Raw genomic sequence first — 56,474 nt, forward strand, 5'->3', positions numbered from 1 at the left:
CGTTGCCAACCACCGCGAACGGGTCACGGGTGAAGTACAGGTTGGGCATGGGGTCGATGATGAGGTCGGACTCGGAGTCGGTGTTGACCAGGGAGTCCAGGGTGGTGGAGGCGTGAAGCGGCATATCGATCTCAGCCTTGGTGAGACCAGCCATGGTCTTCTGGACAAACTCCAGGTTATCGGTGATGGAGTTCAGCTTCTCGCGAACAACCTTGGGCATCTCCTGGCCCTTGATGCCAGCCTCAGCGATGTACTGGTCGAGGAACTCCTCGCGGGCCTCGGGCACGGTGTCGAACACCTCGGCGACCAGCTTCTCAAGATAGAGAACCTCGACGCCCTGATCCCTCAGAATCTGAGCAAAAGTGTCGTGCTCCTCCTGAGCGACCTCGAGGAAGGGAACGTCGTCGAACAACAGACGCTCGAGCTCGAAGGGCGGCAGGTTCAGGAGCTCCTCGCCGGGCCTGTGCAGGCAGACCTTCTTAAGGGCGCCAATCTCACTGGGGACGTGCAGACCTTTCGTCATTGTGCCTCCTACCTTTCTTCCTAGGAATCGCGGACGCGACTCCTTGATCACGTTTCCCCCCACATGAGGGGGTTCCGCTTGGACAACTAGATTTATATCCAATTTGGCAAGCTTTGTCACCGTCACCCGCCAGCGGTATCAAAGTGGTTGGGAACGGTATATTTCCAACGTATTACCAGATAGCTACTTTCACAAATTAAAGCGTATTACGTGCGAAAACCGTATTACCTAAAGAAAGAAGTATTTTTCAGTCTGGAATTGATAGTCATATTTTTTGAATATGTATCACTTCTTTATGAATATCGGCTTTGAATCGCCACGCTTTTCATCGTCTTTAGGCATATACATATAGAAGATATTTTTATACATAAATATTTGCTTCGTAACCGTTGGCGGGTCTAAGGATACCGCTCGGCTGGAGAAGTCCGTCGCCCCACATTCGTAAGGGCTTCATTAAGGTTTGGAAGTTGCAGGCCAACCGAGATGACTGACGCATTATATATAAGGATGGATAATTGACGGTATCTCACACCAACTTGGATGAGGAGCTTCACACATGGCGCAGAAGGGCACAAAGAAAACCGGCAAGAACGGCAAGGGGATCTCCGCGGCGGACCGCCACGACTTCTCCTATACGCAGAACAGGGAGCTTTCCTGGCTCCAGTTCGACAATCGCGTGCTCGATGAGGCGTTCGACACCACCGTCCCGCTGTTCGAGCGACTCAAATTCGTCTCCATTTTCGAAAGCAATCTGGACGAGTTCTTCATGGTGCGCGTCGGCGGCCTGTCAGACCTCGCCACGCTCAAGCACCAGCCCGTCGACAATAAAAGCAACCTCACCCCTGCCCAGCAGATCGACCGCATCTTCGCCGCGCTGCCGCCCCTGCTCGACCGCGTCAGCACCGCGTTCGGTGCAATCGAGTCCCAACTTGCGCAGCACGGCATCGTCCGAATCGCACCGAATGCCCTCGAAGGCGAGGACCGCACCTTTGTGGAGGCGTTCTTCCGCTCATACGTCTCCCCCATCATCTCCCCGCTGGTGGTCGACCCGCGCCACCCGTTCCCCAACCTTAGGAACGGCGCGCTCTACATAGTCAGCTCCCTTGAGGGCATGGACGAGGAAGGGCTGATGGGCCTCATCGAGATTCCCTCTTCCCTCCCCCGCATACTGCAGATTCCCTCGCAGGCCCCAAGCGATACCTATCGCTATATCCTGCTCGAGGACGTGGTCATGGCGTGCCTGGACGGCTGCTTTGGCTCCTATCTGCCGCAGGACGGCGCCGTGATACGCGTCATCCGCAACGCGGACATCGACCCGGACGGCGAAGGCGTAGAAGAGGACGAGGACTATCGCCAGCACATGAAGCGCATCCTCAAAAAGCGCCTGCGCCTTCAGCCGGTGTGCCTCACCGTCAACGGCGAGCTCGACAAGGCGTCGCTGAAGCTCATCCGCCACGCGCTCGAGCTTCCCAATAAGGCCGTATTGCCCGTCAACTACCCCCTTGACCTTGGCTTTGTCTTTGGCCTGGAATCGCATATCCCGCAGGCGGAGCGCGCCGAGCTCTTGTTCACGCCCTTCGTCCCGCAGCTCGATCCCGCAATAGACCCCAACCGCCCGCTGCGCGACCAGGTGCTCGAGGGCGATAAGCTGCTGTTCTATCCGTACGAGTCTATGACGCCGTTCCTCGACCTGGTGCATCAGGCCGCCAACGACGACGAATGCATCTCCATCCGCATCACGCTCTACCGCGTGGCCAAGCAGTCCCGCCTGTGCGAATCGCTGATCTCTGCCGTCGAGAACGGCAAGGAAGTCACCGTCTTGATGGAGCTTCGCGCCCGCTTTGACGAGGCAAACAACATCGAATGGGCGGAGCGTTTGGAAGAGGCCGGATGCACCGTCATCTACGGCTCCGAGGGCTTTAAGTGCCACTCTAAGATTTGCCAGCTCACGTACCGCCGCGGCATGGCCATCGAGCGCATCACGCTGCTGGGTACCGGCAACTTCAACGAGAAGACCGCCAAGCTTTACTCGGACTTTATGCTCATGACCGCGCACCCCGGCATCGGCGAGGACGCCAACCTGTTCTTCCAGAACCTTTCGCTGGGCAACCTCAACGGCGACTACCGCTACCTGGGCGTAGCGCCCGCGGGCCTCAAGCCCCTTATCATGACCGGCCTCAATCGAGAGATCGAGCGCGCTCGCGCAGGCGAGCCCGCGCGCGTCTTCTTCAAGCTCAACTCGCTCACGGACCGCGAGGTCATCGACAAAATCTCCGAGGCGAGCCGTGCCGGCGTACACGTGGAGATGATCATCCGCGGCATTTCCTGCCTGCTGCCGGGAGTGCCCGAGAAAACTGAAAACGTGCAGATCCGCTCGATTGTCGGCAGGTTCCTGGAGCACGCGCGCGTATACGCGTTTGGCGAGGACGCGGACACCATCTACCTCTCGTCCGCCGACATGATGACCAGAAACACCGAGCACCGCGTCGAGATCGCCTACCCGCTGCTGGACGCGGACGTTCGCGCGGCCGTCCGCGGTTACATGGACGCCCAGCTGGCAGATAACGTCAAAGCTCGTCGCCTCACCCCGTCCGGCACCTGGGCCAGCATCGCCAAGACTCCGGGCGAGGTGCCTTTCAACTCTCAGGAGTTCCTGCTTGCCCAGGCCTATAAGGATGCCGAGAACGCAGAGGAGATCCAGCGAAAGGCGGCAAAGCAGCGCTGCGCGGCCAACCAGCCCAAGATCGAGAAGAAGGTCGCCGCCGCGTTCAGGACGGTCCCCTCGCAGGAGGAGGCGGTCGAGGACGTCGCGCCCACGATAGCAGCGCCCGCTGCACCCGAAGTCGCGCCGCAAGCCGAATCCGCAGCGCCCGCCGCGCCGGCCACCCCCGCGCCCAAGCCCGTCGCCGAGCCCGTTGCGGCCACCATCATCGAGCCCGAACCGGTCTCCGAGCCCGCCGAGCCCGTTGCGAACACAGCTGCGACCCAGTCCAGGCCGCAAACGGCGCTCGTCCCGCGCAAGCGCGGCCGAGTTGGCACCGCGCTCGCCCTGTTCGGCATGGGATTCAAAGCGCTTTTTGGCAAGGACCCGCGCGCTTAATCGCGCCCGATCGCGAATCGCGCCGCCCGCTTCAGCGACGCTCATAAATAGCAGCTCGAAGCGTTAACCGCCCTCCTTTCCCGCAATATGGTGGGAAGGGAGGGCTCCTTGTATGTATGTAGATCGGCGCTCGAAAGACTAGCGGCACCAGAAAAGTCAGAACAAGCCATCGCTCAGAGATTCGAGGCTGGGAGCACCTCGCGCGCGGCGCCGCGTTATCCCGGGCTCCCCTTCAGCACCCACATGGCAGCTATGTGCCAAATAACGCCTTAGTGCGTGAAGTCCGGTGTGTCAAAAAACGCGTTAGTGCGGAGGTTTGGTCAAATAGTGCGTTAGTGCGGACTGGAGGCGGACCGGCGCGACTTCTGTATGCATCGAGCGCCATCGCCCGAGCCATCTAGCTCGGGTGATGAGAATACCCTATTCATAAGGTACCCATACTATACCTCGCCCTTTCCGCACTAACGCATTATTTGTCACTCTCGGGTCCGCACTAAGCGACTATTTGTCCCAACCTCCGCACTAAGCCATTATTTGGCACAGCCCGCCTTCCACCGTAAGGTCGCGACAGCCCCCGGCGGACACCTAAGCCGGCGGGCGCCCAAACCGGCGGGCATCCCGAAACGCTCCGCAGATATCGCGTGGACGGCCGCGCGCACCACGGGAGGTCGGCTGGTTCTGATACGCTATCAACAACAAACCGCACCATATAACCGCCGCGCGCGCGGCGATTCGCCCAACAGAAAGGCAAGCTATGCAGCTCACCATCACCGCCATGACCTACGGACCGGACGGACTCGCAAGGGACCCCCAAGGCAAGGCGGTCTTTGTTTCCGGCGGCGTCATCGGCGACGTGGTGGAGGCTCGCGTGGTTGAGGACGGGGCCTCCTTCTCCCGCGCCGTCGTCGAAGAGCTGCTCGAACCCTCTCCCTCGCGCCGCCAGGCCCCCTGCCCCTTCGTGGGCGTCTGCGGAGGCTGCCCCTGGGGTTCCATGTCGCGCGAAGCCCAGCTCGCTGCTAAAGAGGAGAACCTGCGCTCCACGCTTGGCAGGATCGGCCGCTTTACCCCAGAAGAAATCGATAATCTGGTCAAACCCATCCGCTTTGCCAAGGACGAGTGGGGTTACCGCAACAAGGTCGAGCTCGCCCCCATCCACCAAAACGGAAAGTTCTCTTTGGGCATGCACGGGCGCGACCCGCAGCAGGTCATCCGCGTTGACAAATGCCCCCTGTTCGAAAAGAAGTACCCCAAGGCGCTCAAGGGCGTGATCGGCGCCCTTAGCTACCTGGGCAACTCGCGCGACCTCGAGATCGAACGCGTCGGAATCCGCGCCTCCCGCCGCACCCGCGCCCTGGAAATCGCGCTCTGGACGCCCACGGGGGCGTTTCCGCGCGCGCAGGTTTCTCGCGTCCTGAGCGATTCGCTCAAGCCTTCCAGCGTTGTGCGCGTCATGTCCAAGGGAGACCGCCGTGCCCGTAAAGTGGCGGGGGTCGAGGCGCTTTTGGGCGAAGGCTCTTGGACCGAGTCGATAGCCCAAGAGCAGATGCGCCTTTCCGCGCCATCGTTCTTCCAGGTCAACACCGCCTCTGCAGAAATCCTCATCGAGCTGGTGATGGATGCCCTGCAGCCCCAAGAGGACGAGGTCGCCGTCGACCTCTACTGCGGGGCCGGCACCTTCACCCTGCCGCTCGCCCGCCGCTGCGAATACGTAGCCGCCGTTGAATCCTATGGCCCGGCCGTTCGCGACCTGCGGCGCAACCTCGAGATCGCCCATTTGGACAACGTCGACGTAATAGGCGGCGACGCCGTTCGCGAGTTTCCGGACGAGGAAGCCGACCTTTTGGTGGTCGACCCTCCGCGCGCGGGCCTCGCCCCCGAGGCGATCGACCTCATCGCCTCCACGCCCGCCCGCGCCGTGGCATACGTCTCCTGCGACCCCGCGACCCTGGCGCGCGACCTTCGCAGGTTCTGCGATCAGGGCACCTTCGTCCCTGTATCCGCCACGCCGGTCGACCTCTTCCCCCAGACCTTCCATTGCGAGACGGTGGTCCATCTGGTCCGGCGGTAACGGCCCCTTGCGGCGAAACTTGGATAAATCGCCGGCTGCAAATGCGTTTGCTTGCGATATTCGGGGTATAAGCGCGAAGACAGATTATTCCCCTTGCGCATCGCCCAACCGAAAGGAAACGCCATGGCTGCCGTCGCCATCCTCGTTGCCGATGGATTTGAAACCATCGAATGCCTCACCATCCTCGATATCCTGCGAAGGGGCGGCGTGCGCGCCTCGCTTGTTTCCATAAACGACACGCGCGACGTCATCAGCGCGCAGCAGGTCAGCATCACCTGCGACGAGGTCTTTAGCGACGTCGATTTCGATGTGTACGATTACGTGGTCCTACCCGGCGGCATGCCCGGCACCACCCATCTGCGCCGCGACGAGCGCGTCTGCGACGTGGTCCGCGAGTTCGCCGCCACCAAGCACGTCGCCGCCATCTGCGCCGCCCCCTCGATCTTGGCCGAGCTCGGCCTGCTTGAGGGCCGCCGCGCCACCTGCTTCCCCGGCTTTGACATCGACTTCCCCGCCGGCACCTTTGCGGGCGAGAAGACCGTTGTCAAAGATGGCAACATCATCACCGCCAGCGCCATGGGCCAGGCGCTGCCCTTCGCCCTCACCGTGCTGGAAGACATCGCCGGCGAGCGCGCTCTCGAGAAGGTGTGCGAAGGCATCCAGCTCTAAAGCGAGCAGCCCTGCATTCACGGCCCCGTCTTGTACGCCGCAAGATGGGGCCTTTCCACGTTAGGAGTACCCAAGCATGATCCTCGCCTCCCAATCCCCCCGTCGTATAGAGCTTATGGACGAGGCGGGCTTTACGTGCCGCGTCATCCCCGCGGACATAGACGAGACGCCGCATGAGGGCGAGCAACCCCTGGACCTTGTAGGCAGGCTCGCCAAAGACAAGGCCCTCTGCGTCGCGAGCGAGCACGCGCACGCCGGCGAGATCGTGGTCGCCGCCGACACCATCGTCACCATAGACGGCGTTATCCTCGGCAAGCCCGCGGACGCGCAGGACGCCAAGCGCATGCTCCGCCTGCTGTCCGGCCGAACCCACCAGGTCGCAACGGGCGCCTGCGTAGCCCGCGCTAACGCCGCAGGCGACACGGCAGAGCCCGTGCTGCAAAACTTCGTCGAAGTCACAGACGTTACCTTCTACACTTTGGACGAGGATACCATCGATGAGTACGCGCAATCCGGCGAGCCGCTAGACAAGGCCGGTGCATACGGCATCCAGGGCAAAGGGGGCCGCATGCTGGTCGAGAAGATCGACGGCGACTTCTACAACGTGGTGGGTCTTCCCATCGCGCGCGTCGCACGGACCATACGCGACATGCAGCAGGACTAGGCCGTTATTCTAGAAAAGGGAGCAGCAATGTCGAACCAACTCGAACCTATCAACATCAACGACATCGAGGGCTTTGCCATCGGTCACTGGACCAACCTCCAGGCGGGAACGGGCTGTACGGCGGTCGTGGCGCCGCAAGGCGCTACCGCCGGCGTAGACGTCCGCGGCGCGGCGCCCGCATCGCGCGAGACGGACCTGCTGAAGCCCGAGAACACGGTCGATAAGATCCATGCCGTGATGCTCTCCGGCGGTTCCGCCTTTGGCCTCGAGGCCGCCTCAGGCGCGGCACGGGAGCTCGAGCGTCGCGGCATCGGCCTGCCCGTGGGCCCCACCATGGTTCCCATCGTCTGCTCGAGTTGCCTGTTCGACCTCGCGTTCGCAGATCCCTTCACCCGCCCGGACATAGAGGCGGGCATCCTCTCCGTTGCCTGCGCGCTTGATAACTGCGCCCCCGGCAGCCCGGTACCGGAGGGCAACGTGGGTGCGGGATGCGGCGCCACCGTGGGCAAGCTGCTGGGACCCGACCACGCCATGAAAGGCGGCTTGGGCGCCCGCGCATTCCAGCTAGGCCAGCTCAAGGTAGGCGCCATCTCCGCGGTGAACGCATGCGGGAACGTTGTTGACCCGGAAACCCTCAAGCCCATCGCCGGAGCACGCGCCACGCCGGACGGCACCCAAATCATCGATATGGAAGAGGCCGCCCTTGAAGCCGCGGCAGATATGAAGATGCCGCTCGACCGCACCAACACCACCATCTCCTGCATCATCACCAACGCTTCGCTCTCCAAGGCGCAGGCAACCAAGGTGGCGCAGATGGCGGCAGACGCCTACGCGCACACCATTCGCCCCACGCACACCACCAACGATGGAGACACCATCTACGTTATGGCCTCTTGCAGCGAGTCCGTACCGGATCTTCCGCTGGACCTCATCGGCCTGGTCGCCACCCGCGCCCTGGAAGCGGCGATTTGCAGCGGATGCGCGACCGCTGACGGATTGGGCGGCCTGCCCTCGGCGAAAGACATCGCGCAGTAGGGTTATCCTTATATCATGCAACCGTTTGGCCCCGTCGCCCTTGGGTAGCGGGGCCTTTTCACGCATCAACAAAGGAAACCCAACACCATGAGCCAGACCGCACCAACCCCACCCCGCAAGAAAGGCATCAGCCTGGTAGGACTTATCGCCCTGGTCATCAGCTCATCCATCGGCTCAGGCGTGTTCGCGCTCTCAACGGACATTTCCGCCGCGGCGGCCCCCGGGCCCGCGCTGCTGGCCTGGCTCGTAACGGGTATCGGCTTTATGGCGCTCGCCAACACGTTTGGACGCCTCTCTATCGTCCAACCGCACCTCAACGGTATCGTTGCGTATGCGGACAAGGGCTTTGGACCCTTTGTGGGCTTTGTCTCGGGCTGGGGCTACTGGCTTTCCATTTGGATTGGCAACGTCGCCTTTGGCGTTATGCTCACCACCGCTATAGGCTACTTCTTCCCACCGTTCTCCCAGGGGCTCACCGTGGGCGCCGTCGCGTTCATCTCCGTTCTCAACTGGGCTATCATCGCGCTGGTAAACCGCGGCGTGGAGGAGGCCTCTGCGCTCAACGCCATCGTCATGGTATGCAAGCTGGTGCCCATCTTCGCCTTTATCGTCGTCATGATCATGGTCTTCGACTTCAACGTCTTCACCGTCGACTTCTGGGGCAACCTGGCAAACAACGCGGCGGGCGGTATGGGTGGGGACGGCGCGCCGGGATCGATTGTCACCCAGATCATCAATTGCTTCATGGTTATGATGTGGGTCTTTGTTGGTATGGAGGGCGCCTCCGTACTGGGCCATCGCGCACAACGCAAGTCCGACGTATCCCGAGCGACCATTCTGGGATGCACCGCGCTGGTGGTCATCTACGTCGCCGCATCCGTCCTGCCCTACGGGTACCTTCCGCGCGAGGAGCTCATGGCGCTGGGTTCGCCTTCGATGCCCTACATCTTCGAGCACGCTGTGGGTCCATGGGGCGGAGCGTTCATCTCTGCCGGTCTCATCATCTCGATTTTTGGCGCATGGCTCTCCTACACCATCTTGGCGTCCGAGGCCATGCACGGCATGGCGCGCATGGAGCTGCTTCCGCGTGTATTTGATCAGCTCAACAGCTACAGCGCGCCCAGCACGTGCCTGCTCGCCACGGGCGTGATGATCCAGATCCTCACCATCGTGATGCTGTTTTCCGACGCCGCGTATCAATTCGCGTACTCGCTTTGCACCGCATCGATTGTGATCTCTTGGACGCTTGCCGCCGCGTACATGGTCAAATGGGCATGGCCGCGCCGCCATGACGGGCAGATGGGCGGGCTTGTGCTCGCAGCGTTTGCTTGCGCGTTCCTCACCGTCGCCGTGCTTTTGGCAGGCGTCGAGCTACTTATGCTGTGCTGCATCGCATATGTACCCGGCATCTTCTTCTACGTGCGCGCGCGGAAAGAACGCGGAAGCTCTCCCGTGATGACGCGTAAAGAGAAGGCGCTCGCAGCGTTTATCATCGTCGTCGCGATCACGGCGGTGGCATTGCTCGCTTGCGGGGTCATCACCATCTAGTCAAACAGCGCATCCCACAGCGCCTTGCGCTTCTCGGTAAAGCCGCTCGTCCTAATACGCAGCCTGCGATTTTGCAGCTTTCCCACGTGTTCCATAACGGTGTGAAAAAGCTCTGGGTCGCGCAGCTCTTCGGAAGTAACGGTGACCACCGGTATACCCAGTGCCGACAGCGCGTTGGCGCGTTTGGAGTCACTTCGCAAAGCCACGCGAGACGCATGATACAGATCGCTTTGATACTCGATATCTATCCTGCCTATCAGCAAGAAGATGTCGCACTTTTTGAGCGTCTCCTCAGCGTCAACGCGATAATCCATCACGAGCGGTCCACGGCCATAACCCCCCCATACTGTGCGGCAGCAGCATCACGATCGCAAGACGCGCCTCTTCGGGCGACCGCGCGGAATCTGCTGCGTATTTCAACGCCTTGAGCGCCAGCTTCGACCCACGGATTTGGGGGTTGTTCTTAGCAAATGTCCTAAGCCTCTCCACGGTCGCAAGCGGTGCGCGCGTGACTGCTTTTGCCTTATACGCCTTCTCCCCCGACTTCGCCTCCTCGTCATAATCGGGATTTGGGACGATGGTGTAGTAACCGCAAAGCTCGTAGGCCAGCAGCATGCGCTGCGCAAAGCTGAGCCTGCAGCATATCGAGACGTAGAAGTGCTCGATTGAGAGACCTATGATTCCTCCTCCAAAGTCTATGTAGCTCTCGGGCGTTGTCGCCTTCCCCAAGGCATGGCAAGCGACGTCGGAGAGCGTCAAGCGATCTTTGGCGCTAGGCACCGCCACATGCAATGTCTTGGACTTCGACCCAAGTGCCTTGACGCGAGACCGGCACGCCGGCCCCACCGAAGTGGCGCCAGGAGCCAGGAGCTGCGATCCCCCTGTTTGGTTGATCCCAGGGCCGCCGGGCGCGGTCGCCGCACGCAGGCACTCAAGTTCCGTTACATCACAAATGCAAATATCCATGTCTCATACGCTACGCCTTGCACCGACCGAGATGGACGTCAAAAATAGAAAGTGAAACCTCATCTTCCAAAAGTATTGCCAAAATCTTGTTCGTGCTGGTAGATGACTATACGTTCCCGTACATCGCAGCATTTCGCTTTATTTGGACAAAGCACCCAACTGGCATGATATCGTTGGCACACGGCTTCGCGCGCGCTATTTCTACTGCGGGGACAAAACTATCCCACGCTTCCACCCCGTCCCGTCAAGCGCTCATCCCTCCTGCGCACGCACGCCCCATCCCGCTGCGTCAAATAATCGCTTAGTGCGGAATCCGAGCAGGACAAATAATGCGTTAGTGCGGAGGATTGGTCAAATAGTCGCTTAGTGTGGTCCCGAGAGTGACAAATAATGCGTTAGTGCGGAAAGGACGAGATATAGCAAGGGTACCTTATGAATATATCTTTTATATCGCACGAGCTAGAAGGTTTGTACGAAGCTGCTCGATGAATAGGGAAAGCCCGCCGGAGCCCCTCCAATCCGCACTAACGCACTATTTGACCAAACCTCCGCACTAAGCCCTTTTTTGACACGCCAGACTTCTCGCGACTTCTCGTGTGCATCCCGCCGGCCCGCCCGCCCGCGCTCGTGTGCATCCCGCCGGCCCGCCCGCCCGCGCCCGCCCGCGCCCGCTTGCGCGCTCACCCGCTCGCGCTCGGCGTCGCACGCGGGTCGCATCCCGTCATCTCACCTGATGAGCCCCGTCTGGGTCGCGGAAACATAATAAAGGAGCGGGCGGACCTTTATCGTCCACCCGCTCCTAAAGAAACGCGTTATGTCGATTCGCAACTCAGCATGCCGTCATCGCTGCGAAAACCGCGCCAGGCGCGCAAAACCGCACCGACCGTGAAAGCCGCACTAGGCGCGCAAAGCCCGCGCTAGTTGAACTTGAAGATCTTGCCGGCCAGGTGATACAGGCCGATCGTGGTCTTCTCCCCCATCTTGGACGGCAAGTTGGTACCCATACCGATCACGCCGTAGCGGGCGTGGCGGTACATGCGCTCGTCGTAGACCTTTAGGTCGTGCCACAGATCTTTCAGGTTCTGCGGCGCGGCGGGGTCGTCGGAAAGCTTGGAGAACACGGAGCAGATAGCCATCATCATGGTGAAATAGCCCATCATGTAGTTGCGCAGACGGGGCTTCTCAACATCCTCGTAGAGATGGTAGGCCTCCATCATGATGCGGGTGATGCGGAACTGCTGGTCCAAGCGCTTGACCATGGTGGCCTCGTTGACGCTCTGGCCCTCGCGACCAATAAAGTAGCGGTACAGGTCGATGTCCGCGTAATAGATGGTCTTGCAGCGCGGCAGGGGCACGTAGGCGTAGATGTTATCCACGTAGAACGTGTGCGCGGGCAAGGGCAGGTCGCCGTCCAAAAGCACGTCGCGGCGGTAGCACAAGCTGTGCATCAGCAGGTTTTGGCTAGGCAGGAAGCGACCGATCTCATCCCAGGAGAAAACGCGCTTGCGCGGCAAGGCGGTCTTGTAGCTGATGGCGGTACGGGTCCCCTCATACACCTTCTCGTACACGTAGTTGGAGATGAAGAGGTCCACGCGGGTGTCGCGCTCCTCGAAGCCGCGCAAGATAGAGAGCATGGTAGAGAGCGCGGAGGCATCCAGCCAGTCGTCCGAGTCGACCACCTTGTAGTAGGTACCCGTAGCGTTGCGCAGGCCGGCGAGCACGGCCATGCCGTGGCCGCCGTTTTCCTGGTGCACGGCGCGGATGATACCAGGATAGCGCGCTTCCCACTCGTCGGCCTTCTGCGGGGTCTCGTCCTTAGAGCCGTCGTCGACAATGATGATCTCGATGTCGGCGGCGTAATCGCTGCCCTCAAGGATGGACTCCACGCAGCGGTCGATATCCGCGGCGGCGTTGTAGCTGGGGATGCCGAAGCTCAAGACCTTGTGGGTCCCGGCTTCGACGGAGTGCTGGTCTTGGTTGTTATGCATGGCAGGAAATGATTTCGTCCGAAAGCTCGAGGGCGGAATTGGTCACCGCATCCATGTCGTAGTAGCGGTACTCGGCAAGGCGACCCACCGGATGGAAGTTGGTTACGCTGGAGACGCGCTCAAGATAGCGCTCGTACAGCTTGCGGTTGTCGGGATCGATGATCGCGTAATACGGGGTCTGGCCGCTACCGGGCTCGTAGGCGTGGCTGTACTCCTTCATGATGGTGGTCTTGCCGGGGACAACCTGGCCCGTCATGTTCTTGAACTCGGTGATGCGGGTGTAGTCCTCGCTCACGGTGTAGTTGACGGTGCCCACGGGCTGAAACTGGTCCACGTCCAGGGTCTCGAACTTCATGTCGAGGGTGCGGTACGGCAGGGCGCCAAGGTCCAGGTTGAACAGCTCGTCCAAAGGACCGGTGTAGACAACCTCGCCGCCGTAGACCTCGCCGTTGACCAGCACGCGGCCCTCGTCGATAGTGAGCAGGTCGCGCGCGTCGACCTCGCAGAATACGTCGATCAGGTCGTGCTCCAGCATGTTGGCGAACAGCTCGGTGTAGCCCTCCTTGGGCATGCCCTGGTAGGGAGCCTGGGGGAAGTAGCGGTCATCATCGCCCACAAACACGGGCACGCGGCCGGTGACGGAAGGATCGATCTGGTCGGGCGTCTGGCCCCACTGCTTCATGGTGTAGTGCAAAAAGACGTTCTCGTAGACGTAGTCCGCGACCTCCCGCAGGTCGGGGTCGTTCTTCTCGCGCAGCTCCATGATGGGGACCTTCTTGTTCTCGCCAAAGGTCTCCACCAGCTTGCGGTAGAGCTGCTCGCCGCGCTCCTCGCCAAAGGCAAGCTTGAGGCTCTGGTGGTTGAAGGGAACGGGCATCAGGGTGCCGTGCACGTTAGCGAGCACCTTGTGCTGGTAGTCCGCCCACTCGGTGAAGCGGGACAGGAAGGAGTGAACGCGCTCGCTGTACGTGTGGTAGATGTGCGGACCAAACATATGGACGAGGATGCCGCTCTCATCGTAATAATCGTACGCGTTGCCCGCGATGTGGTCGCGGCGCTCAAGGACGGCGACGCGGAACCCCACGGTCTCGGCAAGGCGGCGGGCGCACACGGCGCCGGCGTATCCTGCGCCGACAACGATCATGTCGTACTCATGCGGGTTGAAGCCAGTCGGAAGACCAGAGGTGATCTGCATCGAAACTCCTTGGACAGGCCCGCAGCAAGGCGGGCGCTCGAATTACGTGTTGCACAGTTGTGCGTATTGTCAGAGCGATTATAGCGCTTGCCGCCGTATAATAACCTACGTCACACAAGGAAAGCTCAACATGCCTAGCTGAATGCGACGCGCAGCGCAGACCACCGTTCCCGACACGGGCGGGATGGCAAGCCGAACAACAACTGGACACAAGGGCGCTCTAGATTTTGAGGAGAATGATGAGTGACTTTCTGACCCGTATGAAGAATGCGGCAAAGGCAGACAAGAAGACGATCGTCCTGCCCGAGGGCGAGGACCCGCGCACCATCGAGGCTGCTAAGAAGATCGTCGAGGAGGACCTCGCCAACCTGGTCATCCTGGGCAACCCGGACGAGATCGACGTCCCCGGCGCCACCGTCATCGACCCGCGCAACGCCGAGAAGCATGAGGAGTACGCGCAGAGGTTCGCCGAGCTGCGCGCCAAGAAGGGCGTCACCATCGAGCAGGCCCGCGCCCAGGTGATGGACGCCACCTACTTTGGCACCATGATGGTCAAGATGGGCGACGCCGACGGCCTGGTCTCCGGCGCCTGCCACTCCACCGCGGACACCCTGCGCCCCGCGCTTCAGATCCTGAAGACCGCCCCCGGCACCAAGCTGGTCTCCGCCTTCATGATCATGTGCACCAAGACCCCCGAGTTTGGCGCAGACGGCACCCTGGTCTTCGCTGACTGCGGCCTCAACATCGCCCCCACCTCCGACGAGCTCTCCGAGATCGCCATCGCTTCCGCGAACTCCTTCAAGACCTTCATGGGCGACGTCGAGCCCAAGGTCGCTATGCTCTCCTACTCCACCATGGGCTCCGCCGGCGGCGACACCGCCAAGAAGGTCCAGGAGGCAACCGCGTTCGCCAAGGAGAAGGCTCCCGAGCTCGCCATCGATGGCGACCTGCAGCTGGATGCCGCCATCGTTCCTTCCGTCGCCCAGCTCAAGGCCCCCGAGTCCAAGGTCGCCGGCCATGCCAACGTCCTGGTCTTCCCCAACCTCGAGACCGGCAACATCGGCTACAAGCTGGTCCAGCGCTTCGGCGGTGCAGAGGCCTACGGCCCCATCCTGCAGGGCATCGCCAAGCCGGTGAACGACCTGTCCCGCGGCTGCTCCGCAGACGACATCGTGGGCGTCGTCGCCATCACCGCCGTCCAGGCTCAGATGGCCAACTAGCGCATCCGCCCGCGCGATCGCGTCTAGGGCGCGACCAGCTTCGCGGAAACCGCGCTCGATAGCTACCAAAAAAACGGAGGTCCCCCTCATAGACGGGGCCTCCGTTTTTTCATGCATGCCCCCACGGGTTCGCGCATGCATCTACCTATGTGTCTCTGGACGAGGACGAGCCGCGCGACGCATCCCCATCGCAGCGCCAACGCTGCCGCAACCGCCGACGTGTGCCCTACCGGCACGCATCCCTACCCGCAAGCCTCCACAAACGCCCGCCAAATGGCGAAGTCCGTGGCAATGCGCTGCCAGGTGTACTCGGGGTGCCACTGCACGCCCAGGCAGAAGCGGGCGGACGGCACCTCGATTGCCTCGGGGATGCCATCGGTGGCGCGCGCCACCAGACGGACGCCCTCCCCTATCTTGTCCACGCAGCAGTGGTGGCTCGAGTTGGCCTGGATCTGCCCGGCGCCGCCGATGCAGCGGGCCAAAAGCGTGCCGTCCTCAACGTCCACGGGGTGCGCGGGATCGGTCAGCACCATGGCGTGGCGCCACAGACCCGTGCCCTCAAGCGGGGCGATGCCGGGCACGTCCATGCACAGGCTGCCGCCCAGGGCCACGTTGAGCAGCTGCATGCCGCGGCAGGTGGCAAAAAGCGGCTTGTCAAGTTCTAGCACGCGGCGCACCAGCTTGAGCTCGAACGCATCGCGCACGCCGCACAGCAGCGACTCATCATACGGGGATTCATCGCCCCAAAGCGCCGGGTTCACGTCCTGGCCACCGGGAACGGCGACGCCGTCGCACATGGCGAGCATGGTCTCCAGAACGTCGTCGTCATCGGTAAGCGGCATCATCAGCGGCAGGCCGCCGGCGGCCAGGATAGCGTCGGCAAAGACGCACGCCATGGCCTCTTCCGGGGCAAGCTGCTCGGGAACCTCCAGTGTGCGCTCCATCTCCTGCCAGCGCGGGGCGACCAGGATCACAGGGCGCTTGGCGGGCGCATCGGCCGCACCGGGCGCACCGCTCGCGCTGGACGCGGTAGTTAAAGTTGGAGCAAAAGTAGTCATGCTGGGAGTACCTCCATGCAGTAGAAAACAAACAATGGATTTGTGCAGCCCGGACCGCGACAGGCGCTCGCGCGGCCCAAGCCTCAAGCGGGCGCAAAAGCTAGTGGCCCTTGATGGAATCCAGGAAGTCGCGGGCGCGCTGGGTCTTGGGATGGTCGAAGAACTCCGCCGGCGTCCCCTCCTCCACAATCTGGCCGTCCGCCATAAAGACCACGCGGTCCGCCACGCGGCGCGCGAAGTTCATCTCATGCGTGACAACCACCATGGTCATGCCGCCGCGGGCAAGCTCCACCATAACGTCCAGGACCTCGTTGATCATCTCCGGATCGAGCGCGCTGGTGGGCTCGTCGAACATCATGGCCTTGGGATGCATTGCGAGCGAGCGAGCGATGGCGGCGCGCTGCTGCTGGCCGCCGGAGAGCTGGGCGGGCGACTTGGCAGCCTGCTCGGCCACGCCCACACGGGCGAGCAGCTCCATGGCGCGGGCCTCGGCCTCGTCCTTCTTCATCCCTAAGACCTCGATGGGGCCTAAGGTGACGTTTTGCAAGATGCTCATATGGGCGAACAGGTTGAAGCTTTGGAACACCATGCCAAGCTCGGCGCGCATACGGGTGAGCTCGCGGCCCTCTTGCGGAAGCGGCTCGCCCTCGATGAGGATCTCGCCGGAATCGATGGTCTCCAGGCGGTTGATGGTGCGGCACATGGTGGATTTGCCCGAGCCCGAGGGACCCACCACAACCAGCACCTCGCCCTTATGGACAGTGAGGTTGATGTCTTTAAGGACGTGCAGGTCGCCGTAGTGCTTGTCCACATGGCGCAGCTCGATGATGGGTTCAGTTGAGATTTGCTGTGTCATAGCTCTTCCGTTCCAGAATGCCTAGCGGATGATCTTGACGCCGGTGCGGTTGGCCACCGCGACGGACGCCTTGTTGATGGCGTAGTTGATGAGGATGTAGATGAGGGCGATGGTGAAGTAGACGGAGACCAGCGCGTCATAGCTGGTGATGAGCACGCGCGCGTTCTGCATGAGGTCCGGGTAGCTCACCACGTAGGCGACGGTGGTGTCCTTGACAACGACCACCAGCTGCGAGATCAGCGAAGGGATGACGTAGCGGACGGCCTGGGGCAGCACGATCTTGCGCATGGTCTTGGCCGGCGACAGGCCGATGGACATAGCCGCCTCGACCTGGCCCCTGGGCACCGCGTTGACGCCCGCGCGAAAGACCTCGGCCAAAACGCCGGAGGCCGCGAGCGCCACGGGCAGCGTCAGCATCCAAAAAGAGGACATCTTGATGCCGTACTGCGGAACCACCAAGAAGAAGAAGTAGATCAAAAGCAGGCTGGGAACGCCGCGGAAGAAGTCGATGACCACGCGGCAAGCGGCGGAAAGGGGTTTGACCTTGCTGACGCGGCCCAGCATGAGCAACATGCCCAGCACCAGCGAGATGGCGCCCGCGGTAAGCGCCACGCGGACGGTACCGGCAAAGCCCTGCAGCAAAAAGCGCCAGGTAGACCATTCGAGAAAGAAAGTCCAGTAACGCGGGTCCAACTGGCCGGTGGCATAGAAGCGCCCCAAGATCGCCAGCAAGATGCAGGCGACCACCACGGCGGACACGGCGGTGCCCACCATAATCTTGCGCTTGGTCTTGGGACCCGGGGCCTCGTAGAGCGCATCGCGCATAGAGGTTGCGTTTCCGTGTGAACTCATCGCAGGATCCTCACCTTCTTGTCGATGCGGTTACCCACCAGGCCGATCACAAAGGCGGACCCCACGTACGCCAGAGCGGAGATAAGGAAGGCCAGGATGCCGCCGGTGGCGCGCGTGTTGACAAAGGACACCACGCCGGTGAGCTCGCGCGGGTTGAGCGGTACCTGGGATCCCAGGGCGGTGGTGAGCATGACGGCGATCAGCAGGTTGGTCATGGGGAGCACGGTGGTGCGCAGCGCCTGCGGAATCACGATTTTACGCAGGATCTGACCAAAGGAGAGGCCGATGGAGCGAGCGGCCTCGATTTGACCCACGCCGATGGTGTTGATGCCGCTCATGAAGTTCTCCGACCCAAAGGCCGAACCCATGAGCACCGTGGTGGCCACCACGCAGGTGCGGTAATCGAGCACGACACGCAGGTTGGGCAGGGCGTAGACGATGATGATGAGCAGCGCCACGCCCGGGATGTTGCGAAACACCTGCACGTACAGGTCTCCCACCATGCGCAAGGGCCTAAAGGGCGACACGCGCATAACGGTGATGAGCACGGCCAGCACCATCACCATGGCGAACGAGGCCGCGGTCATGCCCCACGTCACCAAAAGGCCGTTGAGGTAGTCTTGCCCGTATGTGGACAAGAGCTCGGAAATCCCCATGTATCCCCTCCTTATAGATACATGGGCCCACCGCAAGCGCGGAAGGCCCATACTCGTCAATACACCGCCCGCGATGATGCGGGCAAAGATGTGCTTTCAGCGAGCGCTATGCGCCGATCGCAGGGGGCTCGGGAACGTCGTCGATGCCGGCGCGGTCACCGATGCAGACCTGCCAGAGGTCCGCCCACATGCCCTCGTCCTCGATCTTCTGGAGGAACTCGTTCACAAACGCAACGCCGTCGGAATCCAGCGGCAGGCCGATGCCGTAGGCGTCCACCGGGCCAAAGGGGTCGCCCGCCAGGCGGTACTTGCCGGGCTGGCGAACCATGCTGCCCAGCAGCATGTTGGTGTCGATAACATAGGCGTCGACGCGGCCCTGGGACAGCGCGGTGCGAGCCTCCTCGTCCGTCTTGAACTCCTGGACGGTAGCCTTGGGAGCAAACTCCTCCAAGATGGCCGGGCCGGTGGAGCCGGACTGGGCGGCAACGTTCTTACCGGCGAGGTCGTCCACGGAGTTGATGTCCTTGTTGTCGGCCATCACCAAAATGGACTGCTGGGTGGTGTAGTACGGGCCGGCGAAGGAGATGACCTTCTTGCGGTCGTCGTTGATGGAGTAGGTGGCAAAGACCACGTCGACCTGATCGTTCTGCAGAACGGACTCGCGCGTGTCGGAAGTGACCTGGGTGTCCTCGATCTTAGCGGCGTCGCCCATGATGTAGCGGGCAAGCATCTGCGACAAGCCAGCGTCGAAGCCGCGCAGCACGCCGTCCTTCTCGTTGAGCAGGCTGAACAACATGGAGGTCTGGACGCCGCCCACGCGCAGGACGCCGGCATCCTTCACCTTGGTAGCCCAGGTGCTGGCAGCGATCTTGGCGTCGTCGGCGGCGGGGATGGAGTCGATCAGCTGATCGTAGGCGTCCGCGTCGATCTGAACGGTCTCGTCCACCTGCTCGTCCGTGGAAGAGGAGGGAGCGGGGGCAGAGCCCGCGGTTTCAGAGGAGCCGCAAGCAGCAAGGCCAAGAGAAGCGAAGATGCCCAAGCCGGCGGCGACGGCGCTACGGCGGGAGATGCTGTGCTCGGAAAGAGTCATTGAGAATCCTTTCGCTTGATTGAACGTTTATCTACAACATTCGGCAGATATTGGTAACAGTGTATCCGCTTTTTCCGCGGTTAATCCTACTAATTCTCTATGACATACATTCGAAACTCAACAAAAAGGTCGCAGCACCCGCGAGAATCCACAGAATAGCTGCCTGAACGCACGCAAAAGGCCCGCCGCCGGCGTGTATACCGGAGACGGGCCGAATAGGTCGCTATAAAAGAAGGCGATTAGCCGAGCAGAGCCTCGACGTCCAGGGCGATCATGAGCTCCTCGTTGGTGGGGACAACCAGGCAGGTGATCTTGGAGTTGGGCGTGGAGATGACGCGCGGATCATCGGAGCGGACGGCGTTGAGCTCGGGGTCGATCTCGACGCCCAGCCAGGCGAGCTTGTCGGCGACGCGCTGGCGCAGCTCAACGGAATTCTCGCCGATGCCCGCGGTGAAGGCCATGGTGTCGACGCCGCCCATTGAGGCAGCCATCTCGGCGAAGAGCTGGCCCACGCGATAGGAGAACATCTCGAGCGCCATCTCGCAGTTCTCGTCGCCCTTCTGGGCGCCCTCGCAGACGTCGCGGGAGTCGGAGGAGACGCCGGAGACGGCGAGCAGGCCGGATTGCTTGTTCATCATAGTGTCGATCTCGTCGATGCTGTAGCCACCGACGCGGCTCAGATAGAAGACGGTTGCGGGGTCCAGGGTGCCGCAGCGGGTGCCCATGACCAAGCCGTCGAGCGGGGTGAGGCCCATGGTGGTATCCATGCAGTGGCCGTCCTCGATAGCGCACAGGGAAGCGCCGGAACCCAGGTGGCAGCTCACGAGCTTGTGGGCCTTGCCCTCCATGAACTCGTTGACGGTGCGCCAGATAAAGCGGTGGCTGGTGCCGTGGGCGCCGTACTTGCGGACGTGGTGCTTCTCGACCACGTCGCGGGGCAGGGCGTAGCGCCAGGCGCGCTCGGGCATGTTGTAGTGGAACGCGGTATCGGGGACGATGACGTTGCCCAGCTCAGGGAACATGTCGCGGCAGATCTCGATGACGTCGGCCTCGGCATAGTTGTGCAGCGGGGCCAGCGGAGCGACCTCGCGGACCTGGGCCAGGGTCTCATCGGTGACCACGGCGGACTCGGGGAAGTACCAGCCGCCCTGGACGACGCGGTGGCCAATGCCCTCGACGGGAGCGTCAACGGTCTCGAGGATCTCGAACACGTGCTTGATGGCGGTGCGGTGATCGGGCAGGGCGACCTCCAGGGTCGACTTGCCGGCGCCCTTCTCCTCGTGGCCAATGAAGGAACCGTCGATGCCGATGCGCTCGCAGTTGCCCTTGGCAAAGACCTCACCGGACTGGGTGTTGAGAAGCTGGTACTTCAGGCTGGAGCTACCAGCATTGACAACGAGAACGTTCATGTGTCTCCCATCTTGTAATCACTTCGCCCCGCGGGGCGACAAGCCTATTGCATACCGTTCTTAATCATACGCCATACGGCGATTGGAGCGCGGCACGTTTAGGCGGAATGCTTGACTGTGGCCCATGGACTAGCGAACCATGTGCTTAAGACCATGCCGGGCCACACGCTTGCGCCAGGCCTTTAGACCAGGTTCTCGCCCAAGGGCTTACCGCCGAGGACGTGCATATGAAAGTGGTGAACGGTCTGGCCGGCGACCTCGCCGGTGTTGGCGATCACGCGGAAGCCGTCGTCCAGGCCCTTGGCGCGGGCGACCTCAGAAACGGCGTTGACCATGGCTGCCAGCACGTCCGCCGGCACGCCGTCGATGATGTTGGCGTAATGGTCCTTGGGAATGACCAGCGTGTGGACCGGCGCCTGGGGTGCCAGGTCATCGAAGGCGATAACCTTATCGTCCTCATACACAACGGTGGAAGGGATCTGGTGAGCGGCGATCTTGCAGAAGATGCAATCGTCCATAGCGGTTCCTCTCTAAGCGGGTTTGGTCGATGGTGCCGTATGCGGCGCGGGCGCCACGCCCCTATTCTAGAAGCTAAGGCCGTCCGTGGTGTCGGCAGACTCGCCGGCGACCAAGGTATCGCCGCCGTCGATATCCTTCATGAGGACGGAGACCTTCTGCTCCGCGGCGGCCAGGCGAGCACGCAGGCTCTTGAGCAGCTCCACGCCGCGGGTGTAGCCCTCCAGGGACTCCTCGAGCTCAAGGTCGCCGGACTCAAGGTTGCGGATGATGCCCTCCAGCTCGATGGAGGCCTCTTTGTAGCTGAGCTCCTCAACGCTTTTGTTCTGTGCCATGGTTTTTTCTCCTATCAACCATCTGCTAGCCAACAATCATCTGCTAGCTACCGATTATTTCTCAATACAAAGGCCCTTCAAGCACCAACACGGGCCGCGGCCAGATGCGGGCCTCATACCGCTTCGACCGGCGGGGCGCACCGGCAGGCAGCGCTAGTCCACGGTGCCGGACGGCTCCACGCGGTCGACCGTGCCGTACACGTCGCCGTCCGCCAAGCGAACGCGCAGCCGCGATCCGGGGGCGAAGGCGGAGGTGGACGTCGCCACGCGATCTTCCGAGTACGCGATGGAGTAACCGCGCGCAAGCACGCCCAACGGCGAGAGCGCGTCCAGCTTGGCGGCGCCCTGCGCCAGGCGCGCCGCCGGCTCGCTCAGCATGGCGGGACCCGCCGCGGAAAGCCTAGAGGCCGCCAGCTCCAGCGCGTGGCGCTTCGCGGCCAAACCGGACGTGGACGCGGCCAGGCGCGGCGACAACGCATCGAGCTCGCGGGCGTAGCGCTGTTGGGATTGGACGAGCGCGGACGAGAATCGCTCCGCGGAACGCGCAAGGTCCATCGAGCGCTGCTCGACCATAAACGCGGGCCGCATGAGACACGGGCGCGACGCGGAGGCCGCAAGCGCGGCATCCATCTGCGCCAGGCGCTGCGTCATGGCGCGCCCGGCGCGCATCGAGGAGGCGTCCAGGTCCGCGCGCGCGGAGGCGGCCATGGACGTGAACGACTGGACCAAACGGTGCTCGCGGGCCGCCAGAAGCTCCGCGAGCTCGGTGATGGCGGGGGCCACTGACTCCGCCGCCGCGGTAGGCGTGGAGCAGCGGCGGTCGCTCACCATGTCACAAATGGAGGTATCCGGCTCGTGCCCAATACCGGTCACCACGGGCACGGGGCAGGCCGCCACCGCGCGGGCGAGCGACTCGTCGTTAAAGGTCATAAGGTCCTCGAACGACCCGCCGCCGCGCACCAGCAGGATGCAATCGGGTGCGGGCGTGATCGCCGCGGCGCGGCGGAGCCCATCGATAAGCTCCTCGGGCGCGCCCTCGCCCTGCACCTTGGACCCCACGCAGATAAGTTCCACCAGCGGGTTGCGTCGGCGCAGCGTGCGCTTGACGTCGTCGATAACGGCGCCGGACAACGACGTGACCACGGCGACGCGCGAGCAAAACGCGGGGATACGGCGGCGGCGGGACTCGTCCATAAGACCCTCGCGGCGCAGCTTCTCGGCAAGCGCCGCCACCTGCTGGCGCAGCATGCCCTCGCCCGCAAGCGAGAACGAACGGGCGACAAAGCTCATCTTGCCCTGGGCCTTATAAAGGTTGAACGAGCCCGTGAGATGAACCTGCATGCCGTCGCGCAAATCGAACGCGCGCTTAAGGTAGGTCCCTTTCCAGATGATGCAGTCCATGGCGGACGAATCGTCCTTTATCTGGAAATAGCAGTGGCCGCTGCGGGCGTTGGGGCCGCGAAAGCCCGTGACCTCGCCCAAAACGCACAGCTGCGGAATGCGGTCCAGCGCCCCGGCGGCGATGTCGATCGCCTGCGAGACGGAGACGGCGTCTTCCTCCTTAGCCGGCGCGCTCGAGGCTCCGGTAAGGTTCCAACCATCCATGGGCAGCCCTCCTTTCACGTTGTTGCACATCAATGCGCCCCCGCGCCTCCGCGCTCGCCGATCTCTCGCGCGCATCGAGGCGCCTGCCGGGGCGCGTCGCTTTATGGTTCCCAGTCTACCGCCTCGCCCGGACATATGTTGAAAAAGACATCTAACAAGGCAAGCCGCTGCGGATGCTGCAGACGATTCCGGTGTGAACGATGCGCGCGCGGAACGGCGGTCTACGAAGCGCAAGGCGACGTCCGCCTGGGTACCCAGCTTTAAACTGGGTGCCCTTTCGTGCACATAAGGCCGCGTGTTTGTACGTTTGGGCGCCCGGCCCATATCTGGGTGCCCAAACGTACAGCCCACGCACGGTCTTTGGTACAAAGGGGCACCCAACTCAAAGATGGGCGCCGCAGCGTACATAACGGTGAACAGACCAGAAAGCAAAACCGCAAGGCCAACTCCGCACCCGCCACAAAGCGGGCGCGCACAAAAAAACGGGCGCCCGAAACTCGGACGCCCGCAAGCAGCATCTATGTGCAAAGCGCGGAAAAGCCCGCAGCCACAGGACCGCGTCGCAAACCGCCCGCAAACCCGCGGTGACGGCGCCGCCAGACGCTCCCCTACTCGTCGTTGCGCGTGCGGCCCATGATATAGAGAAGCTGCAGCACGCTCGTCAGGGCGGCGGCCACATAGGTGAGCGCCGCAGCGGTCAGCACCTTCTTGGCGCCGCGCACGTTGACCTCGCCCATACCGGACTGCTCGATGTAGGCGACCGCGCGACGGCTCGCGTCGATCTCAACGGGCAGCGTCACGATCTGGAACAGCACGGAAAACGAGAACAGGGCGATCGCAAGCGTGGTGAGGCCGGCGATGTTCATAAAGACGCCCGCCAGCAGCACCAGCATCCAGATGTTCTGGGTAAAGTTGACCACCGGCACCAGGGCGGAGCGAAACTTCATCATGGCATAGCCGTGCTCGCGCTGGGCGGCGTGGCCCGCCTCATGGCACGCCACGGCGACGCTTGCGACAGAGCCGCCGGAAAGGTTCTCGCGCGACAGGTACAGATTGTTGTCGCGCGGGTCGTAGTGGTCGGTAAGGTGGCCGGAGACGCCGCGGATGCCAACGCGGCCGCAGCCCAGCGAGTCGAGCATGCGGCGCGCCACCTGCTCGCCCGTCTCCCCGCCGGAGGGCACGCGCGACCACTTGCGATACGTCGAGTTGATGTAGCTTTGGGTAAGCCCGCCCAGCACCAGCGAGATAATGACCAGCGCCAGATACGCCGGGTCCATGCCAAAGCCGTAGTACATGGGATACATTTGCGAAAAAGCTCCTTGCCGTAAACCTGGGCCGCACGCGGGCGGCCGCGATCACATGGATATTCACATGGGTACGCTTATACCCAGCCATCCCAAGTTATGCATGCGGGCAAGGAGCCGTACCAGAAGCCCAAAACCCCGTGGGGCGGACGCGGCAGGGGCGGGCCGCACCGGATGGCACGCGGCGAGCCCCAAACATTAGCGCTACAAGATCTCGAGCGCGCGGTCCTTCACGGTAAGGCCGATATCGCCGTTCAACAGGTCGTCGATCAAGGTGCCAACCAGCTCGAAGCGCCAGCCCTCGCGAAGCGGGCTATCCTGCGGGCGGTCAACGTAATCGACCAAATCGTCGCGCGAGGCGATCATGGCGGTGGCCACGCCGGAGCGCTCCCCCACCAGGCGAATCAGCGCGTACATAAGGTCGATCACGCTCTCAAGCTCGGGCGAGGCGGGCTTGTGCGTGCGGGCGATAAAGGGGTACTTGTCCGCCGGGCAGCTCTCGCCGCGGGCGATGACGGAAAGCGCGCCGGCCACGTCGGCATCAGACAACTGCTCGGTTCCGCGCACGCGGCGCAGCGAGGCGGCGTCATGCGGCGGGCGCTTCGACAGCGCGATCAAGACCTCGTCGGACATAAGCCACTTGCGCGGAATGTTGGAATACTCAGCCCTGGCCTCGCGCCAGGCGGCGAGCTCGCGCGCCACGGCGAGCTGGCGGCGGGTAAGTGAGTTGACGCGCTTGACGCGCTTGAAGGCGACGCGGCGATCGACCACGTAATGCGAGCGGTCGGTCAGCGGCCTGATCTCGTCCAAAACCCAAGACGCGCGGCCGGACTCGTCCAGACGCTCCATGATCACGTCGTAGGCCTTGATAAGGTAGCGCACGTCGTCCAGGGCGTACTCGATCTGCTCGGGAGTGAGCGGACGGCGCGACCAGTCCGTCAGCGACTCGCTCTTGGGCAGGGTCACGCCGCAAAACGCGTGCACCATGCCGTTGTAGGAGGTCTGCATGCGCTCGCCCAAAAACGCCGCGGCAATCTGCGTGTCAAAGATGGGGGCGGGCAGGGCGCCCAGCGTGTAGTTGAGCACCTCCATGTCCTGCGAGCAGGCATGGAACACCTTGACGGTGCCCTCATCGCGCATAAGGATCGCTAAAGGCGCCAGGTTGTCGATGGCGATGACGTCTATGACCACGCACTCGTCCGGCGTGGCGACCTGCACCAGGCACAGACGCGGATGATAGGTGCGCTCGCGCAAAAACTCGGTATCGACCGCGATGGCGTTAAAGCGCGCCGCGCGTTCGCAAAAAGCCGACAGTTCTTCATACGTGGAGATATACATGCCTCACCCATAGATGTGGTTTGAGCCCCGCTCGCGGGGGTAGGATTACGACACTGTAACTATACTCGGCTTCGCTCAAGAATAGGAACATTCCGCATGCGCTGTCTTATCATTCACAACCTCGCCTCAGGACCCAAGTCCGACGAGATCTTCACCTTTGCCCAATTCCTCTCCCAGACGGGGGACGAGGTGGTCATGCGTTTTCTGGGCGATGGCATGGAGCCCGAAGACGCGACCGCAGACGTAGACCAATTCGACCGCGTGGTGGTATCCGGCGGTGACGGCAGCGTCTCCAACGTGCTCAACCACATGCGCAACACCGGCGTGCCCATCTTGGTGTTCCCCTCCGGCACCGCCAACCTGTTCTTCAACAACATCGGCAACGCACCGGAAGCCGCGGCCCTTGCCGCCGCCTGCCATGCCGGCAAGACCGCCAAGGTGGACATGGGCGAGATCTCTTGGACGGACGAGGAGGGCACGGAGCGCAGCCACGCGTTCATCATCATCGCCGGCACGGGCTTCGACGCCGCCATCATGGAGAAGGCGGAGTCCACCAAGGGAGACATGGGCGAGATCGCCTACATGCTCTCCGCGCTGGCGACGCCCTCCCCGCAGGTGGCGCACTTCACCATCGAGTGCGACGGCGAGGTCCATGAGCTGGACGGCATAGGCTGCATGGTGGGCAACACCGCCGTCATCCAAAATGAGATCAACCTGTTCCCGGACTGCCGCATGAACGACGGCATGATCGACATCGTGGTCATAGAGCCCGCCAAGACTGTGGAGCTTCTGCCCACGCTGATCGCCGGCGTGCTGGACAAGACCGGAAAGGCCATAGGGCGCCCGCAGTTCACCATGTTCCAGGCCCGCGAGGCCCACGTCACCTGCAGCCCCTCCATGGGCATGCAGTTTGACGGCGAGCTCATCCACAGCAACGCCGGCAGCTTCAGCGCCCGCGTGATCCCGCAGTGCCTGGACCTCATCATCGACGGCTTCTCGAACCTCACCGAGTAGCCGCGTCCGCCCGCCCGCCGCATGGCAGCCCGACCGCCGCATGGCCGCCCGACCGCGCCGTAACAAACTCGCAACGAGAAAACGAATTGCGTTGCGCCCGCCCGCCGCTATGCTATAGTTCCTTCCAACAAATGGGGACAGCCCCAAACCTCAATTCCGCGAAAGGAGATGCCGACATGATCAACGCAGCCAACAACTCCGTGATGAACTGGTGGTGGCGCGATGCGATCTTTGTCGGTCGACGGTGAGTCCTATCGCGCCAGAGTCTTCTAGCAGCGAACTTTTAGGCCTCCGGTTTGACCGGGGGCCTTTTTTCTTACCCCGGCAACCACATCGACCGGCACCGCGCATCGCGCGCCTCCACCCCACCAGCCCACCGGCACCGCGGCCCCGCGCAAACGGCGCACCCGCAACCACCTTGTACCACCGGCGCAAACGCGCACGCACCAAAAGGAGCACACCATGTCCCAGAACACCGCCGCCCGCACCGTCACCGCCAACGAACACGGCAAGCTCGATATCCGCGCCCTGGTCCTGCTCGCCATCCTGCTGGCAGCCGGCCTCATCCTCAACTTCACCGTGGGCAAGGCCATCTCGTCCATGTCCGCCGGCATGATCAGCCCCGAGTTCATCATCTCCGCGTTCTGCCTCACCATCCTCATCATCCGTCCCAACATAGGCCAGGCGCTGGTGATAGGCCTCATCTCCGCGGCCGTTATCCAGATCACCACCACCTCGCCCTTCATCGACTTCGCAGCGGAGGGCATCTCCGCCATGGTCATGGCCGTCATCGTCCGCGCCGGCATGCGCGGGGGCGCCGCCAAGGTCACCCCGCTGGTCGGCACCTTTGTCACCACCCTGCTCTCCGGCGTGATCTTCATGCTCATCAAGATGGCCATGGTGGGCGCCGCCGGAGAGCTCGCCGCCGCCATGCTGCCCGTGGTCGCCGCCACCGCCGTCTTCAACGCCATCCTGGTTCAGGCCCTCTACATCCCCATCAAGAAGGCTCTTAAGCTGGACGATTAGCCCTCAAAGGCCCTTCGCCCTCCCCTTGATTCATCCCACCCAACCGCCCTTCCATCCTCGCGGGCGGCGAGGCACCGCAGCATCGTCGCCCGCACTTTCCCCAAGCGCTGCCGCGCCAAAAACCACCTGCAAATCAAATACGCACCAAAAGCATCCGCCCGCAAGCGGTATAGGCCACGCCGTGCCAAGACGCCATGCCGCCCCCCACCCAAGGACCCCGGGCGAATGCGGACGAAAAACCCAAGAGAGGAAACACCATGGACCAGAAACCCCGCACCCGCGCCGTCGCCGCCTCCAGCCGCGGCGCGCTGGACATCTCCGCCATCGTCCTGCTATCCGTCCTGCTGGCAGCCGGCTTCATCCTCAACTTCACCCTGGGCAACGCGCTCGCCATAACCGGCATCAAGCCGCAGTTCATCATCGCCGCCTACTCGCTCGCCATCCTGCTCACCCGCGCCAACCTCACCCAGTCGGTGCTCTACGGCCTCATCTCCGCCGCGGTGATCCAGCTCAGCACGTCGGTCCCCGGCCTCAACTTTGTAACCGAGGTCGCGGGCGCCCTGGTCATGGCGCTGCTTTGCCGCCTTGAGGTCGCGCCCGCCGGCAGAAGCATCACCCCGCTCATCGCCGGCTTTGTGACTACGCTGGTTTCCGGCGCGCTCTTCGCGGGGCTGGGCACCGTCCTTATGGGGGCCGCCCTTGTTACCGTCACCGCAAAAATCCCCGTTGTGCTGGGCACGGCCGTATTCAATGCTATCGTGGTACAAGCGCTGTACACCCCGTTGAAGGCCGTCCTCAAGCGCAGTTAAGCTCGTTCGTCATCACCAGGAAGACCCCATGCAACCAATCATCCAATTAGAAAACGTCAGCTTCTCCTACAGCCAGGAGGCCTCCCGGGCGCTTACCGACGTCTCGCTTTGCATCGAGCAGGGCGAGTTCGTCGGCGTCATAGGCCCCTCGGGCGCCGGCAAGTCCACGCTGGCCGCCGTGCTCTCCGGCGCCATCCCCCACCATTTCAGGGGCGCGTTCTACGGCGCCGCCCGCGTGGAGGGACGCGACACCTGCGAGATCAGCCTCACGGACATCGCCCGCGTGGTGGGCGCCGTGGCGCAGGACATCGACGCGCAGATGGTCGCCTCCGTGGTTGAGGACGAGATGCTCTTTGGCCTGGAGAACTTCGGCGTGCCCCATGACCAGATAGAGGGCCGCATCCAGCGCGCGCTCGCCACCGTAGGGATAGAGCAGCTGCGCGACCGCGAGATCGCCACGCTCTCCGGCGGGCAGAAGCAAAAGGTCGCCATCGCGGCGATCTTGGCCCTGGAGCCCCGCGTGCTTGTTTTGGACGAGCCCACCGCGGCGCTGGACCCGGTGAGCTCGCGCATGGTGTTCGAAACGCTACGCGAGGTCAACCGCGTGGCGGGCGTCACCGTGGTGGTCATCGAGCAGATGGTCGCCCTGCTCTCCGAATTCTGCGAGCGCGTCATCGTGATGAACAAGGGCTCCGTGGCCCTGGACGGCACCCCGCGCGAGGTGTTCGCCCACGCGGAGGACCTGCGCGCCATAGGCGTCGACAGCCCGCGCGTCACCCGCGTCTACAACAGCATGCGCGCCCAAAACCTGCTCGCCGCAGACCAGGCCCCCTGCCTCAACGTTCCGGAAGCGGCCGATATGATCGCCCGCGCGCTGGACGGCCACGCCGCCCCCAACCAAAGCCGCGCCGGCGAGCTGCAGCCCTCTCCCCATGCGCCGGCTCGCCCTCACGCCCGGGGCGCCCAACCGGTGCTGCGCATCGAGAACGCAAGCTTCTCCTACCCCGCCGGCGGCGCCGCCGTGCGCGACCTCGCCATGGAGGTCTACCCCGGCGAGCTGGTGGGCGTGGTGGGCCAAAACGGCGCCGGTAAAACCACCCTTACCAAGCTTATCAACGGCCTGCTCACCCCGTCATCGGGCTCAGTCACGGTCGCGGAGATGGACACGCGCGAGACCCCCGTCTCCGCACTCGCGGCCAACGTGGCCACGCTGTTCCAAAACCCGGACCGCCAGATCTGCAAGCAGACGGTTTTGGACGAGGTCGCCTTTGGCCTCGAGCTCCACGGCGTCGAGCGCGAAGACGCCCTCGAGCGCGCGCAGGCGGTCATCGACCGCTTCGGCCTGCCCGCGGACCAGGCCCCCTTCTCGCTCTCGCGCGGCCAGCGGCAGATGGTGGCCCTGGCGTCCGTCGTGGTCATCGAGCCCAAGCTGGTGCTTTTGGACGAGCCCACCAGCGGCCTCGATTACCGCGAGTGCATGACGGTCATGCAGACGGTGCGCGACATGGCCGAGCGCGGCTGCGCCGTGGTGATGGTGTGCCATGACATGGAGGTTGTCTCGGACTTCGCCGATCGCCTAGCGGTCATGGCGAACGGCCGCATCCTGGAGCGCGGGCGCACGGCGGAGGTCTTCGCCAACACCGGCCTTATGCGCGAGGCGAGCATCACCCCGCCTCAGGTGGTCGCCCTCTCCCAGGCGCTCGCGCACACCGTGTCGCCCGCCTTCGCCTCCATTACCGAGGTCTCCCAGATAGTCGACACCGCAAAGGAGCTGATCGAGCGTGGTTAACGTCATCGACTACGTACCGGGCGCCACCGTGCTGCACCGCCTCAACCCCGTCGCCAAGCTGGCGCTCGCATCGGGCATCATCATCGCCACGTTTCTAGCCGCCTCCTACCCCGCGCTGGTGGGGCTGCTTGTCATCACCCTGGCGCTGGGCGCCTATGCGGGCGTCTTCAGCCGCCTGGCGTCGCTTCTCAAGGTGCTGCTGCCGCTTGCCGCCATCATGTTGGTGCTGCAGATGATCTTTGTACAGGGGGGCGAGCGCCTGGTGGGCTTTGTCACCAGCGAGGGACTCGTCACCGGCTCAAAGGCCTGCCTGCGCCTGCTGGGCGTGGCGCTGCCCTTAGTGCTGGTACTCACCGTCACCAAGCTCACGGACCTGGCGAACGCCTGCGTGGAGATCTTGCACGTGCCGTATCGCTACGCCTTCGCGTTCACCACGGCGCTTCGCTTTGTCCCGCTCTTTGGCCAGGAGATGAACGCCATCATGGAGGCGCAGACCGCCCGCGGCGTGGAGTACGACACCAAGAACCCCATCAAGAAGCTCCAGCTCATGCTGCCTTTGTGCATTCCGCTGCTTATCTCGTCCGTAGGCAAGACCGACGCCACTGCCCTTGCGGCAGAGCAGCGCGGCTTCTACCTGCGCACGCGCGAGAGCTCCTATAAGCGCTACCCCCTGCAGGCGCTCGATTTCGCCGCCATCGCCGTCGCGGTCGCCCTCATAGTCGCCGGCGCGCTCATGTAACCCGCGCCGCTCCAAGAGCACCGCGCATCCCGGCCCCGCCGCACATTCAAACTGCTTTCTGGCACAATAGAAGGCGCTCCAAACCGGGGCGCCTTTTTAGTTACGGAGATAACCATGAGCACACCAGACGGCATCCCCGCCTTCCTTGTCCAGCAGGTCCAGGCCGCATACAGCGAGGACATCGCGAACCAGATATTCGACGGATACCAGCAAGCCGCCCAGCGGCCCACCACCCTGCGCGCCAACACCCTCAAGGCGAGCGCGGACGATGTCGCCGCCGCGCTCGATGGGGCGGGCATCCCCTACGAACACGCCCCCTGGTATAAGGACGCCTTTGTGGTGGACGCGCCCAGCGAGCGCGACGTCTGGGGCATGGACATCTACCGAAAGGGAGGCATCTACCTGCAAAGCCTCTCGTCCATGCTGCCCCCGCTGGCGCTCGCCCCGCGAGAGGGGGCGGACATCCTCGACATGTGCGCCGCACCCGGAGGCAAGACCTCGCAGATCGCCGCCCTCACCCACGGCGCGGCGCACATCTGCGCCTGCGAGCTCAACGTGCCGCGCGCGGAGAAGCTGCAGTACAACATGGATAAGCAGGGCGTTACCAACCTGCAGATCATGCGCGTCGACGCTCGCAAGCTGGACGAGTTCTTCAGCTTTGACCAGGTCTTGCTAGACGCCCCCTGCACCGGCACGGGCACCGTGCGCGCAGGCGATCCCAAAGCGGAGAAGCGCATCACCCAGCAACTGCTCTCGAAGGTGACCCGTTCGCAGCGTGCACTGCTCGACCGCGGCCTCACCGTGCTCAAGCGCGGCGGCACGCTCATCTATTCCACCTGCTCGATCCTGCCCGAGGAAAACGAGCTCATGCTCGCCTCGGTCCTCAAGCGCCATCGCGACTGCGAGCTGGTCCCGCTCGACCCCCAAGCGCTCGCAGCCGCTCCGGATAACCCGGAGCTCGCCCTTCCCTGCCTGCCGAACGGGTTGGAAGGCACCATCACCGTGCGCCCCACCCGCCTGTTCGAGGGCTTCTTTATCGCCGCGATCAAAAAAGCGTAGGCGACGCCGCCTTAAAGCTCACAACCCACCGCTTGTGCCCGCCTTAGCGCGGGCACAAGCTTTTTACCGCGAGGACCTCACGCGCACGGGAGCATGCATAACCGCATGCATCGCTGTGAGACCCTTCCCATACCGGCAAAACCAGCCACATCTTTCTTGCTGCGCCAAATAACGCCTTAGTGCGGGAAGGACAGCGTGTCAAAAAAGGGCTTAGTGCGGAAGTTTGGTCAAATAGTGCGTTAGTGCGGATTGGAGGGGCTCCGACAAGCTTCCCCTATTCATTAGGCAGCATCGCCCGATCCCTCTAGCTTGGGCGATACGAACGGCCTATTCATAAGGTACCCTTGCTATATCTCTTCGTTTCCGCACTAACGCATCATTTGTCATGCTGGGGTCCGCACTAAGCGACTATTTGTCCTAAGCCCCGCACTAACTCAATATTTGTCCCAGCTGGATTCCGCACTAAGCGACTATTTGACACTCGGGGAGACAGGGCGACTCCGGCAACCCGCAGCAGCGCACCATCTGGTCAAGCGAGTTCGCGCCGGCAGGCAAAGGCGCCGTCAACTCCGCGACGACGGCCTACTGTTTGCGATGACGAGGAGCGTGCGCCTCGCGCTTCTCCCTGCGACGGTCTTTAATAAAGGTGAAGAGTGCATAGAGCGCCGCGACGGCGGCGATAGCGCCGATGCAAAGGGCAACCGGACCCACAATGGTCATGACATCCATATCGGCACCGCCAATCTAATCGCACAGTTCCATCAAAGCGCAACCCTCGCGCCTGTCTGCAAAGCTTAACAGATATACGCGCGCCGTGCGTTAAAACCATCAAAGCGGTATCCATCGCAAGGCGCGGATTCCGCCCGCGCGAGCTCCGCCCTCCGTAATCCACCACGGCTGCCGGCCGGAACCCGCCTGCCCGCGCGCACGCCACCCCCGACCGCCCCCCGCCGCTGACGACCGCTCCCCGCCCGGCGCATCCACATCTAAGAAATAGCCGTGGACTCGAAAGCCAATTCGGTATAAGCTACAGCGTCTCGGGTAATATCTCGAGCGTTATTTCGTGTTACCGCAAGGCACATTTCGCCTTATCACCATGAAGGGGGACGATTATGGATTCCATGGATGCGACTAAGCAGGCGACCAGCGCCCAACAGCCGCAGGCCTCCACGGCAGCCGCAGGCGCTCCCGTGCCAGACCCCCGTCCCGATGCTCCCGTGCAGGTGCCCGCAGAGGTACCAGAGTCCATCGAGGCCACCATCGATTTCTCAGAGGTCGAATTCGCCGAGGAGTTCGCCGAGCCCGTCACCGCCATCACCCCCGGCGGCGTGCTGCCGCTCGAGCCCGCGCCCATCGAGGGCAGGCTCCGCAAGGCGGCGCTCAGCGTTCCGGATGAGATGGACGAATGCAGCGGCTTCACGCTCTTTGGCCGTCGCATCAAGTCTATGCTCTACACCACGGACGTAGCCGTCATCCGCAACTCCAACGCGGACGCCATCTTCGCCGTCTATCCCTTCACCGCGCAGCCCGCCATCACGCAGGCGCTGCTCACCGTGGCGGAGTGCCCGGTCTTCGTGGGCGTGGGCGGCGGCACCACCGCCGGCAAGCGCGCCGTGCAGCTGGCCGCCGTCTCGGAGATGCAGGGCGCCGCGGGCGTCATCGTCAACTCCCCCGCATCGCCTGAGATGGTCGAGCAGATCGCCAGCATGGTCGACATCCCCGTCATCGCCACGGTGGTGCGCTGCGATGACGTAGCGCACGCCAAGGTCAAGGCCGGTGCCAAGATCTTGAACGTCGCCGCCGGCAAGGACACCCCCGCCGTGCTGCGCCAGCTCCGCGAGCACTACCCCAACATGCCGCTCATCGCGTCCGGCGGCCGCTCCTCGCTCTCCATCCGCGAGACGCGCGAGGCGGGCGCCAACGCGGTCATCTGGACCCCGCCCTCGGCCCAGCAGCTGCAGGCGGACATGATGAAGCGCTACCGCGAGATGGGCGCCACGCCAGAAGGCCCCATCCTGGACCCCATCAAGGCGAGCGCGGAGAACCCCATGGAGAGCGCCCGCGCGGACGTTCCTATTCCGGACGAGCAGCTGGCCAAGGCCCACTCCCCGCGCCAGCGCCTGCGCAAGAGCCGTCCCGGCGGCTTCTTCTTCCCCCGCGGCAAGGGCAAGGCCGGCCTGGCGCTGCTGCCGGTGATCGCGGCAATCGCAGACAAGTTCGTGTAAGCGCGCGTCGCAACCGGTGCACAGCCACAACCAGTGCAGGCGCTGCGACCGCTACGGCAGTGCACGGCGCTGCGTCTCATAGGCTCCAAACGCAAATGACCCCGCTCGTCTTTTTCCGGACGAGCGGGGTCGATTCTTTTGCAACGCTTCTCGCGCCATAAGCTCGCGCTTCTTCTTGCGCAAACCTCTTTCTCAGTCTTTGGACGAGGAGGGTCTCAAGCGGCGAGCCGTCTACTCCCCGCGGACCTGCCCCATAAAGAACACGGCGGCGGTGCCCGGGCCCGTGTGCGAGCCGATCACGGCGCCGATGTTGTGAATCGAGACGCCGCCGCTCACGTTGGGGAAATGCTCCTCGATAAGACCGGCCAGCGCCTGCGCGTCTTCCAGGCAGTCGGAGTGGCAGATGCAGCACTTGCCGTCATAATCCTGCCCGCCGTCGGCGCGCTCGGCCATAACGCGCACCAGCTCGGCGATAGCGCGGCGCTTGGTGCGGATCTTCTCGCGCGGAACCAACTTGCCCTGGTTGTTGATATCCATCACCGGGCAGATCTTCAGCGCGGTCGCGAGCACGGCGCTGGTAGCGCTCACGCGCCCACCGCGCTTAAGGCAGTCGAGGTCGCTCACAAAGAACCAGTGGTTGAGCTTGTACTTGTTGGTCTCCGCCCAGTCGACCAGCTCGTCAAGCGTGGCGCCCTGGTCGCGAAGGTCCGCCATGTACTCCACCAGCAAACCAAAGCCAGAGCTCGCAGCCAGGGAGTCGACAACCTTGATAGTGCGATCCGGGTAGCGCTCCGCAAGCGCGGAGGCGGCCAGGCAGGCAGAGTTATAGGAACCGGAGATGCCGGAAGAAAGGGTCACGTGCACCACGTCCAGGCCCTGGGCAAGGTAGGGCTCCCAGAATTCCTGGTACTCGCCCACTCCCACCTGCGAGGTCTTGGATTGGCCGCCCGCCTTCAAGCGACCATAGAACTCTGCGGGGGTGGTGGACTCGTAGAGATCATCCACGTACTCCTGGCCGTCCATCTCGTAATGAAAGCAAACATATGGTATAGTGCGCTGCGCAAAGAAATCGCGCTCGTAATCCGCGGTTGAGCAGGTTGTAAGTACGTATGTCGACATAATCCCCCTCATCTGGAAATCAGAATAATCCAATGTGAGATTATGCCATGATGCGCGTGTCATCCATAACAATTCATATTGTGCACTGGCACTTGTAACAATAGTGTGAAATAAGCCCGCTCGTGCTCCCCATAGCGCATGCCAGCATCCACGCACCCCTCGGCGGCTTCGCGCGCCGCGCAAGGCCTTCGCCCACGCAAAGCCCATGCCAGCGCAAACCCCATGCCCGCGCAAACCCCTCGCAAACAAAAGAGCCCCCGCGACATCGCCGCAGGAGCCCCAAGCAAGTTAGAAGGTGGCCGTGCTATACGCCAAACTCACTACTCGTCGAGCTTGTACTTCTCAAGCGCTGCCAAGACAATAGCGCCCGCCTCGGTGCAGAGCTTCTCGTCCGGAGCCTCGGTAAGCACGCGGACCAGCGGCTCGGTGCCGGAAGCGCGCACGAAGACGCGGCCGTTGCCCTCGAGGTACTCCTCCGCCTGGGCGATGGCCGCCTTGATGTCCTCGCCGTTCATGACGGCGTCCTTGTCAGAGACGCGCACGTTCACCAGCTGCTGCGGGTAGAGCTTCACCGGACGGGTGAGCTCGGAGAGCTTCTCGCGCTCGGCGCGCAGCACCTCCATGATGCGCAGCGAGGTGAGGATGCCGTCGCCGGTCTTGGCAAGGTCGCCAAAGATGATGTGGCCGCTCTGCTCGCCGCCCAGGTTATAGCCGTTCTCACGCATGCAGGCGTAGACGTACTTGTCGCCCACGTCGGTCTTCTCGTAGTTAAGGCCGGCGGCCTCCAGCGCACGGAAGAAGCCGAAGTTGCCCATAACGGTGGGAACCACGGTGGACTTGGCCAGGCGACCGTACTTGTTAAGGTAGGTGCCGCACACGTACAGGATCAAGTCGCCGTCCACCAAGTGGCCGCGCTCGTCAACGGCCAGGCAACGGTCCGCGTCGCCGTCGTAGGCAAAGCCAATGTCCAGGCCGTTCTCAACAACAAAGCGCTGCAGGCCCTCGATGTGGGTGGAGCCGCAGGCGACGTTGATGTTGTAGCCGTTGGGGGCGTTGTTGATCACGTGGGTCTCCGCACCCAGGGCGTCGAAGACGGGGCGGGCGACGCTAGAGGCAGAACCGTTGGCGCAGTCCAAGCCGATCTTCATGCCCTGCAGCGAGAAGCCGCAGCTAGAGATAAGGCTGGCGATGTAGCGGTTGCGGCCCTGCATGTAGTCCACGGTGCAGCCGATGTTCTCGCCGGTGGCCAGCGGAACCTCGCTCTTGCCGTCGATGTAGTCCTCGATGAGCTCGAGAACGTCCTCGTCCATCTTATAGCCCTCATGGTTCACCAGCTTGATGCCGTTGTCCGTGTAGGGGTTGTGGCTGGCGGTGATCATGACGCCGCAATCGAAGCCGCCATCGACAACCTCATAGGAGACGCCGGGCGTGGGGATGACGTGCAGCATATAGGCATCGGCACCGCTGGCGACCAGGCCGGAGACCAGCGCGGACTCGAACATGTAGCTCGAAAGGCGCGTGTCCTTGCCAATGATGACGCGGGCCTTCTTGCCGCGACGGGCGCCGTAGTACCAGCCTACAAAACGGCCGATCTTGAATGCATGGTCAACGTTGAGGCCCTCGTTCGCACGGCCGCGGAAGCCGTCGGTGCCAAAATACTTCATAGATGAAATCCTTCCGTTTGATACGGGCCGCCCGGTCCTGCAGCCGTCCTTTCAGAGCGGCGCGCGACAATCTCGCGGTAGCAAAAACATGATACCAGCGAGCAGATGCCGTTGTGCGACGTGCAGACTCTTTACACCATGTGCAAGGCCCGCGCGTTAAAACCCCATGGCGGCATAGCGAGCCTCCGTCTCTCGTTTAGCGACCCTCCACCAACCCTCGTTGCTGCGATACCACTCTATGGTGTCGAGCAAACCGGCAGAAAAGTCTACATGCACGGGCTTCCAACCAAGCTCGCGAATAAGCTTGGAGGCATCGATGGCGTAACGCCGATCATGACCGGGTCGGTCACGAACCCAATCGAAATCGTCTTCCGCTCGCCCAAATGCACTGAGGATCTCGCGCAGTACAGATAGATTATTGCGCTCACTTCCTGCGCCGACCAGGTAGGTCTCGCCTAACCGCCCTAGGGTGAGTATCCCCCATACGGCGGAACTATGATCGTCAACGTGAATCCAGTCGCGAACGTTTCTCCCGTCGCCGTAAAGCTTGGGGCGCTCTCCATCGATAAGGCTAGTAATCTGCCGCGGAATGAACTTCTCGACATGTTGATAGGGACCGTAGTTATTTGAACATCCAGAGATAGTCGCCTTCAGCCCGTAGGTGCGCGCCCAAGCGCGGACAAGAAGATCAGACGCTGCCTTGGTGGAGCTATAGGGACTGCTGGGTCTATACGGATCATCCTCGTTGAATCTATGGGGATCATCCAAGGTCAATTCACCATAGACTTCATCGGTGGACACATGATGGTATCGCACGCCTCGCAATCGACACGCATCGATAAGCGTAAACGTGCCCCGGACATTGGAATCGAGAAAGGGCGTCGGGTCATTGATGGAATTATCGTTGTGAGTCTCGGCGGCGCAGTTCACCACGGCATCCGCTTCGGCAACAAGACGGCCCACGAGCTCGGCATCGCAAATGTCCCCAACAACCAAGCGCAGGTTCTCTCCTGGAATTCCCGACAAGTTCTCGGGATTACCGGCGTACGTGAGCTTGTCGAGCACGGTAACTGCTACGTCGGGATGCTCGCGGACTATGTAGCGAACCAGATTAGAGCCTATGAAACCGCATCCGCCGGCCACTAGCACGTGACGGGGGATAAAACATGTCTCAAACAAATAGCCACCTCTCCAGTCATACACTCAGACTCAGCACAAAAGCATGCTTACATAATAGCGGCAAACAGCCCCGAAACGGATCGAATCCCACGTCATCGTCCCGAGCCACCGCCGCGAACGTATCGACCGAACCCGGTTCGGGAAGAATCCGGACGGAACCGCCATCACCTCATCCTCCCAGAAAGGAACGACACTATGAAGATCAGACTCTTCGAGCTTCGGCAGGACGAGCTCTCCGCCTTTGAACGCGCCGCCGGGACACTTCCTAAAAACTACTCCATCGATGCCGTGACAGAGCCGTTAAGCGCTGACAGCATTGATGGACTAAAGGGTTACGAGGCCATCGTCATCACCAACAAGTCGCTGCTCACCGCAGATATTGTGGCGCGGCTGCAGCAACTGGGCGTGCGCTACGTATCCAGCCGCTGCGTGGGCTTCAACCACATAGACCTGCCCGCCGTGAAGGCAGCCGGCATCCGCGTGTGCAACACCACCTACCCGCCCTACGGCGTGGCGGAGTTCGCCATCATGCTCATGCTCATGGCGCTGCGCAAGTGCAAACCCGCCATCTGGCGCATGCAGGTGAACGACTACTCGCTTGAAGGCCTGCTTGGCCGCGAGCTGCGCACCATGACCGTGGGCGTGATGGGCACCGGGCGCATAGGCCGCGTCGTCGTAGACTACCTGGGCGGCTTTGGCTGCAAGATCTTGGCGTACGACCCCTACCCCGCCCAAGACCTCGCCGCGCGCGAGGGCGTTGAGTACGTAGGCCTGGATGAGCTCCACCGCGGCAGCGACCTTATCACCGTCCACGTGCCGCTGATGGATTCCACCCGCAACATCATCGACGCGGACGCCATCGCCAAGATGAAAGACGGCGTGGTGCTGATCAACGTGAGCCGCGGCGAGCTGGTGGATACCGACGCCCTGATAGACGCCGTGGAATCCGAGAAGGTGGGCGCCCTTGCCATGGACGTCTTCGAGGATGAGGGCGGCATCTACCATGAAAACCGCATGAACGACATCATCTCCAACCGCAAGATGGCCTACCTGCGCCAGTTCCCCAACGTGCTGCTGACCAACCACATCGCCTTCTACACGGACGTGGACGTTGACAGCATGGTGGAGGACGGTATCGCCAACATCCCGGCCATGGTGGAGGGGCGCTGCACCACCGAGCTGTAAGCCCCGGGCCCGCGCGATGCCTGAGACTTGATGGCGGGCGCCTGTTGGAGCGGACGACGGCAGGCGTACTCGTCCACAAAAACCCATTGGACGGAGCCGCCCATAGAGGGCTTAGGGCCGCTCGCAGAACCGTAACGCTCCGTTCACACGGGCGCGATAGCTTGCGGCCATACTGGAATCATTACGCCGAGAAGCCTACAGGGAGGGGCCGCCCGGCATTCGCTTACCAAAACGCAAGGAGTTCTCAACATGGTTGTATCGGGCTGTACCGAGCAGACAATGAAGTACCTATCCTTACTCTCCCAGCAATTTCCCAACCAGCAGGCGGTGTTCACCGAGATCATCAACCTGCAGGCGATCCTCAACCTGCCCAAGGGCACCGAGCACTTTATGAGCGACGTGCACGGCGAGTACGAGGCGTTTATGCACATCCTCAACAACTGCTCGGGCGTGGTGCGCGAGCACGTCGACCTTATCTTTGAGGACATGGGCGCCCGGGAGCGCGCCGACCTGTGCACGCTGATCTACTACCCGCACGAGAAGATCGAGCTGGTGCGAAGCGAGCGCAAGGACTCCCCCACCTGGTACAAGACCATGCTGGACCAGCTGATCACCGTGGCGCGCAAGCTCTCGAGCCGCTATACGCGCTCCAAGGTGCGCAAGGCCATTCCGCATGACTACGCCTACATCATCGACGAGCTGCTGCACACGCACCCGGATGAGAACAACTACCGCGTGCGCTACCACGAGCGCATCATCGACTCCATCTTGGAGACGGATTCTACCGAAGACTTTATCTGCTCGCTGGCAGAGCTGATCAAGCGCCTGGCCGTGGACCACATCCACCTGGTGGGAGACATCTTTGACCGCGGCGGCGGGGCGTCCAAGATCATGGACCGCCTGGAGCGGTGCCATGCGCAGCGCCTAGACGTGCAGTGGGGCAACCACGACCTTTTGTGGATGGGCGCGGCCGCCGGCGAGCCCGCCTGCGTGGTGACCGTGCTGCGCAACAACCTGCGCTACGGCAACTACGAGATCTTGGAGAACGACTACGGCATCTCGCTGCGCAGCCTGGTGGCCTTTGCCGACCGCACCTATGCGCCCGGCGAGGCGATCTCGCCCTTGATCAAGGCGATCAACGTGCTGCTGTTCAAGCTCGAGGGGCAGATCATCGCCCGTCACCCGGAGTTTGATATGGAGGGGCGCCTGCTGCTGGACAAGATGGACCTTGAAGCGGGCACCATCGAGCTTGAGGACGGAACCTGGCCGCTGGCAACGCGCGACTTCCCCACCGTGGACGCCGCGCGCCCCTACGAGCTCACCTGCGAGGAGCGCGAGATAGTCGACAAGCTGGTGGCGGAGTTCCGCGCCTCCGACCACCTGCGCCGCCACGTGAACCTGCTGTACTCCAACGGCTCGATGTATTTGGCAAGCAACGGCAACCTGCTGTTCCACGGCTGCGTTCCCATGAACGAGGACGGCACCTTTAGCGCCATGAACTGCATGGGCACCTGGAAAAGCGGACGGGACTACCTGGACTTTTGCGACAGCATAGCGCGGCGCGCCTGGCGCGACGGCGACCAGGAGGCCCTGGACTGGATGTGGTATCTGTGGATCGGCTTTAAGTCACCGGCCAGCGGGCGCTTGGTAAAGACCTTTGAGCGCGCCTACATAGAGGACAAGTCCACCTGGTCCGAGCCCATGGACCCCTACTTCACCCTGACGCGCGAAGAGGGCCCGTGCGACGCCATCATGCGCGAGTTTGGCCTGTACGCGGGCGGCCACATCATCAACGGCCACACCCCCGTCAAGACCGTGCAGGGCGAGCAGCCCATCCGCGCGAACGGCAAGCTGCTGGTGATCGACGGCGGCTTCTGCTCCGCCTACCACCCCGCCACCGGCATCGCCGGCTACACCTTGATCTCGAGCTCTCGCGGCATGCGCATCAAGGCGCACGAGGCGTTCAAGAGCGTGGAGGAAGCCATCACCAGAAACGCCGACATCCAAAGCGAGACCACCAGCTTTGAGCCGCACGAGCAGCGCATCATGGTGAGCGACACGGATACCGGCGACGTGATCCGCGGCCAGATAAGCGACCTGCGCCAGCTGCTGGACGCCTACCGCAGCGGCCTGATCGCAGAGCACCGCGCGGAGTAGGCACGTAGCGCCCACCGCGCGTGTTTTAGCCTTCATGCAACGTCGTGGCGCCGGCACACCATGTGCCGGCGCCACGCTGCGTTCCGGCCCCTTTCCCCCAAGATGACTTAGATGCTCCTGGGATTATTTGCCGAGAGGTTGCGCTCGGCCCGACCCCAGGCATGACGTAGCGCTCCGGTCCCCTTACCGCGAAGAGGCGGTGGTCCGGCTGTGTCAAAAAGCGACTTAGTGCGGAGGTTTGGTCAAATAGTGCGTTAGTGCGGATTGGGGGAGCTCCGAAGCGGCTCCTGTATTCATCGAGCGTCGTCGCCCGGGCCTTCTAGCTCGGGCGATGCTGATACCTTATTCATAAGGTACCCACCCTATCTCGCCCTCATCCTGCACTAACACATTATTTGACACGATTTGGACCGCACTAAGCGACTATTTGGTCCAGGACCCGCACTAAGCGATTATTTGGCACAGCCGCCATTCCGCAGTAGCGCTCTATTTGGTCCCGGAACGCCGATCTCTCCGCGAACCCTCTCAGTGCCCTCTCCGCGAGCCCCCGCGGGCTACTTGCGCCCTATATCCAGGTGAATCTCCGGCACGCGGGCAAGGTCCGCCAGCGTCACGCCGTCTACGTAGTCGTCGATCGCCTTCTCCAGGCCGGTCCAGAACTTGACGGTGGAACACAGGTCCGCGCGGGTGCACGCCCCCTCGAGCCCGTCGCAGGCCACGGTGGCGGTGGTGCCCTCCGCGGCGCGCAAAATGTCGCCGGCGGTGATCTCATCGGCCGGGCGCGCCAGCACGTAGCCGCCGCCCTTGCCGCGCACGCTGCGCAAAAGCTCGGCGTGCATCAGCGGGCGCACCAGCTGCTCTAAGTATTTCAGCGAGATCTTCTCGCGCTCCGAGACCTCGCGAAGGGCGATCTTGCCTTCCTCGTCCCCAAACGCGGCGATATAGATCATAAGGCGCAGCGCGTAGCGCCCTTTTGACGAGATGAGCATGCAACCCTCCTTTTTGTCCATCCACCATGCGATAGCGAAGCGACCGGACGCCCCGCCACGCGGGCACGCCGTTCGAGTGCCCGGGTGCACGACCCGGAAAACCCGGACGCCCGGGCCCGCGAACAACGTCGGCGGCCAACGCCATCAATCGCACATAAATCTTAGTGGATTACTCGGATTTATCCTTGACTAAAAACGGTACAATCTTATCGTTAATCCGAGAGAATTCCTAGGGTTTCTGCAAAGCGGTCGGGCGCAACACAACCGTAACAACCAAACGCCGCCTTCTGTGCCCCACGCGCCGCGCCGAGCGCGACTGAAACGCGCATCAGCACGCAGCAAGCCCGTAAGAACAGAAAGGCGCAGCACATGACCACCACTGCTGACTCGCTCCTCTCCGTTCGCGGCCTCACCGCGTCGGTGGACGAGAAAACCATCCTGCACGGCGTGAACCTGGACGTCGCCGCTGGCGAGACCCACGTTCTCATGGGCCCCAACGGCGCCGGCAAGTCGACCCTGGGCCACCTGGTCATGGGCGACCCCGCCTATAGCGTGGACGAGGGCTCCATCTTCTTCGACGGCCAGGACGTCACCGAGCTCTCCTGCGACAAGCGCTCGCGCGCGGGCCTGTTCCTGTCCTTCCAGGCACCGGTGGAGATCCCCGGCGTGCCGCTGTCCAGCTTCCTGCGCGCCACCATCGCCGGACGCGAGGGCCTCGAGATGAAGGGCAAGCAGTTCCGCCGCCGCGTCACCGAGCTCGCCGGCGAGCTCAACATGGACGTGTCCTACCTCAACCGCGAGCTGGGCGTGGGCTTCTCCGGCGGCGAGAAGAAGAAGGTCGAGATGCTGCAGCTGCTGCTTCTGCAGCCCAAGCTGGCTATTTTGGACGAGACCGACTCCGGCCTGGACGTGGACGCCCTGGGCGTGGTCTCGCGCGGCATGGACGCCTACCGCAAGCAGACCGACGGCTCGCTTCTCATCATCACCCATAACACGCGCATCCTGGAGCACCTCAAGGTCGACCGCGTGCACGTCATGGTCAACGGCCGCATCGTCCGCGAGGACGACGCCTCGCTGATCCCCTGGATCGACGCCAACGGCTTCGACACCTTCGAGCGCGAGGCTGCGGCCCAGCTCGAGGCTGAGCGCGCCGAGCGCGAGGGCGAGCCCTCCCGCGACGCCGCCATCGACGCCGTCCGCGCCGCGGCCAGCAGCCTGGGCGCCGGCATGGTGCAGTCGCTGCGCGCCACGCTCGACGGAGCCGGCGACTCCTGCGGCAACGCGGACGCCCGCTAAGGAGGGGCGCATGAGCAAGAAACGCACCGAGGTAGCGGACATCGACCGCAGCCTCTACGACTTCACCTACGGCGAGGAGGGCTTCGAGCGCCTGGACGCCGGCCTCACCCCGGACATTGTCACCGAGATCTCCCAGCGCAAGGACGAGCCCCAGTGGATGCTGGACTTCCGCCTGAAGTCGCTGGAGATCTACCACAAGATGCCCAACCCCACCTGGGGCCCGGGCATCGAGGGCCTGGACATGGACAACATCGTCACCTACGTCAAGCCCAACACCGAGCAGAAAAACGACTGGGAGTCCGTCCCGGACGACATCAAGAACACCTTCGAGCGCCTGGGCATCCCCGAGGCCGAGCGCAGCTACCTGGCCGGCGTGGGCGCCCAGTACGACTCCGAGCTGGTCTACCACAACATGCAGGACACGGCCTCTAAGATGGGCATCGTCTACTCTGGTATCGAGGAGGCGCTGCACGAGCCGGAGTGGGAGGCCATCATCCGCGAGAAGTTCATGACGCTGATCCCGCCCACGGACCACAAGTTCGCCGCCCTTCACGGCGCCGTATGGTCCGGCGGCTCGTTTGTCTACGTGCCAAAGGGCGTCAAGCTGGACTTCCCCCTGCAGAGCTACTTCCGCCTGAACGCCAAGGGCGCCGGCCAGTTCGAGCACACCCTTATCGTTGTAGAGGACGACGCGGACCTGCACTTTATCGAGGGCTGCTCCGCACCCAAGTACAACGTGGCCAACCTGCACGCGGGCGCCGTCGAGCTCTTTGTGGGCAAGCGCGCGCACCTGCGCTACTCGACCATCGAGAACTGGTCCAAGAACATGTACAACTTGAACACCAAGCGCGCCCGCTGCGACGAGTACGGCGAGATCGAGTGGATCTCCGGCTCCTTTGGCAGCCACGTGGGCTACCTCTACCCCATGAGCGTGCTTTCCGGCCGCAAGAGCCGCTCCAGCTTCACCGGCATCACCTTTGCCGGCACCGGCCAGAACCTGGATACCGGCTGCAAGGTGGTCCTGGGCGCGCCGGACACCTCTGCCACGGTCGAGACCAAGTCCATCTCCAAGGGCGGCGGCATCTCCACGTTCCGCAGCTCCATCGTCGCCACCCCGGCGGCCGAGGGCGCCACGGCATCTGTCTCCTGCCAGTCGCTCATGCTCGACGACATCTCGCGCTCGGACACCATCCCCGCGATGGACATCCGCGCCAAGGACGTCAACATAGGCCACGAGGCCACCATCGGCCGCATCGGCGACGACAAGATCTTCTACCTCATGAGCCGCGGCATCTCCGAGGAGGAGGCCCGCACCATGATTGTCAACGGCTTCGCCAACCCGGTCTCCAAGGAGCTGCCGCTGGAGTACGCCGTTGAGATGAACAACCTGATCAAGCTCGAGATGGAAGGAGCGATTGGCTAGATGGACGCTCTTGTGATCAAAAAGGCGAACGCCATGCCCGCCTCCACCTGGAGCTGGCTCAAGATGAACGAGACCAAGGTCGCCGTGCCCGCGGGGCTGGAGCGCGACTGCCAGGTGGTGATCGAGAACGCCGGCGACCTGCTGGAGACCCATGCCAGCTTCGAGGGGGCCGTCGAGATGCTGCAGCAGCGCGTGGACGCCCGCCGCGGCGACGATGCGGACACCCGCGCCATCCTGCGCGCCGCGCAGGGGCACGACGCCGGCGCCAGCGACCTGGACACCCCGGCGCTCTCCTCCTATGAGAAGAAGGTGGCCCTGTCCCAGATAGCCGGCGACGTGGCCGCGGACTTCGAGACCGGCGTGGGCCGCGATGCGCGCGCCTACCTCAACTTCCTGGCCGGCGGCACCGCCGTGCTGGCGACCGAGCCGGGCGACGAGGCATCCGCCACGGTGCGCGTGTCCGCCCGCCCCGGCACCTCCTCGTCCGCGAGCATCGACGTGGTGGCTGCAGAGGACTCCGAGCTCGACCTGGCCATCTCCATCGACGCCGCCTGCGGCGCGGACCAGGCAGCCTTTGCCGGCTCTGCCCTGCGCGTCTTCGCGGGCGAGCGCTCCCGCGTGAACGTGACCGTCTACCTTACCTGCGGCGCGGGCGTGACCTGCGTGGAGGACTCCGGCTTTGTCCTGGACGACGACGCGCGCGTCACCGTGCGCCACGTGGTGCTGGGCGGCTCCTTCACCGCCACCGGCCTTGCCGCCGACCTGCGCGGCGACCGCTCGCGCATCGATATCGACACCAGCTACCTGGGCGCGGGCGCAGACGAGCGCGACTTCAACTACATCGTGCGCCACCGCGGCAAGAAGACCGAGTGCAACCTGGACGCCAACGGCGTGCTCACCGGAACGTCCAAGAAGATCCTGCGCGGCACCATCGACCTTATGCACGGCGCCAAGGGTGCCCAGGGCAACGAGCGCGAGACCGTGCTTCTGGCCAACAAGGGCGTGGACAACAAGACCGTGCCCATGATCTTGTGCGATGAGGACGATGTCGCCGGCAACCACGGCGCCACCATCGGCCACGTGCGCCCCGAGCAGCTGTTCTACATGGGCTGCCGCGGCCTGTCCGAGAAGCAGGCAGAGGAGCTCTTTATCTCGGCCAAGCTGGAAGACGCCGCCATCACCGCCCCGGACGAGCAGATGCGCGACAACGTGGTGCACCTGGCCTCCACCCTGGTCGATAACTTTGAAGAGGAGATCGCATGATCGATACCGAGAACGTGGGCTGCGACACCTGCACCGCCCCGGGCGCTCCCGTGCTGGACGCCTCCACGCCCGCATCGCGCGCATGGCCCCGCGTAGACATCGAGACCAACCCTTACAAGGCGCAGTTTCCGCTGCTGGCGGGCAAGCCCCAGATCGCTTTTCTCGATAGCGCCGCCACCGCGCAGCGCCCCGCCTGCGTGCTCGCCGCCCAAAAAGAGTTCTACGAGACCATGAACGCCAACCCCCTGCGCGGCCTGTACTCGCTCTCCGTCGAGGCCACCGAGGCCATCGCCAAGGTGCGCTCCCAGATCGCGGGCCTTATCGGCGCGGGCGACCCGCGCGAGGTGGTCTTCACCCGCAACACCTCCGAGAGCCTGAACATTGTGGCCAAGGCCTTCGCCCCCACCGTGCTCGAAGCCGGCGACGAGGTCGCCATCACCGTGATGGAGCACCACTCCAACCTCATCCCGTGGCAGCAGGCCTGCCGCGAGGCGGGCGCCACCCTGGTCTACCTCTACCCCACCAAGACCGGCCAGCTCACGGATGAGGAGATCGCCGCCAAGATCGGCCCCAAGACCAAGATCGTCGCGGCCACGCAGGTCTCCAACGTCCTTGGCGTCGAGAACCCCATCGCCAAGCTGGCCCAGGCCGCTCACGCGAACGGCGCCTACATGGTGGTCGACGGCGCGCAGTCCGTGCCGCACATGGCCGTGGACGTGGCGCAGCTGGGCGCGGACTTCTTCGCTTTCTCGGCCCACAAGGCCCTGGGCCCCATGGGCGTGGGCGTGCTGTGGGGCAAGATGGAGCTGCTCGAGCGCTCCCGCCCCTTCCTCACCGGCGGCGAGATGATCGACTCCGTCACCGAGCAGGACGCCGTCTGGGCGCCCGTGCCCGAGAAGTTCGAGGCGGGCACCCAGGACGCCGCGGGCATCTACGCCACCGGCGTCGCCCTGGACTACCTGGTCAACCAGGTGGGCTATGAGGCCATCCAGGCGCGCGAGGCCGCACTTGTGCACTACGCCATGGCGCAGATGAGCCAGCTGCCCTACGTGGACATCATCGGCTCCATCTACTGGGACCGCCACCACGGCGTGATCAGCTTCAACGTGCGCGGCATCCACCCGCACGACGTGGCCAGCATCATGGACATGCAGGGCGTCTGCATCCGCGCCGGCCACCACTGCGCCCAGCCGCTGCTCACCTGGCTTGGCGTGGAGAACCTGGCCTGCTGCCGCATGAGCCTGGCGTTCTACAACGACAAGCACGACGTCGAAGCGTTCCTCGAGGCGCTGGACGCCGTGTGGCGCACCTTCAACGGCTAGCGCGTCAAACCAACCTCTACGGGGCCGTCCCATTTTGCTGCGGGTGGCCCCGCTTATTCGATAGGAGACCCCATGGGCAACCTCTACTCTTCCACCTCGTTTATGGAGCACAACTCCCACCCGGACTACAAGTACCAGATGGACAACGCCACCCACACCCATGACGGCATCAACCCCAGCTGCGGCGACGAGCTCACGCTCTCCCTTCGCGTGGAGAACGGCGTGATCGAGGAGGCCGCCTTCACCGGCCACGGCTGCGCCATCAGCCAGGCTTCCGCCGATATCATGGCGGACCTCATCACCGGCGAGACCGTCGAGGAGGCCAAGCGCCTCTCCGAGCTGTTCTTGGCCATGATCCGCGGTGAGGAGCTCTCTTCAGAAGACTACGAGGATTTGGACGAGGCCGCCCAGCTCAAGGATATCTCCCACATGCCCGCCCGCGTGAAGTGCGCCGAGCTCGCCTGGCGCACCCTGGACGGCATGCTCTAGAGCCCGCGTCCCCAGCCGGACAACCCCCCAGCCGGACAACGAGCGTTAAAAGGACGAGTAACCCGCGCATGATCGAAGCAATCGCAACATACTTCGCCCAAAACGGCGCCGATTGGTTGCAGATGGTGGCCGAGCACCTGGCCATCAGCGCCACCGCCTTGCTCGCCGCTTGCGCGCTCGCGCTGCCGCTGGGCGTCGCCTGCAGCGCGAGCGCCCTCACCGAACGGCTGGCGGGCGGCGTCGCGGGGGTGTTCCGCGTGATCCCCAGCCTGGCCGTGCTCATCTTATGCGTGCCCGTGCTGGGCGTGGGCACCCCGCCCGCCGTGGCGGCGCTCACGGTGCTGGCCATCCCGCCCATCCTCATCAACACCGCCGTCGCCTTCCGCAGCGTCCCCGCCGCGGTGATAGAGGCCGCGCTGGGCATGGGCATGAACCGCGCGCAGCTCTTCTTTTCCATCAAATGCCCGCTCGCCTTTCCCCTGGCGTTCGCCGGCGTGCGCACCGCCGCCACCGAGGTCATCGCCTCCGCCACCCTTGCCGCCTACATTGGCGCGGGAGGACTGGGCGTGCTGATCTACACCGGCCTGGGCGCGCTGCGCAGCGACCTGCTGTGGATCGGCGGGCTGTCCGTCGCCCTGCTCTCGCTGCTGGTGAACCGCAGCCTGGCGCTTGTGGACGCACGCATGCGCCGCTACGAGCGCGCGGGGCGCTAGCCCCCCATGGCCGCACCTACCCGCCCGCGGCAAAGACCCTCCTACCAGATTGGATGCAACCATGAACCAACCCGTATCCCGCCGCGGCGCCCTGGCCCTGTGCGGCGCCGCCACCCTCTCGCTTTTTGGCGCGGGCGCGCTCGCCGGCTGCTCCGGCAGCGATGGCGACGCCGTCACCGTGGGTTCCAAGGCCTTTACCGAGGGCGTGATCCTCTCCGAGCTCTACGCGCTGGCGCTGGAAGACGCGGGCCTCACCGTAAACCGCTCCTTCGAGATCTCCGGCTCGCTTATCCACACCGCCCTTGAGAGCGGCGACATCGACCTGTACCCCGAATACACCGGCACCGGCCTGATCTCCGTGCTGCAGATGGACCCCCTAACCGACCCGGAGACCGTCTACAACACCGTGAAGGACGAGTATAAAAAGCAGTTCGACCTGGTATGGCTCGACAAGTCCGAAGCCGCCGACGGCCAGGGCCTGGTCATTCGCACCGAGGCTGCGAAGCGCCTTGGCATCAAGACCATCTCCGACCTGCAGGCGCACGCCGGCGAGCTGCGCTTTGCCAGCCAGGGCCAGTTCGACGAGCGAGCCGACGGCCTGCCCGCGCTGGAGGCGGTCTACGGCCCCTTTGACTGGAAGGACCATGCCGTCTTTGACGAGGGCCTCAAATACCAGGTGCTCGCCAACGACGAGATGGACGTGACCCCCGCCTACACCACCGAGGCCCAGCTCACCGATGACGCCTTCACCCTGCTGGAGGACGATAAGCACGTGTGGCCGCCCTATAACGTGGCCCCCGTTGTTCGCGCCGAGGTCCTGGACGCGCATCCCCAGATCGAGGAGGCCCTCAAGCGCGTGAACGACGCCCTCACCACCCAGGAGCTCACCCGCCTGAACGCCCGGGTGGACATAGACAAGGAGGAGTACGAGGACGTGGCCCGCGACTTTTTCGAGAGCATCGGGTAGCCATCAGGTAGCTATCAAGCAATCCCTCCTCGTCCCCTTTGACCAGACCCCTCTCGAAAGGAGCGCCGTGCAGACCGCGACCGCCCCAGCCGTGGAATTCATCGACGTCACCAAGCGCTTCACCGGCGCCGCCGCGCCCGCGCTGGACCACGTGAGCCTGGCCATCGAGCCCGGTGAGCTGGTCTGCGTGCTGGGCACCTCCGGTGGCGGCAAGACCACCTTCATCAAGCTCATCAACCGCCTGCACGACCCCGACGAGGGCCGCGTATTGGTGGACGGGACGAACGTCGCCGAGCTGGATCCCGTGGAGCTGCGCCGCCGCATTGGCTACGTGATCCAGCAGACCGGCCTGTTCCCCCACATGACCGTGGCGCAGAACATCGCCTGCGTGCCCAAGATCCTCAAGTGGGACCGCGGCCGCATAGACCAGCGCGTGGACGAGTTGCTGCGCCTGGTGCACCTGGATCCCGCCGAGTTCGCCGACCGCTACCCCGCCCAGCTCTCCGGCGGGCAGCAGCAGCGCGTGGGCCTGGTGCGCGCCCTTGCCGCCGAGCCGCAGATCATGCTGCTGGACGAGCCCTTTGGAGCCATCGACGCCCTTACCCGCGCCAGCCTGCAAGACGAGCTGCTGCGCATCCACCGCGGTAGCGGCAAGACGTTTATCTTTGTGACGCATGATGTGGCCGAGGCCATGAAGCTCGCCACCAAGATCTTGGTGGTGGACGCCGGACGCGTGCAGCAGTTCGCTTCTCCGGACGAGCTTATCGCCCGCCCCGCCACGCCCTTTGTGCGCGAGCTGCTGGCCACACAGGGCTTCTTGGCCCCGGCGGGGCGCGACGGCGCCCCCAAGGCATCGCCGGAGGGGCGATAGCGATGGGCGTCTTCTCCTATATGGCAAGTCACGCGGACCTTTTTATGCGCGCCTGCGCCCAGCACCTGCAGCTATTGGGCGTCACCATGATCGCCTCCTGCGCCCTGGCCTGCGTCCTCACCCTGGCCTGCCTTAAGTTCAAGCGCCTGGGCGACGCCGCCGTGGAGCTTATGGGCGCGTTTTACTCCATCCCCTCGCTGGCGCTGTTCGCGCTGCTCATCCCGTGGACCGGCCTGGGATTCACCACCGCCGTCATCGTGATGGTGGCGTACAACCAGTTCATGCTGGTGCGAAACGCCCTGGAGGGCCTTCGCGGCGTGGACGCCTCCGTGCTGGAGGCGGCCCGCGGCATGGGCATGAGCGAGACCCAGGTGCTGCTGACGGTGCGCCTGCCGTTGGCGATGCCCGCCGTTCTCGCGGGACTGCGCCTTTCCTGCGTCTCTACCGTAGGGATAGCCACCGTCGCGGCCGCCATCAACGCCGGAGGCCTGGGAGCCGTGCTCTTTAGCGGTCTTCGCACCATGAATATCGACAAGATTTTGGGCGGCACCATATGCTGCGCCGCGCTGGCACTTGCCTTTGACGCCGGGCTGAGCGCCGCGGCGCGCGCCTGCGAGAAGCGGCTGCATATAGAGGGCTAGGGTCGCCGCCGGCGATGCCGCGTTCACGCCGACGTAACAATTTCATCGTCCAAAACCCAGACCGCAGGCAGCCTCCACTCGCCCGCCGCAACCCGCAGCCGCCTACCGCAGCCGCCTGCCGTACCCTGCCGCGACTCGCCCGAGACCCGCTGAAACGCGACGGGGATCCAACCAAAAACTCGTCCAAATACTATAACTGCCGCCGCATCCGAAAAAACTCGACCGTTCACCGAAATGGCAAGGCGCATTTCGCGCTAAAATAAGTTTTGCATGTCGTGTTACTACAACAGAGAGGAGAGGCATGCAGTACTCATCTGAAGTGGAGAACATGTGCCCCGTCGCCAAGGGCGCATACCACGGCCCCGCACCCATTCCCGAGGAGGGCAAGTGGGTTCAGGCCAAGGAGATCTCTGACATCTCCGGCCTCACGCACGGTGTGGGTTGGTGCGCTCCCCAGCAGGGCGCGTGCAAGCTCACGCTCAACGTCAAGGAGGGCATCATCGAGGAGGCTCTGGTCGAGACCATCGGCTGCTCCGGCATGACTCACTCCGCCGCTATGGCTTCCGAGATTCTCCCCGGCAAGACCATCCTTGAGGCTCTCAACACCGACCTTGTCTGCGACGCCATCAACGTGGCTATGCGCGAGATCTTCCTGCAGATCGTGTACGGCCGCAGCCAGACCGCGTTCTCCGAGGGCGGTCTGCCGGTTGGCGCCTCCCTTGACGACCTTGGCAAGGGCCTTCGCTCCCAGGTCGGCACTATGTTCGGCACCAAGGCCAAGGGCGCTCGCTACCTCGAGCTGGCCCAGGGCTACGTTACCCGCATGGCTCTGAACGACAAGAACGAGATCATCGCGTTCGAGTTCATGAACCTTGGCAAGTTCACCGACGCCCTCAAGGCCGGCAAGACCCCCGAGGAGGCCATCGCCGGCGCCATGGGTCACTACGGCCAGTGGGAGAACGCCGCCAAGTACATCGATCCTCGTACCGACGAGGAGACTCACACCGTCGCCAACGTGTTCCCGGTTCACGAGTAGAAAGGGAGGGATATAAGAATGACTGTTACTTTCGAAGGTTACGAGCGCCGCATTGAGAAGATCAACGCCTGCCTCGCAGAGAACGGCATCGCCTCCCTCGAGGAAGCCGAGCAGATCTGCCTCGACAAGGGCGTCAACGCTCGCGAGATCGTTCACGACACCCAGTCCATCGCGTTCCAGAACGCCGAGTGGGCCTACACCCTGGGCTGCGCCCTGGCCCTCAAGCGCGGCGTGAAGACCGCTTCTGAGGCCGCTTCCGTCATTGGCGAGGGCATCCAGGCCTTCACCGTTCCGGGCTCCGTCGCCGAGGACCGCAAGGTTGGTCTGGGCCACGGCAACCTGGGCGCCATGCTGCTGTCCGACGACACCGAGTGCTTCGCATTCCTGGCCGGCCACGAGTCCTTCGCTGCCGCCGAGGGCGCCATCAAGCTGGCTCTGAACGCCAACAAGGCCCGTCAGAAGCCCCTGCGCGTCATCCTCAACGGCCTGGGCAAGGACGCCGCCCAGATCATCGCCCGCATCAACGGCTTCACCTATGTGAAGACCCAGTTCGACTACTTCACGGGCGAGCTGAAGATCGTTGAGACCATCCCCTACTCCGATGGTCCCCGTGCCGCCGTCAACTGCTACGGCGCCGACGACGTCCGCGAGGGCGTTGCCATCATGTGGCACGAGAACGTCGACATCTCCATCACCGGTAACTCCACCAACCCCACGCGCTTCCAGCACCCCACCGCTGGCACCTACAAGAAGGAGCGCCTGGAGGCTGGCAAGAAGTACTTCTCCGTCGCCTCTGGTGGCGGTACCGGCCGTACCCTGCACCCGGACAACATGGGCGCCGGCCCTGCCTCCTACGGCATGACCGACACCATGGGCCGTATGCACTCCGACGCCCAGTTCGCCGGCTCCTCCTCGGTCCCCGCGCACGTCGACATGATGGGCCTCATCGGCATGGGCAACAACCCCATGGTCGGTGCCACCGTCGCCTGCGCCGTTGCCGTCAACGCCGCTCTGAACAACTAAGACATCCCCTATCGCTTTCGATAGACGTCTTGAGAGCCGTCACCCGTTTCGGGTGGCGGCTTTTCTTTTATGGGTGGGCATCACCTGCGCTCGCCTACACCCACGCGCCGCCCGCGCAAACGCACACAGCGACGCCGCGCCCTCCCCTATACTGGACGGGATTAACCTATCGATATCAAGCGGGGCGCTATGTACGACGTACTTGTAATTGGAACGGGCATCGCGGGGCTTTCCGCCGCCGTGAGCGCGGCGCAGACAGGCGCGCAGGTGGCTCTTGCCAGCGCGGGCAAGCTGTTCTCTGGTTCGAGCTTCTACCCGGGCACATGGGGCCTGGGCCTTATCGCACCCGTGGACGATGAAGACGCCACCGACCTTGCAGGCACCATCAAGCGCGTGGGGTGCGGCGTCGCCGTGCCCTCGCTGGTCGATGCATTCGCCCATGGCATCCGCCCGGCGCTGGCGTGGCTGCAAGATGAGGTGGGCGTGGAGCTGATGGAGCCCTCGTCCACAGACGCTGCGTCCCAGAAGGCCTTTATCCCCTGCTTTGACCATAAGCACCGCCAATGGCGCGGCCTTACCCGTCAATCTATGCAAGACGCGTTTACAAGCGCGATCGATCGCTTTGGCATCGACCTGCTCGAGCGCCATGAACTTGTTGACCTTATGGATGGAAGCGACCGGCTTGCGGGCGCGCTATTTCTCAACACCGCTACCAAGCGATTCGCCGCCGTGGGCGCGCGAGCCGTGATCCTGGCGACCGGCGGCACCAGCGGTCTGTTTGAACGCACGCTGACGTCAAGAGACGTGCTGGGGTCCGTCCAAGGCATCGCCCTAAAACACGGCTGCTCGCTTATAAATATCGAGTTTATGCAGATGATGCCGGGGCTGCTCTCGCCCGCCCGCGGCGTCGTCTTCAACGAGAAGACGTTTCGCTACGCCGCGCCGAACGAGTCGCTGGACCGCGCGCGCCACTCAACGGCCGACCTGCTTGAGATGCGCTCTGGCTACGGCCCCTTTACCAGCAGGCTCGCGTCGCGCGCCGTGGATTTTGCCATAGACTCCGCCGGCGAGGACGGCTGGCCCGTCACCATGAACTACCCCAAAGACAACGTGCCCGAATTTGTCCAAACCTTAAGCAGCTGGCTTAAAGATGAGTTTGGCGTCAAACCGGATACTCCGCTGCGGCTGGGTATGTACGCTCACGCCTCCAACGGTGGCATTCGCATCAATAGCCGCGGCGAAACGGGCGTGGAAGGCCTGTACGCATGCGGCGAGGCAACGGGAGGCATGCACGGCGCCGACCGCATTGGCGGGCTCTCAAGCGCAAACGGCGTGGTCTTTGGCAAGGCTGCAGGCAGGGCCGCGGCGAAATACGCTCGCGTCGCCTCCGCTTCGCGCAACGTTGACGCAAGTATGGGCGGCACGGAAACGCCGTTGAAGGTTCCCATGCAAACGCGAGCGATCGAGATGTACAACGTCACCAAGATCACCGGAGAGCTGCACCGCCTAATGAGCGAGCATTGCATGATTCGCCGTACGGAAGACAGCCTTGATGCCGCGCTTGAACAGATCGTCGAGCTTGAGGAGACCGTTCGCGATATCGCCGTGAAGCCCTCGCAGGCAAACGATTCGGCGAACCGCAGCGCCATGCTCTACCATCGCCTGAACAACCAGCTGCTGCTGGCCCGTGCCATGGTCGAAGCGATGCGGGAGCGCAGCGAAAGCCGCGGGTCGCACGCGCGAGCGGACTACCCGCAAGAGGATCCCGCGCTGGCCTACCCGTCGCGCGCGTTCTTGACGGGTAGGCGCAACACGCTCAACGTGACGATTGGGTAGCGCCGGACGCCAAGAGGATATCCCTATGCCCATGAAAGGGCGTAAGCGCTATGAAGAAGACACCATTGTGGGTGGGCGCCCCCGCTCGGCGTCCGCCCCAAGACGCATCTAAAGGCGCAGAGCGGCCTCAGCGGCCTCGTTGCACCCCACCCCCCCCCGCCTTAAAACCAAGTCGCTCGCCTTCGGTGTGGTCAATGAGGGCCACGAGGCGGGGATCGGATTTTTATACACGCTCTACGGGGAGCATATTTTGACCGAAACGTAGCCGCCTATTCATTACATGCGTAGGTTATATATCGAATTTAAGAGAGTTGTAGTCATCTCACACGGCGCAACAACACTCTGTGCAGTTGCTATAAGCCACCTGAGGACTCACTTGGGGCCGTCTTGCGCCTCAACGCCCCTCAACACAGCCCACTTCATGGCCCAGCTTACCCACCTCGTGGCACTCATTGACCGTCCCGAAGCGGGTCGGTTTTCCGCCCTCGTTTTTGTCTGGATACAACGGGTGGAAATCGCAGCTAACGGACGATTCGAATGTATATCGGCAATCCCTGGCGAAAACTAGATCATAGTTCGATCTATAATAAAAAACTCCCTTGGCGGGAGTTGAGAAATCAAATGGTGGACCGTCAGGGATTCGAA

General features: G+C 63.3%; 49 protein-coding genes (1 of these 49 only partly in view). 28 read left to right on the forward strand and 21 right to left on the reverse strand.

Annotated features, from left to right (window positions below; all coding sequences use genetic code 11):
- On the reverse strand, positions 1 to 523 hold the start of the coding sequence (gene arcA, locus B3H65_RS00285) for an arginine deiminase (protein ID WP_286683672.1). The gene continues 719 nt to the left of window position 1, outside the view; only the first 523 of its 1,242 coding nucleotides appear in the window; the start codon lies at positions 521 to 523; its stop codon lies beyond the left edge, outside the window.
- Positions 524 to 1,079: 556 nt separating this feature from the next.
- Between arcA and ppk1 the strand changes: the two genes are divergently transcribed.
- The 6 genes from ppk1 (at position 1,080) to B3H65_RS00315 (ending at position 9,607) form a co-directional block, all read left to right on the forward strand.
- On the forward strand, positions 1,080 to 3,623 hold the full coding sequence (gene ppk1 / locus B3H65_RS00290; protein ID WP_286683673.1) for a polyphosphate kinase 1: 2,544 nt from the start codon (positions 1,080 to 1,082) through the stop codon (positions 3,621 to 3,623).
- Positions 3,624 to 4,353: 730 nt separating this feature from the next.
- Positions 4,354 to 5,691 carry a 23S rRNA (uracil(1939)-C(5))-methyltransferase RlmD gene (rlmD, locus tag B3H65_RS00295; RefSeq protein WP_349675974.1) on the forward strand — a complete coding sequence of 446 codons (1,338 nt, stop codon included), beginning with the start codon at positions 4,354 to 4,356 and terminating at the stop codon, positions 5,689 to 5,691.
- A gap of 123 nt (positions 5,692 to 5,814) precedes the next feature.
- Entirely contained in the window at positions 5,815 to 6,360 is a 546-nt protein-coding gene (locus B3H65_RS00300) for a DJ-1 family glyoxalase III (RefSeq protein WP_009140645.1), read from the forward strand.
- Between the two features lie 76 nt (positions 6,361 to 6,436).
- Positions 6,437 to 7,024, forward strand: a complete 588-nt coding sequence (locus tag B3H65_RS00305; protein WP_286683675.1) for a Maf family protein — start codon at positions 6,437 to 6,439, stop codon at positions 7,022 to 7,024.
- A gap of 27 nt (positions 7,025 to 7,051) precedes the next feature.
- Positions 7,052 to 8,059: a P1 family peptidase gene (locus B3H65_RS00310; protein WP_286683676.1), complete on the forward strand. Its 1,008-nt coding sequence runs from the start codon at positions 7,052 to 7,054 to the stop codon at positions 8,057 to 8,059.
- A gap of 87 nt (positions 8,060 to 8,146) precedes the next feature.
- Complete coding sequence (locus B3H65_RS00315) at positions 8,147 to 9,607, forward strand: basic amino acid/polyamine antiporter (RefSeq protein WP_286683677.1); 1,461 nt, start codon at positions 8,147 to 8,149, stop codon at positions 9,605 to 9,607.
- Here the strand turns inward: B3H65_RS00315 and B3H65_RS00320 are convergent.
- The 4 genes from B3H65_RS00320 to glf all read right to left on the reverse strand — a co-directional run bounded on the left by B3H65_RS00320 (position 9,604) and on the right by glf (position 13,756).
- Positions 9,604 to 9,921 carry a hypothetical protein gene (locus B3H65_RS00320; protein ID WP_286683678.1) on the reverse strand — a complete coding sequence of 106 codons (318 nt, stop codon included), beginning with the start codon at positions 9,919 to 9,921 and terminating at the stop codon, positions 9,604 to 9,606. The two genes, B3H65_RS00315 and B3H65_RS00320, sit on opposite strands and share 4 nt — an antisense overlap.
- Complete coding sequence (locus B3H65_RS00325) at positions 9,905 to 10,573, reverse strand: hypothetical protein (protein ID WP_286683679.1); 669 nt, start codon at positions 10,571 to 10,573, stop codon at positions 9,905 to 9,907. Before B3H65_RS00325 ends, B3H65_RS00320 begins: the two co-directional genes overlap by 17 nt.
- A gap of 917 nt (positions 10,574 to 11,490) precedes the next feature.
- Positions 11,491 to 12,561, reverse strand: coding sequence for a glycosyltransferase family 2 protein (locus B3H65_RS00330; RefSeq protein ID WP_117679779.1), 1,071 nt, complete (start codon positions 12,559 to 12,561; stop codon positions 11,491 to 11,493).
- On the reverse strand, positions 12,554 to 13,756 hold the full coding sequence (glf, locus tag B3H65_RS00335) for a UDP-galactopyranose mutase (protein ID WP_286683680.1): 1,203 nt from the start codon (positions 13,754 to 13,756) through the stop codon (positions 12,554 to 12,556). Before glf ends, B3H65_RS00330 begins: the two co-directional genes overlap by 8 nt.
- A 239-nt stretch (positions 13,757 to 13,995) precedes the next feature.
- On the opposite strand from glf, the gene pta reads away from it, so the two are divergent.
- Positions 13,996 to 14,976 carry a phosphate acetyltransferase gene (gene pta / locus B3H65_RS00340; protein ID WP_286683681.1) on the forward strand — a complete coding sequence of 327 codons (981 nt, stop codon included), beginning with the start codon at positions 13,996 to 13,998 and terminating at the stop codon, positions 14,974 to 14,976.
- A gap of 242 nt (positions 14,977 to 15,218) precedes the next feature.
- On the opposite strand, the gene B3H65_RS00345 is transcribed toward pta, so the two are convergent.
- From B3H65_RS00345 to rnd, 11 genes are all read right to left on the reverse strand, one after another.
- Positions 15,219 to 16,034, reverse strand: coding sequence for a gamma-glutamyl-gamma-aminobutyrate hydrolase family protein (locus B3H65_RS00345; protein WP_286683682.1), 816 nt, complete (start codon positions 16,032 to 16,034; stop codon positions 15,219 to 15,221).
- Between the two features lie 100 nt (positions 16,035 to 16,134).
- Complete coding sequence (locus tag B3H65_RS00350; RefSeq protein WP_278563576.1) at positions 16,135 to 16,890, reverse strand: amino acid ABC transporter ATP-binding protein; 756 nt, start codon at positions 16,888 to 16,890, stop codon at positions 16,135 to 16,137.
- 21 nt (positions 16,891 to 16,911) lie between these two features.
- Positions 16,912 to 17,742, reverse strand: a complete 831-nt coding sequence (locus B3H65_RS00355; protein ID WP_286683683.1) for an amino acid ABC transporter permease — start codon at positions 17,740 to 17,742, stop codon at positions 16,912 to 16,914.
- On the reverse strand, positions 17,739 to 18,398 hold the full coding sequence (locus B3H65_RS00360) for an amino acid ABC transporter permease (RefSeq protein WP_009140656.1): 660 nt from the start codon (positions 18,396 to 18,398) through the stop codon (positions 17,739 to 17,741). The genes B3H65_RS00355 and B3H65_RS00360 overlap by 4 nt, the downstream gene beginning before the upstream one ends.
- Before the next feature lie 106 nt (positions 18,399 to 18,504).
- Entirely contained in the window at positions 18,505 to 19,488 is a 984-nt protein-coding gene (locus tag B3H65_RS00365) for a glutamate ABC transporter substrate-binding protein (RefSeq protein WP_286683684.1), read from the reverse strand.
- 239 nt (positions 19,489 to 19,727) lie between these two features.
- Positions 19,728 to 20,897 carry an acetate/propionate family kinase gene (locus B3H65_RS00370; protein WP_286683685.1) on the reverse strand — a complete coding sequence of 390 codons (1,170 nt, stop codon included), beginning with the start codon at positions 20,895 to 20,897 and terminating at the stop codon, positions 19,728 to 19,730.
- 182 nt (positions 20,898 to 21,079) lie between these two features.
- Entirely contained in the window at positions 21,080 to 21,415 is a 336-nt protein-coding gene (locus tag B3H65_RS00375) for a histidine triad nucleotide-binding protein (RefSeq protein ID WP_009140659.1), read from the reverse strand.
- 66 nt (positions 21,416 to 21,481) lie between these two features.
- Complete coding sequence (gene xseB / locus B3H65_RS00380; protein WP_117679786.1) at positions 21,482 to 21,748, reverse strand: exodeoxyribonuclease VII small subunit; 267 nt, start codon at positions 21,746 to 21,748, stop codon at positions 21,482 to 21,484.
- 153 nt (positions 21,749 to 21,901) lie between these two features.
- The gene (xseA, locus tag B3H65_RS00385; protein WP_286683686.1) at positions 21,902 to 23,353 is read right to left on the reverse strand and encodes an exodeoxyribonuclease VII large subunit; all 1,452 of its coding nucleotides are present in this window, start codon (positions 23,351 to 23,353) and stop codon (positions 21,902 to 21,904) included.
- A gap of 608 nt (positions 23,354 to 23,961) precedes the next feature.
- Positions 23,962 to 24,657 carry a zinc metallopeptidase gene (locus B3H65_RS00390; protein WP_117679788.1) on the reverse strand — a complete coding sequence of 232 codons (696 nt, stop codon included), beginning with the start codon at positions 24,655 to 24,657 and terminating at the stop codon, positions 23,962 to 23,964.
- A 204-nt stretch (positions 24,658 to 24,861) separates the two neighbouring features.
- Positions 24,862 to 25,995 carry a ribonuclease D gene (gene rnd / locus B3H65_RS00395; protein ID WP_286683687.1) on the reverse strand — a complete coding sequence of 378 codons (1,134 nt, stop codon included), beginning with the start codon at positions 25,993 to 25,995 and terminating at the stop codon, positions 24,862 to 24,864.
- 96 nt (positions 25,996 to 26,091) lie between these two features.
- Here rnd and B3H65_RS00400 point away from each other — a divergent pair, with 96 nt between their 5' ends.
- The 6 genes from B3H65_RS00400 (at position 26,092) to B3H65_RS00425 (ending at position 32,431) form a co-directional block, all read left to right on the forward strand.
- Positions 26,092 to 27,009 (forward strand): diacylglycerol/lipid kinase family protein, encoded by a 918-nt coding sequence (locus B3H65_RS00400; RefSeq protein ID WP_117679790.1) that lies wholly within the window; start codon positions 26,092 to 26,094, stop codon positions 27,007 to 27,009.
- 462 nt (positions 27,010 to 27,471) lie between these two features.
- Positions 27,472 to 28,035 carry a hypothetical protein gene (locus tag B3H65_RS00405; protein ID WP_286683688.1) on the forward strand — a complete coding sequence of 188 codons (564 nt, stop codon included), beginning with the start codon at positions 27,472 to 27,474 and terminating at the stop codon, positions 28,033 to 28,035.
- 257 nt (positions 28,036 to 28,292) lie between these two features.
- Positions 28,293 to 28,844, forward strand: coding sequence for a hypothetical protein (locus B3H65_RS00410; protein WP_286683689.1), 552 nt, complete (start codon positions 28,293 to 28,295; stop codon positions 28,842 to 28,844).
- A gap of 28 nt (positions 28,845 to 28,872) precedes the next feature.
- Positions 28,873 to 30,633, forward strand: a complete 1,761-nt coding sequence (locus B3H65_RS00415) for an ABC transporter ATP-binding protein (protein WP_286683690.1) — start codon at positions 28,873 to 28,875, stop codon at positions 30,631 to 30,633.
- Entirely contained in the window at positions 30,626 to 31,372 is a 747-nt protein-coding gene (locus B3H65_RS00420) for an energy-coupling factor transporter transmembrane component T family protein (protein WP_009140668.1), read from the forward strand. Before B3H65_RS00415 ends, B3H65_RS00420 begins: the two co-directional genes overlap by 8 nt.
- A gap of 114 nt (positions 31,373 to 31,486) precedes the next feature.
- Positions 31,487 to 32,431, forward strand: a complete 945-nt coding sequence (locus tag B3H65_RS00425) for an RsmB/NOP family class I SAM-dependent RNA methyltransferase (protein ID WP_286683691.1) — start codon at positions 31,487 to 31,489, stop codon at positions 32,429 to 32,431.
- Positions 32,432 to 33,013: 582 nt separating this feature from the next.
- On the opposite strand, the gene B3H65_RS00430 is transcribed toward B3H65_RS00425, so the two are convergent.
- Positions 33,014 to 33,160: a hypothetical protein gene (locus tag B3H65_RS00430; RefSeq protein WP_181973349.1), complete on the reverse strand. Its 147-nt coding sequence runs from the start codon at positions 33,158 to 33,160 to the stop codon at positions 33,014 to 33,016.
- A gap of 383 nt (positions 33,161 to 33,543) precedes the next feature.
- On the opposite strand from B3H65_RS00430, the gene B3H65_RS00435 reads away from it, so the two are divergent.
- A complete protein-coding gene (locus B3H65_RS00435; protein WP_009140671.1) occupies positions 33,544 to 34,656 on the forward strand; it encodes a hypothetical protein in 1,113 nt (370 codons plus the stop codon).
- A 231-nt stretch (positions 34,657 to 34,887) separates the two neighbouring features.
- Here the strand turns inward: B3H65_RS00435 and B3H65_RS00440 are convergent, their stop codons facing one another.
- From B3H65_RS00440 to rfbB, 3 genes are all read right to left on the reverse strand, one after another.
- Positions 34,888 to 35,775: a DegV family protein gene (locus tag B3H65_RS00440; RefSeq protein WP_286683692.1), complete on the reverse strand. Its 888-nt coding sequence runs from the start codon at positions 35,773 to 35,775 to the stop codon at positions 34,888 to 34,890.
- A gap of 320 nt (positions 35,776 to 36,095) precedes the next feature.
- Complete coding sequence (gene glmM / locus B3H65_RS00445; protein ID WP_278563571.1) at positions 36,096 to 37,439, reverse strand: phosphoglucosamine mutase; 1,344 nt, start codon at positions 37,437 to 37,439, stop codon at positions 36,096 to 36,098.
- 156 nt (positions 37,440 to 37,595) lie between these two features.
- Complete coding sequence (gene rfbB / locus B3H65_RS00450; protein WP_117679796.1) at positions 37,596 to 38,618, reverse strand: dTDP-glucose 4,6-dehydratase; 1,023 nt, start codon at positions 38,616 to 38,618, stop codon at positions 37,596 to 37,598.
- Between the two features lie 195 nt (positions 38,619 to 38,813).
- Here rfbB and B3H65_RS00455 point away from each other — a divergent pair, with 195 nt between their 5' ends.
- Together B3H65_RS00455 and B3H65_RS00460 are read left to right on the forward strand one after the other, a co-directional pair.
- Complete coding sequence (locus tag B3H65_RS00455) at positions 38,814 to 39,803, forward strand: D-isomer specific 2-hydroxyacid dehydrogenase family protein (protein WP_286683693.1); 990 nt, start codon at positions 38,814 to 38,816, stop codon at positions 39,801 to 39,803.
- Between the two features lie 249 nt (positions 39,804 to 40,052).
- Positions 40,053 to 41,960, forward strand: coding sequence for a fructose-1,6-bisphosphatase (locus B3H65_RS00460; protein WP_286683694.1), 1,908 nt, complete (start codon positions 40,053 to 40,055; stop codon positions 41,958 to 41,960).
- A 554-nt stretch (positions 41,961 to 42,514) separates the two neighbouring features.
- Here B3H65_RS00460 and B3H65_RS00465 read toward each other — a convergent pair.
- A complete protein-coding gene (locus tag B3H65_RS00465; protein WP_286683695.1) occupies positions 42,515 to 42,949 on the reverse strand; it encodes an RrF2 family transcriptional regulator in 435 nt (144 codons plus the stop codon).
- A gap of 369 nt (positions 42,950 to 43,318) precedes the next feature.
- Between B3H65_RS00465 and sufC the strand changes: the two genes are divergently transcribed.
- The 12 genes from sufC to B3H65_RS00525 all read left to right on the forward strand — a co-directional run bounded on the left by sufC (position 43,319) and on the right by B3H65_RS00525 (position 55,829).
- Positions 43,319 to 44,245 (forward strand): Fe-S cluster assembly ATPase SufC, encoded by a 927-nt coding sequence (gene sufC / locus B3H65_RS00470; RefSeq protein WP_278563568.1) that lies wholly within the window; start codon positions 43,319 to 43,321, stop codon positions 44,243 to 44,245.
- A 10-nt stretch (positions 44,246 to 44,255) separates the two neighbouring features.
- On the forward strand, positions 44,256 to 45,668 hold the full coding sequence (gene sufB, locus B3H65_RS00475; protein WP_117679801.1) for a Fe-S cluster assembly protein SufB: 1,413 nt from the start codon (positions 44,256 to 44,258) through the stop codon (positions 45,666 to 45,668).
- The gene (locus tag B3H65_RS00480; protein WP_286683696.1) at positions 45,669 to 46,931 is read left to right on the forward strand and encodes a SufB/SufD family protein; all 1,263 of its coding nucleotides are present in this window, start codon (positions 45,669 to 45,671) and stop codon (positions 46,929 to 46,931) included.
- Positions 46,928 to 48,253 carry an aminotransferase class V-fold PLP-dependent enzyme gene (locus B3H65_RS00485; RefSeq protein WP_286683697.1) on the forward strand — a complete coding sequence of 442 codons (1,326 nt, stop codon included), beginning with the start codon at positions 46,928 to 46,930 and terminating at the stop codon, positions 48,251 to 48,253. Before B3H65_RS00480 ends, B3H65_RS00485 begins: the two co-directional genes overlap by 4 nt.
- Before the next feature lie 72 nt (positions 48,254 to 48,325).
- Positions 48,326 to 48,742, forward strand: coding sequence for a Fe-S cluster assembly sulfur transfer protein SufU (sufU, locus tag B3H65_RS00490; protein ID WP_117679803.1), 417 nt, complete (start codon positions 48,326 to 48,328; stop codon positions 48,740 to 48,742).
- Between the two features lie 68 nt (positions 48,743 to 48,810).
- Positions 48,811 to 49,455: an ABC transporter permease gene (locus B3H65_RS00495; RefSeq protein WP_286683698.1), complete on the forward strand. Its 645-nt coding sequence runs from the start codon at positions 48,811 to 48,813 to the stop codon at positions 49,453 to 49,455.
- Positions 49,456 to 49,516: 61 nt separating this feature from the next.
- Positions 49,517 to 50,422 carry a glycine betaine ABC transporter substrate-binding protein gene (locus tag B3H65_RS00500; RefSeq protein ID WP_286683699.1) on the forward strand — a complete coding sequence of 302 codons (906 nt, stop codon included), beginning with the start codon at positions 49,517 to 49,519 and terminating at the stop codon, positions 50,420 to 50,422.
- Between the two features lie 67 nt (positions 50,423 to 50,489).
- Positions 50,490 to 51,293 carry an ABC transporter ATP-binding protein gene (locus tag B3H65_RS00505; RefSeq protein WP_286683700.1) on the forward strand — a complete coding sequence of 268 codons (804 nt, stop codon included), beginning with the start codon at positions 50,490 to 50,492 and terminating at the stop codon, positions 51,291 to 51,293.
- A 2-nt stretch (positions 51,294 to 51,295) separates the two neighbouring features.
- On the forward strand, positions 51,296 to 51,934 hold the full coding sequence (locus tag B3H65_RS00510; protein ID WP_117679807.1) for an ABC transporter permease: 639 nt from the start codon (positions 51,296 to 51,298) through the stop codon (positions 51,932 to 51,934).
- Positions 51,935 to 52,235: 301 nt separating this feature from the next.
- Positions 52,236 to 52,970: an iron-sulfur cluster assembly scaffold protein gene (locus B3H65_RS00515; RefSeq protein ID WP_009141741.1), complete on the forward strand. Its 735-nt coding sequence runs from the start codon at positions 52,236 to 52,238 to the stop codon at positions 52,968 to 52,970.
- An 18-nt stretch (positions 52,971 to 52,988) separates the two neighbouring features.
- Positions 52,989 to 53,993 carry a GGGtGRT protein gene (locus tag B3H65_RS00520; protein WP_286683701.1) on the forward strand — a complete coding sequence of 335 codons (1,005 nt, stop codon included), beginning with the start codon at positions 52,989 to 52,991 and terminating at the stop codon, positions 53,991 to 53,993.
- A gap of 189 nt (positions 53,994 to 54,182) precedes the next feature.
- On the forward strand, positions 54,183 to 55,829 hold the full coding sequence (locus tag B3H65_RS00525) for an FAD-binding protein (RefSeq protein WP_286683702.1): 1,647 nt from the start codon (positions 54,183 to 54,185) through the stop codon (positions 55,827 to 55,829).
- Positions 55,830 to 56,474: the final 645 nt, after the last annotated feature.

Origin of the sequence: Collinsella sp. UBA1693, assembly GCF_002320115.1 — a bacterium.
Taxonomy (GTDB): Bacteria; Actinomycetota; Coriobacteriia; order Coriobacteriales; family Coriobacteriaceae; genus Collinsella; species Collinsella tanakaei.

Coding starts and splice junctions, on each gene's coding strand:
- ppk1 (WP_286683673.1), top strand. CDS start 1,080: ATGGCGCAGAAGGGCACAAAGAAAACCGGCAAGAACGGCAAGGGGATC.
- B3H65_RS00300 (WP_009140645.1), top strand. CDS start 5,815: ATGGCTGCCGTCGCCATCCTCGTTGCCGATGGATTTGAAACCATCGAA.
- B3H65_RS00305 (WP_286683675.1), top strand. CDS start 6,437: ATGATCCTCGCCTCCCAATCCCCCCGTCGTATAGAGCTTATGGACGAG.
- B3H65_RS00310 (WP_286683676.1), top strand. CDS start 7,052: ATGTCGAACCAACTCGAACCTATCAACATCAACGACATCGAGGGCTTT.
- B3H65_RS00315 (WP_286683677.1), top strand. CDS start 8,147: ATGAGCCAGACCGCACCAACCCCACCCCGCAAGAAAGGCATCAGCCTG.
- B3H65_RS00320 (WP_286683678.1), bottom strand. CDS start 9,921: ATGGATTATCGCGTTGACGCTGAGGAGACGCTCAAAAAGTGCGACATC.
- B3H65_RS00325 (WP_286683679.1), bottom strand. CDS start 10,573: ATGGATATTTGCATTTGTGATGTAACGGAACTTGAGTGCCTGCGTGCG.
- B3H65_RS00330 (WP_117679779.1), bottom strand. CDS start 12,561: ATGCATAACAACCAAGACCAGCACTCCGTCGAAGCCGGGACCCACAAG.
- glf (WP_286683680.1), bottom strand. CDS start 13,756: ATGCAGATCACCTCTGGTCTTCCGACTGGCTTCAACCCGCATGAGTAC.
- pta (WP_286683681.1), top strand. CDS start 13,996: ATGAGTGACTTTCTGACCCGTATGAAGAATGCGGCAAAGGCAGACAAG.
- B3H65_RS00345 (WP_286683682.1), bottom strand. CDS start 16,034: ATGACTACTTTTGCTCCAACTTTAACTACCGCGTCCAGCGCGAGCGGT.
- B3H65_RS00350 (WP_278563576.1), bottom strand. CDS start 16,890: ATGACACAGCAAATCTCAACTGAACCCATCATCGAGCTGCGCCATGTG.
- B3H65_RS00355 (WP_286683683.1), bottom strand. CDS start 17,742: ATGAGTTCACACGGAAACGCAACCTCTATGCGCGATGCGCTCTACGAG.
- B3H65_RS00360 (WP_009140656.1), bottom strand. CDS start 18,398: ATGGGGATTTCCGAGCTCTTGTCCACATACGGGCAAGACTACCTCAAC.
- B3H65_RS00365 (WP_286683684.1), bottom strand. CDS start 19,488: ATGACTCTTTCCGAGCACAGCATCTCCCGCCGTAGCGCCGTCGCCGCC.
- B3H65_RS00370 (WP_286683685.1), bottom strand. CDS start 20,897: ATGAACGTTCTCGTTGTCAATGCTGGTAGCTCCAGCCTGAAGTACCAG.
- B3H65_RS00375 (WP_009140659.1), bottom strand. CDS start 21,415: ATGGACGATTGCATCTTCTGCAAGATCGCCGCTCACCAGATCCCTTCC.
- xseB (WP_117679786.1), bottom strand. CDS start 21,748: ATGGCACAGAACAAAAGCGTTGAGGAGCTCAGCTACAAAGAGGCCTCC.
- xseA (WP_286683686.1), bottom strand. CDS start 23,353: ATGGATGGTTGGAACCTTACCGGAGCCTCGAGCGCGCCGGCTAAGGAG.
- B3H65_RS00390 (WP_117679788.1), bottom strand. CDS start 24,657: ATGTATCCCATGTACTACGGCTTTGGCATGGACCCGGCGTATCTGGCG.
- rnd (WP_286683687.1), bottom strand. CDS start 25,995: ATGTATATCTCCACGTATGAAGAACTGTCGGCTTTTTGCGAACGCGCG.
- B3H65_RS00400 (WP_117679790.1), top strand. CDS start 26,092: ATGCGCTGTCTTATCATTCACAACCTCGCCTCAGGACCCAAGTCCGAC.
- B3H65_RS00405 (WP_286683688.1), top strand. CDS start 27,472: ATGTCCCAGAACACCGCCGCCCGCACCGTCACCGCCAACGAACACGGC.
- B3H65_RS00410 (WP_286683689.1), top strand. CDS start 28,293: ATGGACCAGAAACCCCGCACCCGCGCCGTCGCCGCCTCCAGCCGCGGC.
- B3H65_RS00415 (WP_286683690.1), top strand. CDS start 28,873: ATGCAACCAATCATCCAATTAGAAAACGTCAGCTTCTCCTACAGCCAG.
- B3H65_RS00425 (WP_286683691.1), top strand. CDS start 31,487: ATGAGCACACCAGACGGCATCCCCGCCTTCCTTGTCCAGCAGGTCCAG.
- B3H65_RS00430 (WP_181973349.1), bottom strand. CDS start 33,160: ATGGATGTCATGACCATTGTGGGTCCGGTTGCCCTTTGCATCGGCGCT.
- B3H65_RS00435 (WP_009140671.1), top strand. CDS start 33,544: ATGGATTCCATGGATGCGACTAAGCAGGCGACCAGCGCCCAACAGCCG.
- B3H65_RS00440 (WP_286683692.1), bottom strand. CDS start 35,775: ATGTCGACATACGTACTTACAACCTGCTCAACCGCGGATTACGAGCGC.
- glmM (WP_278563571.1), bottom strand. CDS start 37,439: ATGAAGTATTTTGGCACCGACGGCTTCCGCGGCCGTGCGAACGAGGGC.
- B3H65_RS00455 (WP_286683693.1), top strand. CDS start 38,814: ATGAAGATCAGACTCTTCGAGCTTCGGCAGGACGAGCTCTCCGCCTTT.
- B3H65_RS00460 (WP_286683694.1), top strand. CDS start 40,053: ATGGTTGTATCGGGCTGTACCGAGCAGACAATGAAGTACCTATCCTTA.
- B3H65_RS00465 (WP_286683695.1), bottom strand. CDS start 42,949: ATGCTCATCTCGTCAAAAGGGCGCTACGCGCTGCGCCTTATGATCTAT.
- sufC (WP_278563568.1), top strand. CDS start 43,319: ATGACCACCACTGCTGACTCGCTCCTCTCCGTTCGCGGCCTCACCGCG.
- sufB (WP_117679801.1), top strand. CDS start 44,256: ATGAGCAAGAAACGCACCGAGGTAGCGGACATCGACCGCAGCCTCTAC.
- B3H65_RS00480 (WP_286683696.1), top strand. CDS start 45,669: ATGGACGCTCTTGTGATCAAAAAGGCGAACGCCATGCCCGCCTCCACC.
- B3H65_RS00485 (WP_286683697.1), top strand. CDS start 46,928: ATGATCGATACCGAGAACGTGGGCTGCGACACCTGCACCGCCCCGGGC.
- sufU (WP_117679803.1), top strand. CDS start 48,326: ATGGGCAACCTCTACTCTTCCACCTCGTTTATGGAGCACAACTCCCAC.
- B3H65_RS00495 (WP_286683698.1), top strand. CDS start 48,811: ATGATCGAAGCAATCGCAACATACTTCGCCCAAAACGGCGCCGATTGG.
- B3H65_RS00500 (WP_286683699.1), top strand. CDS start 49,517: ATGAACCAACCCGTATCCCGCCGCGGCGCCCTGGCCCTGTGCGGCGCC.
- B3H65_RS00510 (WP_117679807.1), top strand. CDS start 51,296: ATGGGCGTCTTCTCCTATATGGCAAGTCACGCGGACCTTTTTATGCGC.
- B3H65_RS00515 (WP_009141741.1), top strand. CDS start 52,236: ATGCAGTACTCATCTGAAGTGGAGAACATGTGCCCCGTCGCCAAGGGC.
- B3H65_RS00520 (WP_286683701.1), top strand. CDS start 52,989: ATGACTGTTACTTTCGAAGGTTACGAGCGCCGCATTGAGAAGATCAAC.
- B3H65_RS00525 (WP_286683702.1), top strand. CDS start 54,183: ATGTACGACGTACTTGTAATTGGAACGGGCATCGCGGGGCTTTCCGCC.